The 57671-nt window shown below is 45.6% G+C and carries 54 protein-coding genes and 2 riboswitches (2 of these 56 running past the window's edge); of the genes, 11 read left to right on the top strand and 43 right to left on the bottom strand.

Going from position 1 to position 57671, the window contains the following annotated elements:
- A protein-coding gene (locus GLV98_RS09365) for a Na+/H+ antiporter NhaC family protein (RefSeq protein ID WP_160914342.1) crosses the window boundary here: on the top strand, window positions 1-428 show its end. It extends 982 nt beyond the left edge of the window; the window shows 428 of its 1410 coding nt (coding positions 983-1410); its start codon lies beyond the left edge, outside the window; it ends in the stop codon at window positions 426-428.
- Window positions 429-619: 191 nt separating this feature from the next.
- Here the strand turns inward: GLV98_RS09365 and GLV98_RS09370 are convergent, their stop codons facing one another.
- The 9 genes from GLV98_RS09370 to GLV98_RS09410 all read right to left on the bottom strand — a co-directional run bounded on the left by GLV98_RS09370 (window position 620) and on the right by GLV98_RS09410 (window position 12810).
- Entirely contained in the window at window positions 620-1105 is a 486-nt protein-coding gene (locus GLV98_RS09370) for a GyrI-like domain-containing protein (RefSeq protein ID WP_160914344.1), read from the bottom strand.
- Window positions 1106-1292: 187 nt separating this feature from the next.
- A complete protein-coding gene (gene argF / locus GLV98_RS09375) occupies window positions 1293-2249 on the bottom strand; it encodes an ornithine carbamoyltransferase (protein ID WP_202409972.1) in 957 nt (318 codons plus the stop codon).
- On the bottom strand, window positions 2249-5251 hold the full coding sequence (locus GLV98_RS09380; protein WP_160914346.1) for a carbamoyl phosphate synthase large subunit: 3003 nt from the start codon (window positions 5249-5251) through the stop codon (window positions 2249-2251). The genes argF and GLV98_RS09380 overlap by 1 nt, the downstream gene beginning before the upstream one ends.
- Window positions 5241-6305: a carbamoyl phosphate synthase small subunit gene (locus GLV98_RS09385; protein WP_160914348.1), complete on the bottom strand. Its 1065-nt coding sequence runs from the start codon at window positions 6303-6305 to the stop codon at window positions 5241-5243. Before GLV98_RS09385 ends, GLV98_RS09380 begins: the two co-directional genes overlap by 11 nt.
- A gap of 111 nt (window positions 6306-6416) precedes the next feature.
- Window positions 6417-7577 carry an acetylornithine transaminase gene (locus GLV98_RS09390; protein ID WP_160914350.1) on the bottom strand — a complete coding sequence of 387 codons (1161 nt, stop codon included), beginning with the start codon at window positions 7575-7577 and terminating at the stop codon, window positions 6417-6419.
- Window positions 7574-8383, bottom strand: a complete 810-nt coding sequence (gene argB, locus GLV98_RS09395) for an acetylglutamate kinase (protein WP_160914352.1) — start codon at window positions 8381-8383, stop codon at window positions 7574-7576. Before argB ends, GLV98_RS09390 begins: the two co-directional genes overlap by 4 nt.
- On the bottom strand, window positions 8346-9572 hold the full coding sequence (argJ, locus tag GLV98_RS09400) for a bifunctional ornithine acetyltransferase/N-acetylglutamate synthase (protein WP_237417077.1): 1227 nt from the start codon (window positions 9570-9572) through the stop codon (window positions 8346-8348). Before argJ ends, argB begins: the two co-directional genes overlap by 38 nt.
- A 20-nt stretch (window positions 9573-9592) precedes the next feature.
- The gene (gene argC, locus GLV98_RS09405; protein ID WP_160914356.1) at window positions 9593-10630 is read right to left on the bottom strand and encodes an N-acetyl-gamma-glutamyl-phosphate reductase; all 1038 of its coding nucleotides are present in this window, start codon (window positions 10628-10630) and stop codon (window positions 9593-9595) included.
- Window positions 10631-11502: 872 nt separating this feature from the next.
- Complete coding sequence (locus GLV98_RS09410) at window positions 11503-12810, bottom strand: lysine N(6)-hydroxylase/L-ornithine N(5)-oxygenase family protein (protein ID WP_202409973.1); 1308 nt, start codon at window positions 12808-12810, stop codon at window positions 11503-11505.
- 198 nt (window positions 12811-13008) lie between these two features.
- Between GLV98_RS09410 and GLV98_RS09415 the strand changes: the two genes are divergently transcribed.
- Window positions 13009-13470: a GNAT family N-acetyltransferase gene (locus GLV98_RS09415; RefSeq protein ID WP_160914360.1), complete on the top strand. Its 462-nt coding sequence runs from the start codon at window positions 13009-13011 to the stop codon at window positions 13468-13470.
- A 135-nt stretch (window positions 13471-13605) separates the two neighbouring features.
- Here the strand turns inward: GLV98_RS09415 and GLV98_RS09420 are convergent, their stop codons facing one another.
- Window positions 13606-13794 (bottom strand): hypothetical protein, encoded by a 189-nt coding sequence (locus GLV98_RS09420; RefSeq protein ID WP_160914362.1) that lies wholly within the window; start codon window positions 13792-13794, stop codon window positions 13606-13608.
- A 195-nt stretch (window positions 13795-13989) separates the two neighbouring features.
- The gene (locus tag GLV98_RS09425) at window positions 13990-14700 is read right to left on the bottom strand and encodes a GntR family transcriptional regulator (RefSeq protein ID WP_160914364.1); all 711 of its coding nucleotides are present in this window, start codon (window positions 14698-14700) and stop codon (window positions 13990-13992) included.
- 214 nt (window positions 14701-14914) lie between these two features.
- On the opposite strand from GLV98_RS09425, the gene GLV98_RS09430 reads away from it, so the two are divergent.
- Together GLV98_RS09430 and GLV98_RS09435 are read left to right on the top strand one after the other, a co-directional pair.
- Complete coding sequence (locus GLV98_RS09430; protein ID WP_160914366.1) at window positions 14915-16267, top strand: 6-phospho-alpha-glucosidase; 1353 nt, start codon at window positions 14915-14917, stop codon at window positions 16265-16267.
- A gap of 78 nt (window positions 16268-16345) precedes the next feature.
- On the top strand, window positions 16346-17902 hold the full coding sequence (locus GLV98_RS09435; protein WP_160914368.1) for a PTS transporter subunit EIIC: 1557 nt from the start codon (window positions 16346-16348) through the stop codon (window positions 17900-17902).
- 204 nt (window positions 17903-18106) lie between these two features.
- Here the strand turns inward: GLV98_RS09435 and GLV98_RS09440 are convergent, their stop codons facing one another.
- From GLV98_RS09440 to GLV98_RS09460, 5 genes are all read right to left on the bottom strand, one after another.
- The gene (locus GLV98_RS09440; RefSeq protein ID WP_160914370.1) at window positions 18107-18757 is read right to left on the bottom strand and encodes a LysE family transporter; all 651 of its coding nucleotides are present in this window, start codon (window positions 18755-18757) and stop codon (window positions 18107-18109) included.
- 65 nt (window positions 18758-18822) lie between these two features.
- Window positions 18823-19278: a hypothetical protein gene (locus GLV98_RS09445; RefSeq protein ID WP_160914372.1), complete on the bottom strand. Its 456-nt coding sequence runs from the start codon at window positions 19276-19278 to the stop codon at window positions 18823-18825.
- A gap of 270 nt (window positions 19279-19548) precedes the next feature.
- Window positions 19549-20451: a vanadium-dependent haloperoxidase gene (locus tag GLV98_RS09450; RefSeq protein WP_160914374.1), complete on the bottom strand. Its 903-nt coding sequence runs from the start codon at window positions 20449-20451 to the stop codon at window positions 19549-19551.
- A gap of 55 nt (window positions 20452-20506) precedes the next feature.
- On the bottom strand, window positions 20507-22300 hold the full coding sequence (locus tag GLV98_RS09455) for an ABC transporter ATP-binding protein (RefSeq protein WP_160914543.1): 1794 nt from the start codon (window positions 22298-22300) through the stop codon (window positions 20507-20509).
- 20 nt (window positions 22301-22320) lie between these two features.
- Window positions 22321-24024: an ABC transporter ATP-binding protein gene (locus tag GLV98_RS09460; protein ID WP_160914376.1), complete on the bottom strand. Its 1704-nt coding sequence runs from the start codon at window positions 24022-24024 to the stop codon at window positions 22321-22323.
- A 348-nt stretch (window positions 24025-24372) separates the two neighbouring features.
- On the opposite strand from GLV98_RS09460, the gene GLV98_RS09465 reads away from it, so the two are divergent.
- Entirely contained in the window at window positions 24373-24570 is a 198-nt protein-coding gene (locus GLV98_RS09465; RefSeq protein ID WP_089654887.1) for a hypothetical protein, read from the top strand.
- Between the two features lie 16 nt (window positions 24571-24586).
- Window positions 24587-24946 (top strand): winged helix-turn-helix transcriptional regulator, encoded by a 360-nt coding sequence (locus tag GLV98_RS09470; protein WP_160914379.1) that lies wholly within the window; start codon window positions 24587-24589, stop codon window positions 24944-24946.
- A gap of 50 nt (window positions 24947-24996) precedes the next feature.
- Here the strand turns inward: GLV98_RS09470 and GLV98_RS09475 are convergent, their stop codons facing one another.
- The 10 genes from GLV98_RS09475 to GLV98_RS09520 all read right to left on the bottom strand — a co-directional run bounded on the left by GLV98_RS09475 (window position 24997) and on the right by GLV98_RS09520 (window position 35622).
- The gene (locus GLV98_RS09475) at window positions 24997-25983 is read right to left on the bottom strand and encodes a Gfo/Idh/MocA family protein (protein ID WP_160914381.1); all 987 of its coding nucleotides are present in this window, start codon (window positions 25981-25983) and stop codon (window positions 24997-24999) included.
- A 73-nt stretch (window positions 25984-26056) separates the two neighbouring features.
- The gene (locus GLV98_RS09480; protein ID WP_160914383.1) at window positions 26057-26752 is read right to left on the bottom strand and encodes an SGNH/GDSL hydrolase family protein; all 696 of its coding nucleotides are present in this window, start codon (window positions 26750-26752) and stop codon (window positions 26057-26059) included.
- Window positions 26753-26818: 66 nt separating this feature from the next.
- Complete coding sequence (locus GLV98_RS09485) at window positions 26819-27601, bottom strand: CAP domain-containing protein (RefSeq protein WP_337193734.1); 783 nt, start codon at window positions 27599-27601, stop codon at window positions 26819-26821.
- A 666-nt stretch (window positions 27602-28267) separates the two neighbouring features.
- Entirely contained in the window at window positions 28268-28474 is a 207-nt protein-coding gene (locus tag GLV98_RS09490; RefSeq protein ID WP_160914387.1) for a hypothetical protein, read from the bottom strand.
- Between the two features lie 77 nt (window positions 28475-28551).
- On the bottom strand, window positions 28552-29991 hold the full coding sequence (locus tag GLV98_RS09495; RefSeq protein ID WP_160914389.1) for an aldehyde dehydrogenase family protein: 1440 nt from the start codon (window positions 29989-29991) through the stop codon (window positions 28552-28554).
- Window positions 29988-31052: a homoserine dehydrogenase gene (locus GLV98_RS09500; RefSeq protein WP_160914391.1), complete on the bottom strand. Its 1065-nt coding sequence runs from the start codon at window positions 31050-31052 to the stop codon at window positions 29988-29990. Before GLV98_RS09500 ends, GLV98_RS09495 begins: the two co-directional genes overlap by 4 nt.
- Window positions 31049-32245, bottom strand: a complete 1197-nt coding sequence (locus GLV98_RS09505; protein WP_160914393.1) for an amidohydrolase — start codon at window positions 32243-32245, stop codon at window positions 31049-31051. Before GLV98_RS09505 ends, GLV98_RS09500 begins: the two co-directional genes overlap by 4 nt.
- Before the next feature lie 11 nt (window positions 32246-32256).
- Window positions 32257-33450, bottom strand: a complete 1194-nt coding sequence (locus GLV98_RS09510; protein WP_160914395.1) for a cystathionine gamma-synthase family protein — start codon at window positions 33448-33450, stop codon at window positions 32257-32259.
- Complete coding sequence (locus GLV98_RS09515; protein WP_337193735.1) at window positions 33431-34372, bottom strand: cyclodeaminase; 942 nt, start codon at window positions 34370-34372, stop codon at window positions 33431-33433. The genes GLV98_RS09510 and GLV98_RS09515 overlap by 20 nt, the downstream gene beginning before the upstream one ends.
- A gap of 47 nt (window positions 34373-34419) precedes the next feature.
- Window positions 34420-35622 carry a M24 family metallopeptidase gene (locus GLV98_RS09520; protein WP_160914547.1) on the bottom strand — a complete coding sequence of 401 codons (1203 nt, stop codon included), beginning with the start codon at window positions 35620-35622 and terminating at the stop codon, window positions 34420-34422.
- A 191-nt stretch (window positions 35623-35813) separates the two neighbouring features.
- On the opposite strand from GLV98_RS09520, the gene GLV98_RS09525 reads away from it, so the two are divergent.
- On the top strand, window positions 35814-37043 hold the full coding sequence (locus GLV98_RS09525; protein WP_160914397.1) for a threonine synthase: 1230 nt from the start codon (window positions 35814-35816) through the stop codon (window positions 37041-37043).
- A gap of 39 nt (window positions 37044-37082) precedes the next feature.
- On the opposite strand, the gene thiE is transcribed toward GLV98_RS09525, so the two are convergent.
- The 5 genes from thiE to thiW form a co-directional block, all read right to left on the bottom strand.
- Window positions 37083-37697, bottom strand: a complete 615-nt coding sequence (gene thiE / locus GLV98_RS09530) for a thiamine phosphate synthase (RefSeq protein ID WP_160914399.1) — start codon at window positions 37695-37697, stop codon at window positions 37083-37085.
- Window positions 37694-38452 (bottom strand): hydroxyethylthiazole kinase, encoded by a 759-nt coding sequence (gene thiM / locus GLV98_RS09535; protein WP_160914401.1) that lies wholly within the window; start codon window positions 38450-38452, stop codon window positions 37694-37696. Before thiM ends, thiE begins: the two co-directional genes overlap by 4 nt.
- Window positions 38443-39255: a bifunctional hydroxymethylpyrimidine kinase/phosphomethylpyrimidine kinase gene (gene thiD / locus GLV98_RS09540; RefSeq protein WP_160914404.1), complete on the bottom strand. Its 813-nt coding sequence runs from the start codon at window positions 39253-39255 to the stop codon at window positions 38443-38445. The genes thiM and thiD overlap by 10 nt, the downstream gene beginning before the upstream one ends.
- Window positions 39252-39938, bottom strand: a complete 687-nt coding sequence (gene tenA, locus GLV98_RS09545; protein ID WP_160914406.1) for a thiaminase II — start codon at window positions 39936-39938, stop codon at window positions 39252-39254. Before tenA ends, thiD begins: the two co-directional genes overlap by 4 nt.
- A 42-nt stretch (window positions 39939-39980) precedes the next feature.
- A riboswitch (TPP riboswitch) is annotated at window positions 39981-40086 on the bottom strand.
- A gap of 5 nt (window positions 40087-40091) precedes the next feature.
- Window positions 40092-40493, bottom strand: coding sequence for an energy coupling factor transporter S component ThiW (gene thiW / locus GLV98_RS09550; protein ID WP_337193739.1), 402 nt, complete (start codon window positions 40491-40493; stop codon window positions 40092-40094).
- 180 nt (window positions 40494-40673) lie between these two features.
- A riboswitch (TPP riboswitch) is annotated at window positions 40674-40783 on the bottom strand.
- Between the two features lie 111 nt (window positions 40784-40894).
- On the opposite strand from thiW, the gene GLV98_RS09555 reads away from it, so the two are divergent.
- Window positions 40895-41428 carry a DUF3221 domain-containing protein gene (locus GLV98_RS09555; protein WP_160914407.1) on the top strand — a complete coding sequence of 178 codons (534 nt, stop codon included), beginning with the start codon at window positions 40895-40897 and terminating at the stop codon, window positions 41426-41428.
- Between the two features lie 22 nt (window positions 41429-41450).
- Here the strand turns inward: GLV98_RS09555 and GLV98_RS09560 are convergent, their stop codons facing one another.
- The 6 genes from GLV98_RS09560 to GLV98_RS09585 all read right to left on the bottom strand — a co-directional run bounded on the left by GLV98_RS09560 (window position 41451) and on the right by GLV98_RS09585 (window position 47753).
- On the bottom strand, window positions 41451-43121 hold the full coding sequence (locus GLV98_RS09560; RefSeq protein ID WP_160914408.1) for a PucR family transcriptional regulator: 1671 nt from the start codon (window positions 43119-43121) through the stop codon (window positions 41451-41453).
- A gap of 17 nt (window positions 43122-43138) precedes the next feature.
- Complete coding sequence (locus GLV98_RS09565; RefSeq protein ID WP_160914409.1) at window positions 43139-44104, bottom strand: threonine/serine dehydratase; 966 nt, start codon at window positions 44102-44104, stop codon at window positions 43139-43141.
- Window positions 44105-44339: 235 nt separating this feature from the next.
- Window positions 44340-45845, bottom strand: a complete 1506-nt coding sequence (gene asnB, locus GLV98_RS09570) for an asparagine synthase B (protein WP_160914410.1) — start codon at window positions 45843-45845, stop codon at window positions 44340-44342.
- Window positions 45846-46056: 211 nt separating this feature from the next.
- Window positions 46057-46704 carry a Fic/DOC family protein gene (locus GLV98_RS09575; RefSeq protein WP_237417078.1) on the bottom strand — a complete coding sequence of 216 codons (648 nt, stop codon included), beginning with the start codon at window positions 46702-46704 and terminating at the stop codon, window positions 46057-46059.
- On the bottom strand, window positions 46658-46837 hold the full coding sequence (locus tag GLV98_RS09580) for a hypothetical protein (RefSeq protein ID WP_089654689.1): 180 nt from the start codon (window positions 46835-46837) through the stop codon (window positions 46658-46660). The genes GLV98_RS09575 and GLV98_RS09580 overlap by 47 nt, the downstream gene beginning before the upstream one ends.
- A 79-nt stretch (window positions 46838-46916) precedes the next feature.
- The gene (locus GLV98_RS09585) at window positions 46917-47753 is read right to left on the bottom strand and encodes a Ku protein (RefSeq protein ID WP_115823132.1); all 837 of its coding nucleotides are present in this window, start codon (window positions 47751-47753) and stop codon (window positions 46917-46919) included.
- Window positions 47754-48428: 675 nt separating this feature from the next.
- On the opposite strand from GLV98_RS09585, the gene ligD reads away from it, so the two are divergent.
- Window positions 48429-50186, top strand: a complete 1758-nt coding sequence (gene ligD / locus GLV98_RS09590; protein ID WP_160914411.1) for a DNA ligase D — start codon at window positions 48429-48431, stop codon at window positions 50184-50186.
- Window positions 50187-50282: 96 nt separating this feature from the next.
- On the opposite strand, the gene GLV98_RS09595 is transcribed toward ligD, so the two are convergent.
- The 5 genes from GLV98_RS09595 to GLV98_RS09615 form a co-directional block, all read right to left on the bottom strand.
- Window positions 50283-51839 (bottom strand): fatty acid--CoA ligase, encoded by a 1557-nt coding sequence (locus GLV98_RS09595; RefSeq protein WP_160914412.1) that lies wholly within the window; start codon window positions 51837-51839, stop codon window positions 50283-50285.
- A gap of 185 nt (window positions 51840-52024) precedes the next feature.
- The gene (locus tag GLV98_RS09600; protein WP_160914413.1) at window positions 52025-52792 is read right to left on the bottom strand and encodes a 3-hydroxyacyl-CoA dehydrogenase; all 768 of its coding nucleotides are present in this window, start codon (window positions 52790-52792) and stop codon (window positions 52025-52027) included.
- 2 nt (window positions 52793-52794) lie between these two features.
- The gene (locus tag GLV98_RS09605; RefSeq protein WP_160914414.1) at window positions 52795-53937 is read right to left on the bottom strand and encodes a thiolase family protein; all 1143 of its coding nucleotides are present in this window, start codon (window positions 53935-53937) and stop codon (window positions 52795-52797) included.
- An 11-nt stretch (window positions 53938-53948) separates the two neighbouring features.
- Window positions 53949-55097: an acyl-CoA dehydrogenase family protein gene (locus tag GLV98_RS09610; RefSeq protein ID WP_160914415.1), complete on the bottom strand. Its 1149-nt coding sequence runs from the start codon at window positions 55095-55097 to the stop codon at window positions 53949-53951.
- Window positions 55098-55323: 226 nt separating this feature from the next.
- A complete protein-coding gene (locus tag GLV98_RS09615) occupies window positions 55324-56064 on the bottom strand; it encodes a Cof-type HAD-IIB family hydrolase (RefSeq protein WP_160914417.1) in 741 nt (246 codons plus the stop codon).
- Between the two features lie 220 nt (window positions 56065-56284).
- On the opposite strand from GLV98_RS09615, the gene GLV98_RS09620 reads away from it, so the two are divergent.
- Window positions 56285-56668 carry a DUF302 domain-containing protein gene (locus GLV98_RS09620; protein WP_160914419.1) on the top strand — a complete coding sequence of 128 codons (384 nt, stop codon included), beginning with the start codon at window positions 56285-56287 and terminating at the stop codon, window positions 56666-56668.
- Between the two features lie 102 nt (window positions 56669-56770).
- Here GLV98_RS09620 and GLV98_RS09625 read toward each other — a convergent pair whose 3' ends face one another.
- The gene (locus tag GLV98_RS09625) at window positions 56771-57484 is read right to left on the bottom strand and encodes a DUF421 domain-containing protein (protein ID WP_237417079.1); all 714 of its coding nucleotides are present in this window, start codon (window positions 57482-57484) and stop codon (window positions 56771-56773) included.
- Between the two features lie 154 nt (window positions 57485-57638).
- Between GLV98_RS09625 and GLV98_RS09630 the strand changes: the two genes are divergently transcribed.
- On the top strand, window positions 57639-57671 hold the 5' portion of the coding sequence (locus GLV98_RS09630) for a metal-sensitive transcriptional regulator (RefSeq protein WP_160914421.1). Its footprint extends 225 nt past the window's final position; only the first 33 of its 258 coding nucleotides appear in the window; the start codon lies at window positions 57639-57641; its stop codon lies off the right edge, out of view.

Consider the following 57671-nt stretch of genomic DNA (forward strand, 5'->3'; position numbering starts at 1 on the left):
TGAGTGTCATCGTACTTCTTGCCATGGTATGGGGATTGAGCAGTGGATCAGAAGCGTTGAAATTCGCAGATACCATTTCCAAGTCTTTTGACTGGATCCCCGCTGGATTTGTTGCCGTCATCCTATTCATTGTCGGCTGTGGTCTTTCTTATTTCATCGGATCTTCCTGGGGAACCTGGGGGATTCTCATGCCTGTCGGGATATCAATCGCCACCGTAGCTGGAAGTTCCCTGCCGATTGTCATCGGCGCCGTCTTTGCCAGTGGAACATTCGGGGCCTTTGCATCACCTTTGAGTGATGATACGAATACAACTGCCGGAATCTTGAATTTGAATCCGATTAAATATGCCAAATTCAAGCTGAAACCAGCTCTCATTGCAGCCGGATTCGCTTCTGTCATTTACTTTGGTTTGTCGTTTTTTTTGTAGAGATACGGAAGTGCAAGACAAGCGGACCTTTGAGGATCTTCGATGAGGATGTGGATGGAAATCGTCTCAGATAAGATAATACGGTTCTAACAAACCATTTCACATGTTGTCGCCGCTCGGTACACTACAGTTTCCCCGTTCAAAAAGAAAAGCAAGGGAGCACACTAACGTGCTCCCTTGCTTTTTTTCAGTTATTTGATTGGAAGGAATAAGCGATAACTTGTTTCAGCACCTGTATATGGTTTGTATTCCTCAAAGCCGAATCCTTCTACCTGTTGATAACCTTCATCCTTGATCCACTTATGCAAATAAGCGTAAGGGTTGAATTCATGAATGGAAGGGTCATATTCAAGCATGGCATACGTATGAGCAGGGATGGTCTTTGTAATCATGTTTGGCGGAATTTTCTCGAAGCTATCGACCTCTACAGCAGCAATCCAATAAAAGGCATCGGTCATCTCATTCCAATTTGGCGGATCGACGAACATTCCGATGGAACGTGGCGCGTTGACCCTGTTTCTTACTTTCGGCAAATTGGTCGTATGAAACTGCTCCATCAATCGCGGAATTTTATAATCCCGTTCATCCATCATGGTTTGACAAGAGACACCCACGACCTTGATATTGGACCTACGAACAACCTGGGGTTCCACAGCGGTTGTCAATTGCTTACTCATTGCATGGCCACTCCTTTTGGTTTTGAATATTCTCCCTAACTACTTCCACATCGATCCTAGATTTCCTTGTAAAATTTGTGTGTTCGATGAAATTCGTAGCCTTTCGACCTTCTTTTTACATGATTTTATTTATGAGGTCCTATTCCTATATCCTATTGTTGGTTTGGTCTGAATTATGCTCATAAATTCACTTCCATCCGATGACCGCTTGTAATATAGCCTTTTGGACATGCATACGATTTTCAGCCTGCTGAAAAACTGCCGAATGACTCCCGTCAATGACGCTTGCTGTCACTTCTTCCCCTCGATGGGCAGGAAGGCAATGCAAAAAGGAGACGTTTGTTTTAGCTTTGTTTAATAAAGCTTCATTCACTTGATGGTCTTTAAAATCCAACAGGCGCTTTTCACTCTCTTCTTCCTGCCCCATACTCGTCCACACATCTGTATAAATGACGTCCGCATGCTTCACGGCTTTCTCTGGATTCTCTTCCAGTACGACTGATCCACCATACCGCTTCGCCAACGCTTGTGATTTCTCGGTAATCAGAGGATCAGGCTGGTATCCGTCCGGGGCTGAGACGACCATTTCCATGCCCATCATAGCCGCTAAAATCATCAGTGAATGAGCCACATTGTTTCCGTCTCCAATATAAACGACCTTCACTCCGCATAGGCGTCCTTTCAATTCTAAAATGGTGAAGATATCGGCTAAAGCCTGACACGGATGGTAGATGTCGCATAAGCCATTAATGACGGGTACAGAGGCGTGTTCAGCAAGCTCCTTCAATTTTCCATGTGAGGTCGTTCTGAACATGATGGCGTCAACGTAACCAGAGAGCACCTGCGCTGTATCGGCAATGGTTTCACCGCGGCCGACCTGGATGTCTCTCGTGTTTAAATAAAGGGCATGGCCGCCCATTTGGACCATACCGACTTCAAAGGAAACGCGTGTTCTTGTCGAAGATTTCTCAAAAATCATCGCCAGGTTCTTCCCTTTCAAAGATTGGGAATAAGGGTTCTCTTTTAAGTGTTGAGCCTGCGCTAACAATTGTGAAACCTCTGCTTGATTATAATCAAGCCAAGTCAAAACGTCTTTCCCATGCATTGAACCATCTGTTGAATACATTTGTTCCATCAAATTCATTACGATCGCACTCCTTCACGTTTATTACCCGGCAGAGGGGCGGGGACGAAATCTTTACAATTTAACGATTGAAGATAGGCTTCGAACGTTGCTTTTTCACTGAAAACCGTCATTCCATTCTTCACAGCCTGTATTCTGCGTTCACTATCCTCTGAACTTGATCCATCATTCACATAAATAGAGGCTTCCTCAAGCTTGAGCCACTCGTCAAAGTCCTTAGATGAAAAAGTAGAATCCCCTTCGACAAAACAAGAATCTCTTACCACATGCCCATTCGGTAAATGGGAGAATACTTTGCGTAAGGCTTCCTCTGTGGTCTTCCCAAGGCACATCCCCTCACCTGTAGACTTCATATTCGGCCCAAGCTTATGATCCACCTCCGTCAAAGCATAGGAGGAGAAAACAGGATACTTCACGGCTGTTTGATCAAACACTGGTTTCGGAATGGACGTCAAATCGACTTCATCAGACGCCAACACACGAACAGCTAGATCGACAAGAGGAATGTCTGCCACCTTACTCACAATCGGTACCGTACGACTCGCTCTCGGGTTCACTTCCAGCACATACACTGCTTCTCCGCTCAGTAAAAACTGGATGTTCATGATCCCTTTGTAACTAAAGTGGCTTACGATTTTATAGCAGTACATTTCAATGGTTTTCTTGACTTCATCACCAAGCTTCGATGGAAAAAGAGCCATACTGTCACCAGAATGGACGCCTCCTGGTTCTATATGCTCAATGATCTCGGGAAGATAGAGATTTTCACCGTCCGCCACGAGGTCCACCTCTACTTCTTTTCCTTGCATAAAGGTGTCCAGGACGATTGGATAGTGACGATCATCCGCTTCCTGCAGTGACTGTTTCAACTCGTTCATATCCTTTACAATGACCATCCCCTGGCCGCCGATGACATAGGAGGGACGGCATAGAATCGGAAACGTGTATTGTTCTGCCGCTTTTAGAGCTTCATTCTTTGTATGACACGTGGTCCCTGAAACATATGGGATGTTCAAATCATTTAAAGCCGTATAGAATTTATCTCTGTCCTCCAGCGCATCCAGAACGTCTGTACCAACTCCTGCAAGTGGCATCCCTTCCGCCTCTAGATCTGCAGCTAAGTTGATGGCGGTCTGGCCGCCGAATGAAGTAAATACAAGGTCAATGTCTTCATGATCAACGATGGATGTAATGATCTCTTTTTGTATCGGTTCGAAGTAGAGGCGATCCGCTGTTTCATAATCGGTACTGACGGTTTCCGGGTTGTTGTTCACCATAATTGTCGTCCATCCTTGCTTTTGCAAACTTTGGATGGCTTTCACCGCGCTATAATCAAATTCAACTCCCTGGCCGATTCGAATCGGTCCGGACCCTAGAATCAACGCTTTTTTCTTCCCGCGCAGTGGCGATATTTCATTCACACCCGCAAATGTGCTATACACATAGTTCGTGGCTGCCTCGAATTCCGCTGCACACGTATCGACGAGCTTGAAATGGCGGAGAATCCCGAAATCCTCTCTCCTTTTCTGCACTTCTTTTTCAGATATCCCGGAAAGGTGAGCAATCTCCTGGTCTGAAAAACCACAAATTTTAACTTGCCTCAAAAGCTCCTCATCCAAAGGCTCCTGGTGCAGGCACTTTTCTAAATCGACCAAATTTTTCAGTACGTGTAAAAAGAAGCGATCAATCTTCGTTTTTTCGTGAATCGTCTCCAGACTTTCCCCTTTTCTTAAAAGGTGGAGAATAGCGAAGTAACGCAAGTCGGTTGGTTTGTCCAGGTGATGCCACGGATTCTGAATGTCAGGTATTTTCGTATCCAGGGATTGGACAGCTTTTTGAAAAGCCCCCTCCAACGTCCGGTCAATGGCCATGACTTCCCCTGTCGCACGCATCTTCGTTCCGAGCTTTCGGTCTGCTTCTGAAAACTTATCGAATGGCCAGCGCGGGAATTTAACAACGACATAATCAAGCGCTGGCTCAAAGCTTGCGTACGTATAACCAGTAAGCGGATTTTCGAGCTGGTCAAGCGTATAACCAAGAGCCACTTTTGTCGCCATTTTCGCAATCGGATAACCCGTGGCTTTCGAAGCCAGGGCTGACGAACGACTGACACGTGGATTAATCTCAATGACATAGTATTGACGGCTCTCTGTATCAAGCGCGAACTGAACATTACAACCTCCAATGACGTCGAGTTCAGAAACAATCTTGAACGCCGCTGTCCGGAGCATTTGATAATCATTATCCGACAAGGTCTGAGAGGGAGCGACAACGATTGAATCCCCGGTATGAACACCTACGGGGTCGAAATTTTCCATATTACAAACAGAAATACATGTTCCATTGTGATCCCGCATGATTTCATACTCGATTTCCTTGAAGCCTGCGATACTCTTTTCTACGATGACCTGGCGGATTGGACTCGCTTTCAACCCCGTCGCAATCAACTCTTCCAGCTCCTCCGGTCTGTGAACGATTCCACCACCCCGTCCACCAAGCGTATAAGCAGGTCGACTGATAATTGGATAACCGACTTTTTCAGCAAAATCTTCCGCCTGCTCGATCGTCGTAATTACTTCACTTTCTGGGACTGGCTGGGATAATTCATGCATCAACCCGCGGAACAATTCTCTGTCCTCTCCTTTTTGAATGGAATGGACACTCGTCCCTAACAACTCAAGATCATACTCCTGCAACACCCCTTCTCTTTCCAGTTCAACGGCTAGATTGAGAGCGGTCTGTCCCCCGAGTCCAGCAAGGAGTGCATCCGGTTTTTCCAGAGCAATGATTTTCGTTAAGCTTTCGACCGTCAATGGTTCACAATAAACGACATCTGCCACGTCATGATCTGTCATGATGGTTGCCGGATTATTGTTGACGAGGACAACCTCACATCCTTCTTCTTTCAGCGCGAGACATCCTTGAGTACCTGAGTAATCAAACTCTGCTGCCTGCCCAATCATGATCGGACCTGATCCAATGACTAATACTTTACGAGACATGCGTCTTCACCCCTTTGTTCTTCACAAGTGTTAGAAAATGATCAAACAACCATTCCGCATCTTTCGGCCCGGGATGGGCTTCTGGATGGAATTGTGCGGACATGATTAGTTTCGTGTCATGCATCAAACCTTCGATGGAACCGTCATTGACGTTGTAAAACCTTGGTACGAGCGGCGTCCCATTCAGGCTGTCTTCTTTGACCACATAGTTATGATTCTGCGAAGATAGAAACACTTTTCCTGATACCACGTCTTTGACTGGATGGTTCGCTCCACGATGACCGAACGTCAATTTCGTCGTATCCCCTCCAAAAGCAAGAGCAATGACCTGGTGCCCCATGCAAATTCCGAAAGCCGGAAACTTCTCCAAAGCCTTTTTCAAAAGCGGTAAAACGTCTACGGTATCTTTCGGATCTCCTGGTCCATTGGATAGTACAATAGCATCCGGTTGAAGCGCATCCAGCATCTCGATTTTAGAAAAAGGAAGAACCGAAACCCGGACACCTCTTTCAAGAAGGGCATTCAAAATCGATTTCTTCCAACCGAAATCGATGAGTATCACATGCATCCCCTCTTCACCATAAGTATCTATTTTTTCACCACTCACCTGCTCGATTTGATGGGTTTTTGTCGGCTGGAACAAATAATCTGTCTCGAGAGAAAGGGCGGCTTGCTGCGTTCCTTCTGCCCGGATGGCCTTGGTCACTTCTCTTGTATCCACTTCAGTCATGTACGGAATGTTTTGCTCGTTCAAAAAAGCACCTAGAGACTTCCTTGCCTGAAAATGTGAAGGAATCTCCGCACATTGGTACATGATCACACCACTTACTTGAATCTCTTGGCTTTCTCCATCCTCATTGTTAACCCCATAATTTCCTATCAATGGATACGTGAACACGACAATCTGCCCTTTATAAGAAGGATCTGTGAGAACTTCCTGGTATCCCGTCATGCCGGTGAAAAATACAACCTCCCCCTGGACGTTTCGGTCAAAGTGCTGGGAAGCCTTCCCTTCGAATGTAGTTCCGTCTTGTAAACATAGATATCCTTTCATTCCATCACCCCACAAAATGAATATTTATTATATATTGCGTATTTTTATACATTTAACTTCTGGGAAAGACGGTGCTGAACACGAAGGTGCACATCACCGCCTATACATTTTTTATGCTTTTTGCAGACTGTCTTCATGCTGTTGGATCGCTTCGGTAATTAAAGCGACAGCTTGGTCCATCTCCTCATATTCCACAGTCAATGGAGGAAGCAGCCTCAAAACATTCGGGCCGGCGACCACAGCCAGGAGTCCTTTTTCCCTTAATGAGTGAACGATTTGGATCGCTTCACCGGATATAGAAATCCCCAGCATCAATCCTTCGCCGCGTACTTCTTTCACACTGTTAAAGCGCGCCAATGAATCTTTAAGTTTATCCTTGAATACCGACCCTTTCTCTGTAACAGATTCAAGGAAATCAGGAACGAAGATTTTCTCAAGCGTCGCTTTCACCGCCGTTGACGCTAACGGATTGCCACCGAACGTAGAACCATGAGATCCAGCGGTGAAGGAATCTTTTAATTCAGCTTTCCCTAACATAGCCCCGACAGGGAACCCACTCCCCAGTCCTTTGGCAGCTGTCACGATGTCAGGATCCAGTCCATGGTGTTGATAGGCAAAGGCTTTTCCTGTACGGCCGATTCCGGTTTGTACTTCATCAATGATCAAAAGAGCATCTAATTCCCGGCATTTATCTTCGACCGTTTTCAGAAACTCCTTGGTCCCCGGTACGACTCCACCCTCTCCCTGGATGACTTCGACCATAATCGCAGCCACGTGGCCGTCATGCACCTTCTCTATTTTTTCTACATCGTTATAAGGGAAGTATTCGAAAGTCGGAAGTAGGGAACCGAAGCCTTCATGAATCTTTTCCTGCCCGGTTGCACTCATCGTAGCAAAGGTCCGTCCGTGGAACGATTGCTTGAATGTAATAATTTTCTCTCTCCCCGTATGTTTACGGGCGAGCTTGATTGCCGCTTCATTCGCTTCTGCCCCACTGTTACAGAAAAAGACGTAATCGAGTCCAGACGCTTCACTCAATAAATTCGCCGCTTCTTCCTGAACGGGGATTTGGTACAGGTTTGATACATGCCAAACCTGGTTCAACTGTTCTTGTAACGCTTCCTGAACTTCTGGAGGTCGATGTCCGAGGTTACAGACAGCTATTCCGGAAACGAAATCTAAATAGTCTTTACCTTGATCATCGGTCACCGTTGTTCCCTGACCGGATACAATGGTTAACGGAAAACGATTATACGTAGGAAATAAACTCACTCAACGGGCTCCTTTCTTTTCGCTCGGATGGATGTGCCATTCAACATGTCACCTTCCATCAAAGGCTTTTTTCCACTTACTATCTTAACTTCTTCTAAATGGTCGGATAAGGCTTCCGTTGCAGAATGGACTTTCGGAATCATTCCACCATAGATGGTTCCTTGATCGATCATTCCTTCAATTTCTTCGGGGGTTGTGAGCGCAAGTATTTCATCTTCGACGAGTATGCCTGGGACATCCGTCACATACAGGAGTTTTTCAGCACCGACAGCTGTAGCAATAGCTCCTGCAGCCACGTCAGCGTTGATATTCACCGTCTGATGATCATCCGTTCTCCCAAAAGGGGCAACCACTGGAAGATAGCCTTCATTAAGAAGCTTTTGGAGGAGCGCTGGGTTCACATCTCTAACCTCTCCTACAAGTCCGAGATTTTCCTTGTCCAAGTAATCGGCTTGCAACAATGAGGCTTCAGATCCTTTGACTCCGACGGCTTTCATTCCCTTTTTCATCAGATGACCTGTGATCTTTCCATTCACAGAACCCCCAAGAACCATTTCTACAACCTCGAGCGTCTCCGGAGTCGTTTTTCGTAACCCGTCATAAAATTCACCTTCGATGTTCAGTTGATCCAGCAACCTCGTGATTGCAGGACCTCCACCATGAACAATGATCACTTGATAATGTTTCTGCAGGTCCTGAAAGCTGTTATAAAAATCATCGGTGAGTTGATCGAGCATACTTCCTCCGAGCTTTATGACAATAACAGGCTTAGGTTCTGTAACTTGCATTGATTTTGACGTAGTCATAAGTCAAGTCACACCCCCACGCCGTGCCTGCCCCATCTCCTTCACGAAGACGGATGGTTATTTTCACTTCTTCATTGTCCAAGTCTTCGGTTGCCTGTTCTTCAGAAAATGGACACGGGGTACCGTTACTGAATACCAGTTGATCTTCAATGTAAATATCACACTGATTCGGATCCACTTCAGCCTCACTATGGCCGATTGCGCCGACAATCCTCCCCCAGTTGGCATCCAACCCATAAACAGCAGTCTTCACCAGGCTCGAACCGACCACTTTCTTACCGATGATTCGCGCTTCCTCGTTTGTGCGCGCCCCGGTGACCACTACTTCAATCAGCTTTGTGGCCCCTTCTCCATCTTTGGCGATTTGTTTGGCAAGATCTTCACAAACGAGCTGAAGAGCGGTCTGAAAAGCTTCCCAATCCGCGTGTTCTTCTGTCAATGGTTCATGATCTATTTCACCATTGGCAAGCGTCAGCACCATATCATTCGTTGAAGTCTCTCCATCAACCGTAATCTGGTTGAAGGATTTATCGATAGAAGAACTTAGCGCGCGTTTTAAATCACTGGACTCAATGGTTGCATCCGTCGTGATAAAACCAAGCATTGTCGCCATATTCGGGTGAATCATTCCCGATCCTTTGGCTGCTCCACCGATGGATACGGTCTTTCCTCCCACCTGCACCTGATAACACGCATGTTTTTGACAAGTGTCTGTCGTAAGAATCGCTTGCTGAAAATCTTTATACCCTGTCCCAGAAGGCTCCACATTCTCACAGCCATGGGCGATCTTTTCCATCGGAAGCTGCTGCCCGATTACACCCGTTGAGGCTACGGCTACATATTCATCTGGAATATCAAACCTTTTTGCAATCATGCGGCGCATCTCATAAGCATTGGCCAGGCCTTCTTCCCCTGTACATGCATTTGCAACTGCACTATTGATGACGACACTTTGAATTTTCCCTTGTTCCGCAATGCTTTCCTGCGTCACTTTGAGAGGCGGGGCCTGGAAATGGCTTTGAGTGTATACAGCCGCTGCAGAAGCCGGTCGCTCACTCATAAGAAGAGCGAAGTCTTTTTTTCGGTATCTTAATCCGCTATGAATCCCTCCTGCTTTGTAGCCTTTCGGCGTAAGAATGGATCCATCCGCTATCTTTTCGATTGTTTGGGTGTTCTTCGCTTGTATCAAACCATCTCTCCCTCTCTTCATTAAGGATAAACAGGTAGTGGTGCAAGCCCTGTTCTTTCATCATATTGGAATACAAGATTCATATTTTGGACCGCCTGACTGGCCGCCCCTTTCATTAAATTATCAATCACACTTACAATGGTGACCCGCTTCGTGCGGGGATCAATCGTAAGGCCGATATCACAATAGTTAGATCCGTACACATCTTTCGTGCATGGAAACCCGCCCGATTCCCGGACCCTGACGAAAGGTTGTGACTCATAGTAGCTCATAAACTTCTGCCGCAAGTCCTCTTCACTCATCTCTTCTTTTAACTGAAGATAAATGGTCGCCATAATCCCTCTTGTCATCGGAACGAGGTGCGTGGAAAAGGTGACGGGCTCTGTTTGGTCGTCCCAAATGGATAATTGTTGTTCAATCTCCGGGATGTGTTGGTGTTGATTCACTTTATAGATTTGAAAATTTTCCTGGGCATGAGCAAAATGGGTGATTGGGTTTGGATTTTTCCCAGCCCCCGACACCCCTGACTTCGCGTCAATCACGATCGAGTCAGGCTTCACCAATCCTTCTTTGACTACTGGTCCCAAACCAAGTAATGTCGCGGTCGGATAGCACCCTGGATTGGCAATAACGTCTGCCTTCTCTATTCGCTCCTGATTCCACTCCGGAAGTCCATAGACTGCATTCTCCAGCGTCTCATTGGGAGCTGCTTCTTTTTTGTACCACTGTTCATAAGAACCAGACTCTTTCATTCTTAAGTCACCAGAAAGATCAATGACCTTTGCATGGCCACTCTGCAGTTGTGGTGTCAATTTACTTGAAACCCCGGACGGAGTCGCAAGGAAAATGACATCCAGATCTTCCTTCATCTTCTCCGGTTCTAAATCATGTAACACATAAGATTCTCCCCCTTGAAATTGAGGGTAAATGCCTTCAAATTTCTCCCCAGCTTGGGAAGATGAAAATAAGGTTATGGCTTTAACTTGTGGATGATTTGTTAATAGACGGAGCAATTCGATTCCGCCGTAACCGGTCGCACCTACGATCCCTGCTTTCACTCTAAATCCACCTCTATGTATATTTATTATTTACTCTGTATATTTACAATATTATTAACCCTTAGAGACCAGATGTCAATAGATTCCCATTACAATTTGCTAGTTTTACAGATTCTTAATGGAAACACTGCATAATCTCAACAGTTCCTAACGAAAGCGGATTTTGAAACGAAAAAAAGGATCACCATTTATACACATGTGGATAAGTGGTGATCCCTTCTCACAATCTATGCTTTTATTCACATATGCACAATTTTATACACATTATCAACAGTACCCCCTCCTCTATTACCTCCCATATAAGCTCCCTATTCTTAAAGACTCCGTTTCGAGATGTTTGTTGAGTGGATGGGGGCTGCGGGGAATCGCTCGCTTTCCGCGGGAGCGCGGTGAGCCTCCTCGGACTGCGTCCTGTGGGGTCTCACCATGCACCTTTTTCCCGCAGGAGTCTCGCCATTCCCCTCCGCCCCTTTGCCACATAAGTTTCTCGAAACCACTTCCGGAATAAGAAGCAATATTCGCTATTCTTGATAAAAAAGATTGCTATAGAGGGCATTATTACTATAGATCAGGAATTGTGAAAGACACTCATACTCGGTAAAGGGGGCGTTTCACCCATACATCGAAAGGGGTGGTAGGGAAGCTGCGAGACTCCCGTGGGAGAAGGAGATAGGCGAGATCCCTTAGTGCTTCAGCCCGCCCGAGGAAGCTTGGCTCTCCCCCACAGGAAAGCGAGTTGCTTCCGTGCCACCCCTGACGCTCAACTCAGCAACGAACCCCGAACAATTCGTAATCAAGTCTTCTACAATCCTCCAGATTCTTTAATAAATCATGCAAAAACACCCCAGCCGTGATGGCTGGGGTGTTGATGCTTAGACGGTGAAAGACTGGAAAATGTTTTTTTCGTTCATTGGGAAGACTTCGCGTCCCACAAGTTGGTTGATAATGACTTTATTCCGATGGATGGACAGTCCAAGGTTGGTGGAACCTACACCGTGGGTATGGGAAATCCCACTATGAACATAAATTTCGTTCGTTGTCTCTTCCGTGGTGACAAGCCGATAATCTGCGGTCACCTTGTATCTTCCTTCTTCGTCCCATTCAAGGAAATCTTCTAAGTGGTGGACAAAGTCTGGAACAAAAGGCTTGTAACCGGTTGCTGCAATTACAAGATCCGTTTGATGAGTGAATGTCTCTTTTTTCTGATAGTGGTAACATTCGAGTTCATAACCACCATCGGATTTTGGACGAACATCCTTCACTTCACTCAACACCTGCAGTCCGACATTCAAATCTTCTCGTCCGACCGAATACTCGTAAAGGAGGTTGTAAATGTCATTGATTGTATGATTGCTGATTCCTTTATAGTACAATCCTTGATTCGCGAATATCTCATCTTTTTGCTTTTGTGGAAGCTGGTAAAAATAATTGACGTAGTCCGGTGAAAAGTGTTCAAGGCTCAGCTTGGATTCTTCCATCGACTCAAAACTCGCCGAGCGTGTAATCCAATCAAGACGGTAGCCACAATCGCGTTGTTCTTTCAGCAGTTCGCGGAAGGTCTCGGCAGCACTTTGGCCAGATCCGACAACCGTAATCGAGTCCGCTTTACGACAGCGGTCCTGGTTCGGAAGAAAGTCTGCTGTATGGAAAACGTCTTCGGAAGGGGCATCTCGGAAAGTGCGTGGCATGACCGGTACACTTCCCGTCCCCATTACTAAATTCTTCGTGCAATAAACCTCTGTTTCTCCACTTTCTACATTCGTCACTTCTACTTCGAAAAGCTCTTCATTATCCTTGTAATGCTTTATGTTCGTAACTCTTCTCCCGAATCGGCAACTGTCGAGCTGTCGAGCGACCCATTGGCAGTAGTCATTGTATTCTCTTCGCGGGATGTCAAGCCGCTGCAAAAAGTAAAACTGATACATCCGCTCATTTTTGCTGATATAGTTTAGAAAGCTGTATTTGTTCGTCGGGTCCGCCATCGTCACCAAATCAGCGATAAAAGGAACTTGCATTTTTGTCCCTTCGATCAACATACCTGGATGCCAGTCGAAAGCAGCATTCTGTTCAAAAAAGAGGGGTTCGACTTCGTCTATTTCATCCAGCAAAGCAGCCAGACTCAAATTGAAAGGCCCTACACCTACACCGATTAAATCATAGATCTTTTTTCGTTGTTCCATCATCGACGACTCCTTTATGTCACGTTCCTCAAATGTTTAGGGAAATAGTCTTTTTATAAAAAAATCACCCGGAGCCCTTACGCTCCATAGATGATATCTTTTCAGAAAAATTCACGATTTCTGAAAAGGATGTCCTGCTCTTATGTTATCATAACCACACCCTTACGATAATAGCCGAACATGAAGGAGGAGAATCTAATGGACCATATTCATTTAGTGGAAACGAACGACCGACGCCGTTTCATGGCAGACCTTCTGCTGGCTGATGAATCTGAAGCCATTATTGAAAGCTATATCGATGATGGTTTGTTCTATACCATTTACCTGGACGATGTACATATCGGTGTCTGTTTGTTCGTGTTCCCTGAAGAACACACGGTTGAAATTAAGAACATCGCCATACAAGAAGCCTACCAAGGACGAGGATTGGGGAAACGAGTGATCCTCGCTGCCTGTTCTCTGTTTCACAAGAAAGGGTACAAAGAAATGCTCGTTGGAACTTCTAATTCCAGTATTGAAAACTTAGCCTTTTATCAAAAATCTGGCTTCCGGTTTCATGAAATTCATCATGACTTTTTTCTGAAATACTCGGAGCCGTTTTATGAAAATGGGATAAGAGGAATGGACATGATTTATTTCAGCAGACCGCTAACCCCTTAATAGGGAACCAAAAGCAAAACATTTAGGGTTGTATTCAGCCTGGTTAATACTTGTAAGCTAAAAAAAGACTACCTTTCATGAAGTAGTCTTTTTTTAGCTTGTATTATTCTTTTCCTGTACCGGGTTTGCCTACATTTAAACCTTTGTTTTAAGAGCATTTAATATGATTTTTTTCAACTGTTGTGTCAACGACTGCAAATCTTCGACACTATATACATTGGTAAAGTATTGAATGACCAGCCCATCGACAATGGCTACCAGAATAGAAGCGGCTGTCGAATGATGGAGCATCGGATACCGTTGATCTTCATCCAACTCATCCAATTAATGGGTGATCCACCATCACATTCCTCTCCTACTTTTTAACAATGGGCTCCCCCTGCCAATTGATTAAACGTTAGGAAGCGTACCTTCAGAATCGTGAAAGGCTCCTTACCAGAAGGCTGTTTACCATTCAAACTTGATGAAACCAAAAAAGCACGGGAGATAAGTCCCCTGTGCTTTTCATAAAACAAATAATCAAGGTCTTGAAGCCCTGAGTGTGAACTTGTATTCATCACTCTTGAAATGATTCTCACTATATTCAAAGATCGTTCCATCACTAAAAACACTGTAAGATTGGATTTTAAGGATTGGCATGGATGTCTCGACAGTGAGTGCTTCTGCTATATCTGGTGATGGCAGTACTGGAATGACTTCCTGGAAACTGTCTTTAATCTTCATCCCCACTTCTTTTTCTATATAATCATATTTCGATCCAGTCATGATCCCGTAGGAGAGATTAGGAAACATGGAAACAGGCAAATACGTATCCTCCACCACATAGGGTACATCATCAACAAGCCTTTGACGGCGGACGTAAAAAACCTTTTCTCCATCGGCAAGTTTAAGCATTCGTTTCACTTGATCGTTGGCCTCTTTCAATTCAAAATGGAGGATTTTGTTTACGGGTTCTTTGTTTAAACTTCTCATTTCTTCTGTAAAACTCAACAGTTCAAAGATGTTATGTTCAATCTTCTGCTCTTTCACGTAGGTACCGCTCCCCTGTACCTTCTCGAGAAGCCCCTCCTCGACCAGACCTTTAATGGCCTGTCTAACCGTCACTCTAGATGCCTCGTACCTTTCGGATAGATGCATTTCTGTCGGAATCGCTTCTCCTTCTTTCCATATACCCGATTGGATTTCCTCTTTGATTTGTTGAGCAATTCTACGATACAAAGGTGCAGCCATTTTTTATTCCTCCCATTACTAATGACCTGTGTGATGCGGGGATATGGCGTCCCATCCCCACATTTCCAACCAAGCCAATACCTATCTCTACCAACATTATAACGAAATGTACGAAAAAATACGATACAAATGTTGACGCTTTCAATAATATGTATTATATTCATATTAAGTTAAAAATAAAACAAATATAATACCTTTATTGGAGGTCATAAATATGAAAAAACAAAACCTTGTCGTTGTCGGTGGCGGCAGCACGTACACGATCGGTATGATTATGAGTCTCGTAGCCGAAAAAGAACAGTTTCCTTTGAAAACGATTACCTTTTATGACACGAACGCAGAACGTCAGGAGAAAATTGCGAAAGCATCAGAAATCATCCTTCGTGAAAAGTATCCGGAACTGGAGAGCTTCCATTACACGACAGATAAAGAAGAAGCTTTGACAAATGCAGATTTCGTTTTCGTTCAAATCCGTACAGGTGGCCTTGCGATGCGCGAGCAGGATGAGCAAATCCCTCTAAACCACGGAGCTGTTGGTCAAGAAACATGTGGACCTGGTGGAATGGCTTATGGGTTACGTTCCATTGGAGATATGATTGACCTTGTCAATGATATCCGTCATTATTCTCCAGATGCTTGGATCTTAAACTACACAAACCCTGCAGCGATTGTTGCAGAAGCACTGCGCCGTGAGTTCCCGGAAGATAAAAAACTATTGAACATCTGCGATATGCCGGCAGCGATCATGGTCAGCTATGCAGGCATCCTTGGAAAAGACGTCTTCGACCTTGTCCCAGAATACTTCGGACTTAACCACTTCGGCTGGTTTACGAAGATCCTAGATAAAGATGGAAATGATCACACAGATACAATCAAACGTGCCATCACCGAAGATGGTTTTATTCCTGAAGATGCAGAGATTGCCAACGATCCTTCCTGGATCAAAACGTTCAAGCAGGTGGAGCAAATGGTCACAGACTTCCCTGAATACTTGCCGAACACGTACTTGCAATACTATCTCTACCCTTCTCAAATGGTAGAAAAAGAAGACGTGACGAATACTCGTGCCCGCCAAGTCATCAATGGCCGTGAAAAACGTGTACACACATTAGCAGATCAAATCATTGCAGATGATACTACCGAAAATGTCGAACTTGAAGTGGACATCCATGGACGTTACATGATTCGCGTCGCCGCATCAATGGCTTACAATAATGGTGACATTTTCATCGTCATGGTTGAAAACAATGGTACGATTGCCAACCTTCCAGATGATGCAATGGTTGAAGTTCCTGCGATGATTACAAGCCGTGGACCGAAGCCATTCGCCGTCGGAAACATTTCCACCTTCTATAAAGGGTTGATTGAAGGGCAGCTTGCCTATGAGAAGCTTGTCGTCGATGCGTATTATGAGAACAGTTACGAAAAAGCACTCCAGGCTTTGACGTTGAACCGAACGGTTGTAGACGCACCTCGTGCCCGCAAAATCTTGGATGACATGATTGAAGCAAACCAGGAGTACTGGCCTGAATTACACGCCAACAAGCAGCTTGTGACATCAAAATAACAAAAAGGAGCCCCGGCCCATTCCGGGGTCTCCCCTACATCAAATAAGAAAGCGTTTCCCCATAAAGGAGGATCAGAAGTGAAGAAATATTTTGGAAGCTTACAGAAGTTCGGAAAGTCACTGATGGTTCCCGTCGCGTTGCTCCCTGCTGCCGGTATTTTACTCGGGCTTGGAGCTGCCTTGACAGGACCACTCGCTGATACACTCACTTTTCTACAAAATGACATCATTCAACTGATTGGCAGCGGGATGTCTGATATCGGAATCAGCATCTTCAACAACCTTGCAGTCATCTTCGCCATCGGGGTTGCCATCGGCTTAACAGGTGGATCGGGTATTGCTGCTCTAGCAGCCCTGCTCGGTTACATCATTATGAACAAAACCATCTCCTTCGCCTTAGGGATCACCCCTGAAATGATCAGTGAAAGCGGAGAATATGGAATGGCACTCGGCATTCCCACCCTGGAAACAGGTGTCCTTGGCGGGATTGTCGTCGGACTATTAGCCGTTTGGATCTATAACAAATTCCATGAATTCGATCCTCCAGAAGTGCTCGGCTTTTTTGCCGGTGATCGTTCTGTTGGGATCGCCATGGTCTTCTCGTCCATTTTTCTTGCACTCGCTATGATGGTCGTATGGCCACCGATTCAAGGGGGCATCAACGCGGTTGCAAACGTCATTGCCAACGGTGCGACAAACCCGTTATACATCGGACTATACGGCTTCTTAGAACGTGCGTTAATTCCGACAGGTCTGCACCACATCTGGTATGCTCCGTTCCTATGGACATCCTTAGGCGGGACGGCAGAAGTAGCTGGCAGTGCCGTGTCCGGAGACCAATACATCTTCCTTGCACAAATTGCAGAAGGTGTCGAAGTTACAGCCGGCCGCTTCATGGCAGGTAAATTCCCTGTCATCATGTTCGGACTATTAGGAGCTGCCCTAGCGATGTACCGCCGCGCTGATAAGAAGAATCAGCCTGTCGTAAAAGGAATGCTTATTGCCGCAGCAGGTACAGCCTTTTTAACAGGAATCACAGAACCGATCGAATTCACATTCTTATTCGTCGCTCCACTGCTGTTCGTCTTCCACGCATTTCTTGCCGGTATTTCATTTGCCGTCATGTACATGCTTGATGTTCACCTTGGCTGGGCAGGCGGTTCCGGGTTGATCGACTTCATCCTCGTCAACGCTTTGCCTGGAACAGGAAACTGGTGGATGAACCTTGTCGCAGGTGCTGTATTCTTCGTCATCTATTATTTCTCTTTCTCCTTTGCCATCAAAAAGTGGGACCTCGCTACACCAGGTCGTGGAGGACAAGAGAACAAGCTCTACACCCGTAAAGATTTCAACGAGCAGAAGAAAGGCGGCAAAGGGAACCAAACGAAAGAAACGGCCGCTGCCATCATGGAAGCTCTTGGTGGAGAATCAAACTTGAAGCACGTCGACGCTTGCTTTACAAGATTACGCGTCGAAGTTTCTGAAGTAGGTCAGATTAATGAAGACCGCTTGAAAGAACTTGGAGCTGCAGGTGTCGTTAAAGTAGACCACAATATACAGGCCATCTTCGGAGGTCGCTCCGACCTGTACAAAAATGAAATCAACCGCATTATAAAAGAGTCGAACGCTTCTTAGGATGCGGTCTTTCATTAATATCCTCTAAGTTTTAACGTAGTCTTCAAGAATAGGGAGTTTATCTGAAAAAGATTAAAAACAAAAAAAAGGAGTTCCTGATGGATAGGAACTCCTTTTTTAGCGATGTCATTCGGTATATCGATTGAATGATCCTTATATCAATCAAAATTGTCATTGATCAACGGTTTATGGATCCCTCCTCTATTACAAAGCTAAACTATTAAAAAGGACACTTACACCGATCCATCCAAATTTGAGACCGTAATAGATAAGAACCAGGCTCGCTATCCCCTGGATCCACCTTAATAGGGAAGAGTTTACGAGGTACCTTCCGAAATGTACAAAAAATGCTAAATTCGCATTCCACAAACCAATTCCAAGGAAAACCATAGAACTGATGATAAACGAGCGAAACATGTTTTCTTCTTGTAAAGCCCCGCTTAAAACCGATCCATAAATGCTAATCCAAAACAATAGATTCATTGGGTTCGTCCCTGCAATGACCACACCTCTTATGTATGAGAGTAGAGCTTGCTTTTTACTGTGCCGTTCATAACCTTCCTCCACCCTCCATTCTTCTTTGGCACGCAAGCTCGTCCAACCTGCGTGGACCAAGACGACGCACCCAACGAGCATTAATATGACTTGCACCCATGTCCACGTCAAAAATACACCGGCTCCAAAGAACATAGCCGCCATCAGCAAAAAATCGGAAGACATTCCTCCAAGCCCTACACAAAATGCAGACCAAAACCCATAAGTAAGCCCCCGCCTCATGATTTCTATATTTATCGGTCCGACAGGTGCGGCAATGGATAAACCCAGTACAATAGAACTTACAACTAAGACAACCACACCCTCCCCCCTTTTTATAAAAAGATTGAAAAAAAAGGGACGATGAGCCCGTCCCTCATTTCTGGTTAATCAACCACGATGTAAGCAATCATCGGACCATCCGTAGCGATTTCGGAATGGGTGGTGCAGATCAAACGGTAAATGCCTTCCTTTTTGAATTGAAGATCTAAGACCGTCTCTTTCCCTTGCTCTACCATGCCTTTGACATCCGTACCTTCAATGTAGAAAGGGTGCTCTTTTCCATTCACGCCGTATATACTCAGTTTAAATGGTTCATCTTTTTCCACAAAGATCGTTCCCGGATCCCATCGGTAAGCTTCAATTTCTTTTCCATCCGCCGTTTCTGCTTTGAATTCCCCTGTAACTAGATTGATAACTCGAGGTTCACCATTCACAGGCTCTGTTGAGGTCGAGACGGCTCCTTTCCAGAAAAAACTTCCGATGTAGTAAGCAGCAAAAGCGATAATAATGGCACCTAATAGTAGACCAATTTTTCGTGCAGACAAAATCCACGCATCCACGCCATACCCCTCCTATCGTTTCGTTAGTTTATTTATATGCATAGGGGCACCGAAAACTTGTCTACTTTTTAAAGTAAAGCTCCCGATCGTGTAAGACTCAGTTTCGAGATGTTTGTTGAGTGTATGGGGGCTGCAGGGAATAGCTCGCTTCCCGACCACCCCTGACTCCCAATACGGCAAACGAACACAGGTTATCTCGAAACTGAGTCTTCCATAGTCCTGCCATTGTAAAGAATAAAAAGAACCACACCTGGGGCGTGGTTCTTTTGGTTAATAGAATATTTTTGGGTCGATCCAATCCGTATAAGGAGAAGATTCTTCATGATCCGTGGAGTCCAGGAGCAAGGAACCGCATTTTTGGTCAAATCGAAAAGGTATGGCCTGCCTATAGTCGGAAGGATAGATATCTGCGTTTCGAAATTCTGTAAAGGGGCGATCAAGCGGGCGGCCATCGATATTGTCTTTCTTCAACTCTTCTACAACGATGCGGCCGATTTGTCTCCCAAGGCGGAGCCCCTCGTCATTATCCACAGGATAGTGTACGCCGGCATAAAGTCTTGAGCGGGCGTCCTCTTCAGCCAACTCCCTCAGCTTCCTTCTTTCGGAAGGGAAGAAATAACTGAGGATGACTTCTGCAGCTCCGGAAATCGTTGCGTGGCCGGATGGGTAGGATGGGTGCTTCGGTGTACAGATGACGGTGCGTAATTGAGGGTCCAACTGGTTGGGACGCGGGACCAGCCACCGGTATTTCAATGACCAGCATACGACGAATGCATCATTCATGCCGCTGAAAACGGCTCCTAACATACGAGCGGCCCTTGGAGCTTCCACACCATAAGTATCAATCAGACGGTCAACAATGGGTACCCATTGTTTTGAGGCTGGCCCCTCTCCCCAGTACACAGCAATTTTTCTTTGGTCGGTTGTCAAATTGGCTAGGGTTTCTTTGACTACCTTCAGTTCTCTATGCCAGTCAATGGTCTTTGGATCTTTGATGGCTAATCGTATCGGGCTTCCATCCAACTTATTAAACCCGTGCCTCCGGCTGTGTTCAATAAAATAGGTTTTCCATTTCCCTGCTTCAAACTCCACCCCTTCGTTCGTTGATGGTGGGCGGCTTTCACCGGCATAAGGCAAATCGGTCCAGTAAGGATACGGTTGATTTAGTGACATGGTCACCCCTCCCTTTCCCTCATCTTATGCGGGAGGATGGGCGGAGGTGTGAGACTTATCCGTATCCTCTTTCGGTACGCTCTGATGTCTGAGCTCGAATAAGAGCTGCATACTCTCCCCCTTGCTCCATGAGCGTCCGGTGGTTTCCTTTTTCAACGATCTTCCCGCCCTGGAGTACTAGAATCACATCGGCTGAGCGTATGGTATGCAGGCGGTGTGCAATGACAAAACTCGTCCGGCCTTTCATTAGGTTCGTAAGACCGGCATTGATTTTCATTTCTGTGACCGTATCGATGCTGCTTGTCGCTTCATCTAAAATAAGCAACGATGGATCTGCAATCATGGCTCGTGCAATAGATAACAATTGTCGTTGTCCATGACTTACCCCTTTTCCATCTGAATCAAGAACCGTTTCATATCCGCCTGGCAGCTGGGTGATGAAATCGTGAGCCATAGCAGACCTGGCCGCTTGTTCAACCTCAGCATCTGTAGCATCCAATCGTCCATAACGAATGTTTTCCCGTATGGTCGTGTTAAACATGGTGGCATCCTGGAGAACGACCCCCATCCGGCTCCTCAAACTGTCTCTTTTCACGCTTTTCAGGTCTACACCGTCCAACAAAATCTGACCGGAGTCCGGATCATAGAATCGTGACAGTAAAGATATAATGGTCGTTTTCCCCGCACCTGTAGGACCGACCAGCGCCACCGTTTGACCAGATTTCGCTTCAAAGGTGATGTCCGAAAGCGTCTGCTGTTCATCTTCATAAGAGAAATCAACATGCTGAAATTGGATATCCCCTTGGATTTCTCCCACCTCACCTGCATTCTTTTCATCCAGTCGTTCTTCTTTTTCGTCAATGACCTGAAAAACCCGGTCTGCGCCAGCTACGGCTGAGAGAATCATGTTGAATTGGTTGGCCAGGTCGTTCAAAGGTCGTGTGAATTGGCGGGAATAGGTTGTAAACGTGACGATAATACCGATTGATATTGAGCCATTAAGAGCAAGCAGCCCACCTGCTCCGACAATAATGGCAAAGCTTACATTATTCAACATGTTCATCAGTTTTGGAATAAACCCTGTGTACACTTGCGCATAGTAGCCTGACTCTCTTAACGCTTTATTTTTTCCTCTGAACTCATCTATGACATCTTCCTCTTTGGAAAACATTTTTATAATGGGCTGCCCAGAAAACATTTCCTCTACATAGCCATTCACTTCACCAAGGTCCTTTTGTTGCTTTTTAAAATAGGGACCGGTTCGGTTTGTGATCCATTTCATTCCAAAGTACATGACAGGAATAATGGTCAATGTCAGCAATGTGAGCATGGGACTTAACCAGAGCATGATGATTACTGTACCGATGATCGTCAATAAACTTGTAAAAAATTGAACGACTGCCGTATTTAAAGTCCGACTTACGTTTTCAATATCGTTCGTAAGCCTGCTCATCAACTCCCCCTGCTGCATTTTTTGAAAAAAGAGAACAGGCAGCAGTTGGACATGTGAAAACAGATGCGATCTCATGGATTGGACTGCATTTTGAGCAATTCCGATCATCCAATAATTCTGCAGCCAAAGAAAAAGCGAATGAAACAAGTAAACAAGGAGCAAGCCAGCCAGCATGGTGAGAAGGGTATCTGATTCAGGACTTTCTATGACTATGTCGACTGTCAACCCCAGAAGATAAGGACCCAGTAAGGATAAAGCGGAGCTGATCAGGATGGCAGCTAACACGATGATAAATCTTACTCTTTCCTTCACCATATAACGCCATATCCTTCGGAGCGTACCTCCGACATTTTCAACTTTCGGGGGTTTTGAACCAACCCCATGAGGATGACCCATTCTAGGTTTAGTACCTCCACTCACGATGTCACCCCCTCTTGTTGAGATTGATGAATTTCGGCATAATACTCATTTTGCTGAAGCAGTTCGTCATGCGTACCCTGAGCAATGATTTCTCCCTGATGAAGAATGAGAATGAGGTCCGCCTTCTGGATTGAACTTACCTTTTGAGCAACGAGAAACACGGTAGATGGTTGTTCCTCCAGCGTTCGTAGAAGTCTTTTCTCCGTATGAGCATCCAGTGCACTCGTACTATCGTCCAGAATCAAAATCCGCGGCTTCCTCACAAGGGCACGAGCTATGGAAAGACGCTGTTTCTGTCCGCCAGAGAAGACAATTCCTTTCTGTCCGATTTGCGTATCATAACCGTCTGGCAGGTCCCTGATAAAGTCGTGAATTTGCGCCTGTTTGGCCGCCACCTCAATCTCTTTACGTGTCGCATCCTTCTTGCCCCAGGCAATGTTTTCTCTCACTGTACCTGAAAACAAATGAACCTCTTGAGGGACCAGGCTGATTTGTCTTCTTATATTTTTCACATCAAGATTTTCAATTTCTACTTCATCCAAAAAGAGTTGACCCGCATTTTTTTCATACAATCGGGGTATTAAATGAAGCAAGGAGGTCTTTCCGGCCCCTGTTTCCCCAATAATACCGATAGTGGATCCAGGCACTGCACGGAAGTTCAGGTTCTTAAGCACGTTGTAACCTGCTCTTTCAAGAGAAACGTTTTGGAAACGGACCGCACCGCCTAATTCTTTCCCTTTACCTGAGGCACCCTCATCTGTGGTTTGATGCAGCACGTCCGCAATCCTTTCCGCCGAGGCCTGCCCTCTTGAGATGACCATGATCAGGAATGTAAAAACAGAAAAAGTAAATAAAATTCTTGTCGCGTAGTTAATAATGGCGACCAGTTCACCCGCTTCCACACCTGCACTGCTAAGTATTTGTGCGCCAACCAAAAGGAGGACAAGGATGATGATGTTCATCCCGAACATGACGACTGGCATAGCCACTTCCATGAGCCACAGCGCTTTTTTATTCTGAAGAACCAATGATTCATTCGCCTGTTGAAATCTCTCCTCTTCATGTTCTTTTCTATTAAAACCTTTAATCAAACGAATCCCAGCTATATTTTCTCTAATAATCGTATTGAGTCCATCAAGCTTATGCTGAACTTTCTTAAACCACTTAATCCCTTTTGTAAGAAGGAAGAATAAAAACAATAAAAATACAGGAACACTACCGAGTAGAAGGAGAGCAAGTTCCACATCAATGGTAAAAGCCATCACTAATGCAAAAATGATAAAAAGTGGTGCCCTGAGACCAATCCTTACAAACATGAATAGTAAGTTTTGAATTTGAATCACATCATTGGTGATTCTTGTGACCAAGCTTGGAGTGGAGATGTTTTGGAAATGACGATCCGAAAACTTCTGAACTTTTGAAAATAAATCTTTTCTCAGGTCATAACCGACCCCCTGACTCAGGTCGGCAGCAAAGAAAGAATTCGTCACACCTGCGGTAAAGGCAAGTAATGACAACCCTAAAAGCACCCCACCCCATAACAGAACAGCGTTAAAGTCTTGAGCAATGATTCCATCATCTATGATTTTAGCCATGAGGATGGGCTGAGCCAGTTCAACCAATAATTCTATGAACATAAGAAAAAGAGCAATCGATGCAGACTTTTTATAAGGAAAGGTGTAAGAAAAAATTGCACGCATACAAAATCCTCCAAACGTGTGTCAGTCTAAAGACCCGTTGTACAAATAGAAATATATTCATTAATAAAAAAGATGATGTTGATGCATAGTTTGAGAATCAGGAACCTTTCTGTTATACAAAAATACCAAGACCAGCTATTTCAGTATAACTTTTGTATAACACTCATCCTTCTACCAATGTGCGCCACTGAGCCAAAACCACGGACTTAATTGTTGATTATTTACACAAGTTTACGTCATAATAGGCAATGTAACACGCACAAATATGTAAGTACTTGTGACACATTTAAAAAGCAAATAGAATTATATTAATAGTGTTTTTCCGAACAAACAGGAAGGTGATCCTTTTTGGACAACATAAAACCGATTTTTCCCGTTACTGAAGAATTATTAGAACTCGTTGACTTATTAAACCAAGTCTCGGAATCGGAAGAAGAAAAAGTCATCCCTCAGACCATGACTGTCTTGAACAAAGTCTATGCCCAGGGAGTATTGGAAGGCTACGAAAAAGCCATGCAAAAACAAGGACAAACCACAAAAAAATAACGTGAGGTGAAAGCAGATGAAGGAAGATGGGATCGGCCTTGATGTCACTCTTGAAGTCGTGTGCGGAAAGTGGAAAGGGTTAATTCTTTGGAAGCTTATCCACGAGAATCATCTGCGGTTCAATGCACTGCGTCGGTCCCTTGATGGAAACATCTCTTCCAGAATCCTTGCCCGAGAACTGAAGAAGCTCATCCAGGACGGTTTAGTCGAACGTATCGATTATGAAACCGTGCCTCCCAGAGTGGAGTATCGAGTAACGCCTTACGGGCGAACAACGGCCTCATTCTTAGAGAAAATGAACGAATGGGGCATCTACCATAAGCAAAGGGCAGGCCAACAAGACAGCCTCATAGACGTATCGAATCAACTAAAATAACAATAGAAAAAAAGAGGCATTCGCAAGTGAGTGCCTCTTTTTGCAGGACCCTAAGAGCGGTCGTTAGGATAAACCAGGCCGATTTGCCGGCGGGCTTCCTCCATGACTTTCGCTGTAATCAGCGTATGCTCCAACGAATTATTCTCCGACCGATCTTTTTCCTTCTCCACCAGACTGATGAATTCAGCCGCTTCATAATACATAGGTGAAAACTCATCTTCGAAAGAAAGCTCTTCCACAGATCCATCTCTATACATAATTTTTATATCTTTCGGTTCAGAAATATTCGGAATGAGCATCGTGCCTTTTTCTCCTTGAATCTCAGATGGAGCATGGGAATCAACGATTTTGGAGTGCATCACCACTCCTTCCATTCCATCATACGCTGCGACCACACAGCCTTGCCCGTCCACACCAGACTCCAAAAACATAGCATTAGCCTGGACATGATTAGGGGCACCGAATAGGACAACCATCGGATAAATGCCATAAATACCAAGGTCCATCAAAGAACCGTTCGACAGTTCCGGTTTGAAAGCATTCAGGACCTCTCCTCTTTTATATGCATCATAACGGGATGAATACTTGCTGAAGTTCCCGACAAAGCGTCGCACATTCCCGACTTTATGTAGATGTTCCTGAATACTTAGGAAGCCTGGCATAAGTGTAGACTTTACAGCTTCCATTAAGAGCACGCCTTCTTCTTTGGCTACCTCTATCATAGAAGCGATCTCCTGCTGATTGGAAGCCATCGGTTTTTCACATAAAACATGCGTCCCTTGCTTCATGACGATTTTCGCCTGCTCCGCATGAAAAGCGTTAGGACTTGCAATATAAACGGCATCCACATTTGAACTTGCCGCCATCTCTTCTATATCCGTGTATGTTTCAGGTGCACCGTGTTTGGATGCAAATGCAGCTGCTTTCTCTTCTGTACGAGAATACACCCCCTGCAGTGTAAATTGAGGATGCTGCTTAGCTGCTTCTATAAATTTTTCAGTAATGGTATTGGTTCCTATAATTCCAAATCTGACCATGTAAGTCACCTCCAAAATAACCGTATCCCCATTATACATGAACATGGAAGAAACACCCACAGCAGAAGCTTGCCTAATCTATGTGTTTCAAGGCGATCTTAGCCAGTACCTGTTGGCCTTTTTCCGTTGGATGAACATCCCCTTTAATAATGTACTCAGGGTGTCCATGATAGGCCTTATAGGCATCGACAAGCGTCACGGAAGCAAAGTGCTTCAGCAGCTTGATTAAGGAAGCATACTGCTGGTTAATATAAGCGAGCGGCGTGTTCAACTGGTCACCGGCAGCAGGGTAAGGATTGTATATGTTGTAAACGAGGATCTTCCCGTTCGTTAATTCGTCAATTTCAAGAATGGTCGAATAAACATTATAAATGAGATCTCGAATAACCGGAGCGGCCTCCTCCATTTTTAATCCATCCAGTCCCCCATTCTTTTTGACAACATTCAATAAGTCGTTGCCACCAATATACACAATGACAAAATCGGCGTTTTTAAGACTTTTTCTGAAAGTATCGTTGGATCGAACGGCTGTTAGCAATTCGGCCGATGTCAGCCCAGGAATACTTAAATTGGTCACTTCCATATCTTTTTTCATTCCAATCAAAGAAGGGAACGACCCTTTTGGAGGGTTTTTATTTTCTCCATCCAAATTATAACCAAATGGAATGGAATCCCCGATGGCGACCAATCTTTCTTCTTTAAAAGCTGCTAGGTCAGAAGGTGCCAGAATGACAGTGAACACCATGACCAGGATCCATATATTCTTCATTCTCTACCCCTGCCTTGATTTGTATGTAAAACATGACGCCTGATACTAACCAAGCGTCATTTTCATTTATTTTGCAATGAACATTTGCACCCAGTAATTGCCGTCTTTTGCATAACCGACGCCAATGTGCGTGACATTTTTGTTCATAATGTTTTTACGGTGACCTGAACTATTTAACCAACCATCAACAACCGATTGCGGAGACTGCTGCCCAGCAGCAATGTTCTCAGCTGCTGTTGAGTAATCGACCCCAAATTCCTTCAGCATATCAAAAGGGCTTCCGTAGGTCGGAGACGTATGGGAGAAATAATCATTCTTCGCCATATCTTCCGATTTCGTTTGAGCCACTTCTTCTACATCGTTGCTATTCTTTAGTGGTTTCAGACCATTTTTCTCACGAGCTTTGTTCGTTAAATCAATCACCTGTTGCTGAAAATCCCCACTTGCCTCATCACTCTCTCGTGCAGTATTATCACGATTTTGTTCAGGTTGATTCGGGGATTGTCTTTGTGCTGGATCTCCACCTTGTGGATCTTGTGTGTAACGGCCATCGTGGTCAAAAAAGTATGGACCTTGCATGGAACCATTCGTTCCATTTGGGTTTATGCCTTCAAAAGGAATGTTGGCATCAAAACGGTTTTGTTCAAAACGATTTTGGCCATCTCTTCCCGGGTCCATCTCCCGCGGTTCATTCCCGTCCCCCTGCATTCCCTGGTCTTCGGGACCAAAACTAACTTGATTTAAATTGTTACGCTGACTTTCACGTGCGCGTTCTTCTGATGTATTACAAGCAGCTAGCATGGCAATCATCATGAGCGCTGCGAATAAAATAAACCACTTTTTCTTCATCATGCATCCTCCTCAGGATTAATCTTCACGTTTACTATTTGCATGACAGCAAACAATATCCCTGAGAAGAAGTACCATTTCAGCACACCAATTCCTCTTTATTCGATAAACGCTCCCTATCGTGTAAAATTAAGTTCCGAGATGTTTGTAAAGTGTATGGGGCTGCGGGGAATGGCTCGCTTTCCGCGGGAGCGCGGTGAGCCTCCTCGAGCTCCGCTCTGCGGGGTCTCACCAAGCACTCTTTTCCCGCAGGAGTCTCGCCATTTCCCTCCGCCCCTTTGCATATCAGTGTCTCGAAACCACTACCACAAATAACAGAGCTTCCAATATTACGTTTAGATACCAAAGAGTGTACATTTTCTATGGAAAGCCTGCTACAGAGCGCTTTATCAACCTAGGACAGGATAATGGAAGACACTCTTCCTGGGTTCGTTTTTCACACTGATCGAATGGGGTTGTTGGGAAGCTGCGAGACTCCCGCGGGAATGGATTGGCTGGCAAGACCCCGCAGTGCGAAGTCACGAGGAGGCTTGCCGTCATCCCCGCAGGAAAGCGAGTAGCTTCCCAACAACCCCTGACGCCCAACAACGGCAACGAACCCCGAATATACTCAAATAAAAAAACCTGAACGGTTCCTTTTATGGAAGTCCAGGTTTTTGGGGGATGCTATTTTGTATGGCAATCGGGGCAGCAGTGTTTGCAGCCGTTGACATCGTCGTAAGTATTTCTGGCAACTTCGAGTGCTGCTGCGCAGTCCTCGTGACCACCTAATTCCAATAAATTCTGCTCGAAGGGCATAAAATCACAGCCTTCGACATGCACTTCGTGTTCGCCACCTGTCTGCTGGTTCTGGTTCACATAAAATTGTGCCATTCCAATACCTCCTTTTGTGGAGGCATTCCCCTACCAGATGAATGACAAACACAAAACGGCGGGCTGAGCCGGCTTTTCTAGTCATCAAGATGGAAACATACGACTTTTTGTTCAGTCATGGATTCAACACTAAAACGTACTCCCTCACGACCGATGCCCGATCCTTTCGTCCCTCCGAACGGCATTTCATCAATTCGATAATCGCTGCTGTCGTTGATCATAATTCCACCTACGTCCATTTTCCTTATGGCTTTAAAAGCTTGATTGATGTCGTTTGTGAAAATTCCTGCATGCAGTCCATAATTGACGGCATTGGATTTTTCAATAGCTTCCTCTAAATCAGCAACAGGGTTTACAATGACTACAGGTCCAAAGATCTCTTCCACCATCACTTTCGCATCTGAAGGTACATGGGTCAGAATCGTTGGTGAATAGTAGGCTCCGTCGCGGACCCCTCCCGTTTCTATTTGGGCTCCCTTTTCCAACGCTTCCTCGACCCATTCGGACACACGGACCGCTTCTTTTTCATTAATCATCGGACCTACATCCGTTCTTTCATCCATTTTATTCCCGACTTTCAGTGCTGCAGTCGCTTCCACCAGAAGATCAATGAAATCGGAATAAAGATCTTCGCTTACAAAAATCCTCTGAACGCCAATACAATTTTGCCCCGCCGCCGAAAAAGCACCCGAACAGCAAGCATGAACAGCCTTGGAGAGATCTGCGTCATTAAGGACAATGACTGGCGAGTTCGATCCCAGTTCCATGCTGATTTTTTTCGTTCCTGCCTTTCTCGTGATCGCTTCCCCGGCATCGGGTCCTCCCGTAAAGGAAATCATTTTGATGGCCGGATGTGTAACCAGCGGATCTCCGACTTCCTTTCCCGGCCCAGTGACTACGGATAGATAACCATCAGGAAGTCCAGCTTCCACAAAGGCTTCCGCCAGCTTCAATGCACTGAGAGGCGTGGCAGAAGCTGGTTTGACGACAATCGCGTTCCCTGCAGCAATGGCTGGCCCTATTTTATGTGCGACTAAATTGAGCGGGTCATTAAAAGGAGTGATGGCTCCTACGACTCCCACAGGAAAACGTTGATAATACCCGACCCTTTTTTCGCTGCCCGGATTTTGATCGAAGTTGATGGTCTCTCCTTTCATCCGTCTGGCTTCCTCTGCGCTGATCCGGATGGTTTGAATGGCCCGTGAGACCTCTGAACGAGCTTCCGTAATCGTCTTACTGCCTTCACTTGCGATGATCGCAGCAAAAGCTTCTTGATCCTCCTCCATATAATCAGCAACTTTGTTTAATACGCGGATCCTTTCATGTGTGGGAATAGGATCCCTCATTTGAAAAATACGATCGGCGGTTTCAATGGCTTCCATCATTTCTTCTTTAGTGGCAGAGGGGACAGTGGCCACCACTTCATTGTCATGAGGGTTGGTTACATCAAAACTTCTGAAGCCTTCCCGCCATTCTCCCCCGATCAGCATTTTATAACTCTTCACCTTCGTCGTCATGAGTGGCTCCCTCCTCCGATTTTGGTTCCCTGCTTCTGTTTGTGACAATGGATCAAGTCGATCAATAGAGAAAATCCCGTTTCCTTCAACCCTGCCCCTGCTCCTGTGAGCATGATCGGCCCGGACAGATCACATTCATAGACGATTGCATTGGTTGCACCACTCACACGTGCTAATAGATCATCCTCTTTAATACGCTCCGGGCGGACCGTCGCCTTCACATTTCCGTTGTTTTGAGAGATACGTGCAAGCAGCTTCCATTTTTCGCCGGCCTTTTCAGCTTCTTTGATATCTTCTACGGATAAACCAGTAATTCCGGCACAGAAAATTTCATCAGGGTCGAGATGAACGCCATATACATGATTGGATAGAATTGCAGCTTTATACCTGACATCATAGGCTTCAAGATCACTCGTCGGATCTGCCTCTGCATAACCGAGGGCTTGGGCTTTTTCCAACGCTTGTTTCAAAGTCATTCCACTTTCCATAGCTGTAAGAATATAATTGGTCGTACCATTCAATATTCCTCTCATTTCTTTAATTTCATTGCCAGCTAAGGTTTCTAAAGGCAGCCTTAAAGCCGGCGTACCACTCATGACCGTTCCTTCGAATCCGAAAAACACGCCATGGTGATCCGCTTTTTCGGTTAATTCTTGATAGGCGAGGGCAACAGGGCCCTTGTTTGTCGTTATGACACTTTTTCCTGTTTCAAAAGCACGATGGCAGTGTGTGAGTGCAGGCTCGCCTGTTTTGACATCGGTGTAGGTGACTTCTATGACGACATCCGCCTGTGATTTCTCTATCGTTTCTATACTGTTCCACCCTTTGATCGTCTGACTGGATGACGGATAGGATTCTACAGAGCCCGTTCGTTTTACACACTCTAATAACTCTGCAATATTCAAACCACCCGGATGGAAAATAGAGCCTTTCATGACGTCCGATATGGCCACAATCTCCACATCAAGTCCGTAATTTTGCTGAAGTTCCTGATGTTTTTCCTCCAAAATTTCCGCAAACGACTGACCTACGCCTCCAAATCCGATCATGGCTATTTTCATATTGAATGGACTCCTCCTCGCTTAAGTAATAAGTATGCACTCTCCAAAAGCACCCTTACACCAATCGGCAAGGATCGTTCATCGATATCAAAATCCGATTGATGGAGACTCCGTTCCTTTTCCAGAGCGCAGCCAAGGAAAAACATCGCCCCGGGTATTTTTCTAGTGAAATGACTGAAGTCTTCGCTCCCCATCCCAAAGGGCTCTTCATACATGTTCAATCCGCATGCCGCTTCCTTTATGATCCGGTTAATAACAGGATCGTTGATCAAAGAGGGTTCACCGCGATGGATGCGAAGTGAATATTCCCCGCCGAGCGCTGTGACGATATTGGCCACCTGATGGATTTCCTTGTATAACTCATCTCTTACATCATCTTTATAAGATCTGATGGTCCCTTTCATGTCTACAGTGCTTGGAATGACATTGTTGGCCTCCCCGGCATGTACCTGCCCGACACTAATGGTCCCGACATCCAGAGGGTTTACTTTTCGACCATTCAGGCTGTATAACGCTTGCAATACATAAGTCGCCATCCAGATCGGGTCTTTTACATGCTGGGGATATCCCGCATGGCCGCCGCTCCCTTGAATTTTCAAATGAAACTCGTCATTGTTTGCCATGCTCGGACCGTCATTCCATTGGATACCGCCGGATTTCCTCCATGGGCACATGTGCAGGGATAGAACGGCGTCCAGACCATCCAGCTTTCCGGACTCCAGCATTTTCATCGCTCCCGTTTTCCCTGCTGCATCACAACTTTCTTCTGCTGGTTGAAATATCAGTTTCATTGTTCCATGAAAACGTCCAGCTTTTGTGTCTTCCGCCAATAACCTTGCGATCCCTAGCAAGATGGCCATATGTGCATCATGCCCACACGCGTGCATCACACCCGGATGTTGGGAAGCCCAGGGGGCATCCGTCGTTTCGGTGACGGGGAGGGCGTCCATATCTGCACGGATCCCAATGACAGGACCCTCTCCCCGGCTGACGGTAGCGATAATCCCATAGCCTCCGATATTCTTTTCGATTTCAAACGTGTGGAAGCTTTCTAATATTTCTCCCACCTTCTCACTCGTTCGCTTTTCCTGAAAACTGAGTTCAGGGAAGCGGTGAAAATCCCTCCGCCACCCCACTAAATCATTCAAAATCTGGTCTGAACGCAAGGCAAGATCCGACTTTTCGGTCTTCACATCTTCCCTCCTCACTTTTTCACATAAGTGTGTAACGATTGGAAAGCCTGTGAAAGGTCATTTTTCAAGTCCTCGATATCTTCAATGCCAGCGGAGTAACGGATCAAACCTTCTGGAATGCCCATGGCTGCACGCTCTGCAGGGGTGCATTCCACATGACTCGTCGTTCTCGAAGGTCCAACAACGGTTTCCACTGAACCTAAGTTGGCAGCACGGTTGGCGAATTGCAGCTTCGGTAAAAGGTCGCGGACAGTAGCTACTCCGCCTTTTACAGCAAAGCTGAGCATCCCGCCATACCCGTTCATTTGTTGTTTTGCAATTTGATGGTTCGGGTGAGAAGGAAGACCCGGATAAAAAACTCCTTCTACGAGGTCGAAGGTTTTCAAGTGTTCCGCAATCGCTGCGGCATTTTTGTTTTGCTGTTCCACTCGAAGCTTCAGTGTCTTCATGCCTCTTAATAGTAAATAAGCGGCCATTGGATCAAGAGTCGCCCCGTTAATTTCTCTATAGTGATAAATCGCTTCGACTAAGCTCTTTCTGCCACATACAGCTCCACCTAAAGCATCGGCATGACCACCTAAAAACTTCGTCGCACTATGAACGACAAGGTCCGCCCCAAGATCCAGCGGGTTTTGATTGACTGGCGTGGCGAACGTATTATCAACTACAACCGTCGCCCCTACCGCCTTGCCGGCAGCAGCCATCCGCTTGATGTCGGTGATTTTCACCGTCGGGTTTGTCGGGCTTTCCAAATAAAGCACCTTGCATCCCTTAGCCACTTCAGCTTCCAATGCCTCATGATCCCCTGTTTCACACAGGACGACTTCCACTTGCTGTTTAGGGAGAAATTCTGTGAAAATCTTATTCGTTCCTCCGTACGTATCCTTAATCGATACCACCCGGTCTCCAGGGAAAAGCAGTGTACCGAGGGTATTACTGATCGCCGCCATCCCTGTTGAAAAACTAGTGGCCGCTTCTGCATTCTCTAAAATACGGATTTTCTCTTCAAAAGCCTGAACGGTTGGATTTGTATTTCGTCCATAAATGTGACCCGGTTTATTTCCGACGGCTACTTCATACCATTCATCCATGTCGTCATAACCAAAGGATACACTGTGAACGACAGGCACTTGCGTCGCTCCGAAAGCGAGTTGTTCTTTCTCACCGGCCCATATTGATTTGGTGCTAAACTTCGCGTCTTTCATCCTTAACGCCCTCCCAAGCTAATAGTCGATGGTACACATGCCTTGCAATCGCTGTATCTTGGACACCTGTTCCTGTTAAATCACAAATCGTAATTTCATCATCTGATTGTCGGAAAGAACGCCTTCTACTTGTCACTTCTCCAAGTTCTATCGCACGTTCCTGCTGCTCCGGTGACGAACGCAACTCTCCCAAACGGACGGACTGATCTTTCACATCACAGACCATGACGTGCGCTTTCTCAATGACAGAGGCATCCAATTCTTGCTTGTGCTCTGCATCTGAGCCCATAGCCGTGATGTGAAGCCCCGGCCTCACCCAGTCACCATAGATCAACGGTTCTTTGGACGGTGTCGTCGTTACTACAAGATCGCTTTTTCGCACGACTTGCTCAGCTGAATCACATACCGTCAGATGAAGACCTGTTTTCTGTTCCATCTCTTGTTTAAACTGAACGGCTTTTTCACCATTTCTTCCATAAACGAACACTTGCTCAATCGGACGAACCAGCATAAGTGCTTGCAGCTGAAGACGAGCTTGAGCCCCTGTCCCAAGGATGCCTGCCATCCGACTGTTTTCCCTGCTGCCGTATTTTGCAGCCACAGCTCCGGCGGCTGCCGTCCTTAAATCTGTCAGTCGCCCTTCATCAGCCAACACCGCGAGTGGCTCTCCTGTACGACTATTGATCAGAATCATCAACCCGTTCGCGCTCGGAAGGCCTAGGTCTGGGTTATTGAAAAATCCAGAAGACAGCTTCACCGCAAAACTGTCTTCGCCTTTGATATAGGCGGATTTGATATCCACTTCGCCATTATGATCCGGCACATCCACACGCATGATCGGTGGCATCGTCGTTTCTTTTTCCACCAGCGAGGTGAAGGCTGCTTCGATTTTTCCCACAAGGTCGGTATCAAGACGAATCACTTTTTCAATGTCTTTCCGTTCAAAGAGCCTGATTTTCCATACCCCCTTCAGCTGATTTGGCCGCTCAAATCCATATGATCACGTATGATTAACTCCTGCGGATAAGTGGTGAAACGCTCACTGCCTGTTTCTGTTACCTTGAAAGTTTCACTGATTTCGATCCCGTCCGTATCGAACCATAACGCCGGGATTAAATGGAACGTCATGTTCGGCTTCAGTACAGTTGGATCCCCTCTTCGAATGCTCGCTGTATGCTCTCCCCAATCCGGTGGATAGTTGAGACCGACGGAATAACCTAAACGGGCTTCTTTTTCAAACCCATGTTTCTTAATGCTCTTTCTCCACACTTCTTCAAGTTCTCCACAGGTCACCCCGGGCTTTGCAAATTCGAGAACTTCCTGAATACCTTCCAACACAACCGGAGCGACTTGTTTCATTTTTTCATTGGGTTCTCCGATGGAAACGGTACGGGCCAGAGGAACATGGTAACGTTTATAACACCCGGCCAGTTCAACGATGACAGCATTTCCTTTTACAAAAGGACGGTCTGACCATGTAAGGTGAGGAATGGATGTATGATCCCCGGTCGGAAGCAGTGGAACAATAGCCGGATATTCTCCACCAAAATCCGGAGTCCCCCTGACCATGTGATAGTAAATTTCGGCCGCTGTATCACACTCCCGGACGCCTGGGTAAATACTTTCCACTCCCTTAGTCATCGCAAGGTCCGCAATTTGGGCCGCCTTTTTCATATACTCGATTTCCTGATCAGACTTAACAATTCGGACACCGTTCACAAGCAGGGTCGCATCCTCGAAGGTGGCGTTCGGCAACCCCCTTTTCAATCTTTCCAAGGCTTTCGCCGTAAAGTAGTAATGATCCATCTCAACGCCGATCTTCCTTTTCCCTTGACCGATCTGAAGCAGAATATCTGCGATAAAATCCATCGGGTGATAAACATCTGAGTGAACGTAGTAGTCCGGGTAAGCAATGACATTCTCATCATAGATCCACGTCGTCACCCGTGCACCGTTTGCATCCTGGTAACGACCAATCCAAAGCGGCTGCGGTTCATCAATGATAATCACAAGCATTTGGTGCACATAAAAAGACCAGGCATCATAACCAGAAAGGTAATTCATGTTTGCCGGGTCTGTAATCAAAAGCACGTCAATTCCTTGATCAGCCATACGTTTCTTCGTTTTCTGCAAACGCTGGTGATACTCTAAAATGTCAAAAGGAAGAACCATTTCATCCCCTCCGCAATAGTTATCTGAATTTTTAAACGACTGTACTTTCATTGTATTCAAAGATATTTTTTCTTGTAATGTAAAAAGTGTATGAAGTTTTGAAGATGTCCTTAATACAATGTCGCCATGAACCTCTCATTCAAGTTCTTATGTTAAGATACGAATAACTGAAAAGAAGGAGGATGATGAAGATGACATACAGTTACTTATCTCATTTGTACTGCCCGAAATGTCAGGAAACCTATAAAGCAAGCGAACCTCAGCATCTATGTACATGTGGATCTCCTTTACTCGTAAGCTATGATCTAGACAAACTGAAAGAAGTGTGGTCTCCTGAGCATCTGAAAGAGAGAACCCCCGACCTCTGGCGTTACCATGAACTCCTACCACTCCAGGACCCTACATACAAAACTTCTTTGGGAGAAGGCATGAGTCCGTTGATCCCCCTCCCCACTCTTCAGACAGATATGAACATCCGTAAACTGCATATGAAAGATGAAGGCATCATCCCTACCGGATCATTCAAAGCGAGAGGAGCTGCGGTCGGCGTATCCAAAGCAAAGGAACTGGGAGTGAAAGAACTCGCCATGCCGACCAATGGCAATGCAGGAGCCGCCTGGTCTCTATACGCGTCAAGAGCATCGATGGAATCGACCATCGTCATGCCCGTAGACGCTCCGAAAATCACTCGGAATGAATGTGCGTTATCAGGAGCCAACCTTTTCCTCGTGGATGGACTCATCAGCGATGCGGGTAAAATCGTGGCGGAAGCTGTAGAAAAATCCGGGCTCTACGATGTATCCACATTAAAAGAACCGTACAGAATTGAAGGAAAGAAAACGATGGGGCTGGAAATAGCCGAACAATTAGGATGGAATGTTCCGGATGTCATTCTCTATCCGACAGGTGGCGGCGTCGGTTTGATCGGCATTCATAAAGCACTGAAAGAATTACAGGAGCTCGGCTGGATTTCCAAAGACCGGATGCCGAGGCTTGTAGCTGTTCAATCCAAAGGTTGTGCTCCAATTGTGGAAGCATGGCAGCAAGGGCAAAGGGAATCATCATTCTGGAAGAATTCAGAAACGATTGCGTTCGGCATCAATGTTCCGAAAGCGATTGGGGATTTCCTCGTCCTTGATGCTTTATATGATACTCACGGATGTGCGGTAGCCGTCAGCGATTATGAACTTCTGGAAGAACAAAAAGGAATCGCACAAAAAGAAGGGGCTTTCGTCTGTCCAGAAGGAGCTGCGGCATTTGCTGCTGCCAGAAAGTTAAGAGCAGAAAACTGGATTACCGCAGAGGATGAAGTGGTTGTACTCAATACGGGGGCGGGAATAAAGTATCCAGATACCGTCCACATTGAAATTCCTGTCCTTCAGCCCGGGGACAGTCTGCAAACCAAGAAAACCATTAGATAAAGAAAAAGGAACTCATGGCTGGCATGAGTTCCTTTTAATTCATATACCCTTTACAACAGCAGATATGTCTATTGCCTGTGTAATAGCTGATATGACGGCGACACCATCCGCCCCCGCTTCCATCACCTTAGAAGCATTTTCAGGATGAATGCCACCAATCCCGACAACAGGCATTTTTGGATACTCTCGTTTGACGGTCTTTACCCATTCAGGGCCCGCTACAGGGTTGGCGTCTTTTTTTGTGGTTGTCCTGTACATCGGTCCAACACCTAAATAGTCGACAAGATTGACCGGACTCCGTTCCAATTCTGTACGATCAGATACCGATAATCCAATGATCGTATCCGGATATTTTGAACGAATTTCTTTCACACTCCGATCGCTCTGCCCTACGTGAATGCCATCAGCCTTAAGCACATCAAAAAGTTCGACGTCATCATTGACGATAAATAGAACGCCCGCTTCCGCACAACGTTGGCGGAGTTTATGACCGAGGCTGTACTTCGCTTCTCCAGTTAGAGCGCCTTCACCTTTTTCCCTATATTGAAAGCACGTGATACCAGCTTCGATCGCTTCATCCAAAATACTCAATGGATCTTTGTTACAGTTTTGGCTGCCCATAACGAAGTATTTTCTAAGGATAGAAGCTTTCATGTTTCAACCTCCATAGCTAAAGCATCTATAAATCTTGGAATGAACGTCCCAGGTCCTTCGACATCAGGGTGAGCCGCTGCTTCTTCCGCCGCCCGGCCATAATGGCTTAGTGTTGCCATGAGATGATCTTCAGGATTTCCTTCGACTGTTAGGCTTGCTGTGAGCAAGGAACCCAATAAACAGCCGGACCCTGTAATTTGAGCAAGGTAAGGGTGGCCCGTTTCGTTGACGAAGACCTCGTCTTCCATACATCCAACATCCTTTTCTCCTGTACAGACGACTCCGGTCTGATATTTCTCCGCTACTAGACGAACGATGGCTTCATGATCAGCTTCTCCTGTAGAATCTACGCCTTTCGTTTCCACATCCTGATTGACAAGATGGGCGAGTTCTCCCGCATTTCCCTTAATGACGGTCGGCTTCACCTCCTGCAAGATCCGCTGACATGCATCTGAACGATAGCGGGTTGCAGGAGCCCCAACAGGATCGAGGACGAGAGGAATGCCGATTTCATTGGCCGCTTTTCCGGCAAGAATCATCGCTTCCACCTGGTCTTCATGAAGCGTCCCTATATTCAATAAAAGCCCTTGAGATAATCGTGTGACGTCTGCAACTTCCTGTTTGGCATTGGCCATAATCGGTGATCCCCCGAAGGCAAGAAGTCCGTTTGCTGTAAAATTCATGACCACCGCATTCGTGATGTGATGAATCAATGGGCGTTGTTCTCTCACTCGATTGATCATATTTACAACCATTGGTTGAAAACCTCCTCACGTAAAGCAAAATGATTGGTCGGTCCGCTTCCTTTTCCTAAATGGAAGGAGTGGCGGATGGCTTCTGTTACAAAGTATTTCGCTTCTTTGACGGCTTGCGGCAGAGCGTGTCCCTGACTGAGATAAGCCGTAATGGCTGCTGAATAGGTACACCCTGTGCCGTGCGTATTTGGAGAATCTATGCGTTCTGATTCAAATTCATAGAATCGTTTACCATCATATAAAAAATCAACCGCTCTCCCATTGAGATGGCCACCTTTGACAAGGGCCGCACCCGCACCTAAGTCTCTCACGATCACTTCGGCAGCTTCTTTCATATCTGCTTCTGTTTTAATCTCTCCTCCGACAAGCACTTCTGTTTCAGGAATGTTGGGAGTGACAAGCGATGTCTTTGGTACAAGATACTCTTTCAAATAACGCTGGTCTTCTTTTTCAATCAACGGATCTCCACTCTGGGCAACCATGACAGGGTCCATGACGTAAGGAGCATCCACTTCACCCAACCATTCACTGATGACTTTCATCATACTCTTATTAGCAATCATGCCTGTTTTCAGTGCATGAACAGGCATGTCCTCAGAAATAGCTTTCAGCTGACTCAGAAGGAAGTTTTCTGAAAGGTGGTGAGCACCCTTCACTCCTGTCGTATTTTGAGAAACAACTGAGGTCACAACGCTCATGCCGTAACTCTTCAGCTCCTGAAAGGTTTTCAAATCTGCTTGAATTCCGGCACCGCCACTTGGATCAGTACCAGCGATCGTCAACGCACACGATACTTTTCTCATTTCACACCCTCCTTTTCACAAGGCCATCGCTCTTGTGTGTATGCCATATCCCAGAAGGCATATTCCAGCTGACAACTTTTACGGAAGGCTTCTCTCATCCGCTGCTTTTCCGATTCCGACGCACGTTCCGCATACTGATCAAGCCTCTCACATAACACCGCTGTCAGACCCTTCACTTCCGCATCGGCATAAAACTCGATCCACGGGAAGAAGGGATGATCAGGCCCTGGTAGATAACCGTTCATCAGCTCGACTCCAATTTCATAATACGTCCACGGGCACGGAAGCAAGGCGGCTAATATTTCTCCGATGCCTCCTTGATGGGCATGAAATAACATATGTTTAATATAGTGATCAGCGGTTGGCGGCAATGGGTATCCTTGCAGTTCTTCATAGGAAACGCCAATCTGTTCACAAAAGTTGTTGTGAGGATGGACTTCGCTGTTCAGCACAAAATCGATCTGTTCATTGAACAGCTGTATATCATCCCTTCCCTGAGATTTGGAAATGGCAATTCCATAGACGTGCATAAAAGCGTTCAAATACTCATAATCAGCCTTGATATAGTGAATTAATGCTTCTTTTGGAACCTCCCCTTTTCCAATACCTTGGATAAAGGGATGGGAAAAAATACTTTGATAGATATCCTGATTTTCTTTTCTTAATTGATTGGAAAAAGACATGATGGAGCCTCCTATTATTCTCGGAAGCTACTAGAGGACAGAAGGGGATTCTTACTACTTCCCTCCGCCGGCATGACCCGGATCAGGTATTGAGGGACCAAGGAATGTCTCCTTATCTCAGCGAATACTCGCGCCCCTAGCAGTTTCCGTGTATTATGGTTGTAAGATCATGTTTTCAACTTTCACTCGTGATAAAATGAAGGCAGCAATGAAAGCCCCCGAGACACTGCTTACGACAAAAGAAGGAACAAACGCAAAAACACCAGCTGTACTTCCCATTAAGACGTGTGCAATCGGTACAGATGCCAAAGCCCCCATGACTCCAGTGCCTAGAACTTCACCAATCACCGCAGACCTTTTTCTTTCATACATTCGGTAACAAAGCCCTGCCAACAATGCACCAAACATTCCGCCCGGAAAAGCAAGAAAGGTGCCGAGACCTAATAACAAACGTAACAGCCCGATGACAAAAGCAATCATGACCGCCGGGACGGGTCCAAGCACCACCGCCGCGATCACATTAACCGCATGCTGAACAGGATAAGCTTTCGCAATTCCAGCCGGAAACTAGAGAAATTGAGCCCCAAGCGTACCAATGGCAACAAGCCCAGCCATCGTTGTGATTAATTTTGTGTTTCTCATTTTTCACCACCTTTCTGTACAGGAGCTGAATGGGTCCATATAAAAAAGCCAGATCCTTAGAGGACCTGGCCTGGTATGCAGTAAGTCGATACACGTATCGTCTGACTACTTCCCTCCGCTGGTATTAACCAGATCAGGTTCGTAAGAGTCAGAAAGCTTGCTCGCTTTCCTCTCAGCCCATTCAGGCTCCCCTAGTAGTTTCATAAACTTATTCGCTTGGTGATTTTCATCATAACAAAGTTGGATGTTTCTGTCATGTGAAACTTTTCCTCCCGTTCAAACGTCAACATTAATAGACAAGGAGTGTGGGAATGATGAAAATAAGGTGGATGCTTGGTATGTTGACAGCTTTTGTTTTATTCCTCAGTGCCTGTGGACTTTCAGAGACAGAAGAAGTAGACCAGAATGAAGTGGAAGCAGAAGCATCCGATCCGGACATGAGCGGATTTGTCATGGATCAGGATGAGGACAGTATCCTGGTTGTCACACCGATGGTTGATGGGTCAGGGGATGAAGGACGGGCGATGTGGGTCTCCGGAGCTCCTGAAGGTCTATGGGTCGGCAAACAGGTCGAGGTGTGGGTAGACGGGGATATTGCAGAGTCCTACCCTGAACAAGCCACAGCTGAAAAAGTCCAGGAGCTTGAAATGAGCGAAGTCCAGGGAGCAGATTTAAAAGCTTCTGAAGCTCTCTCTACTGCATTATCTGAAAAAGAACCAGAAAAGGCCGATGTGCTGATTGTTTCTCTGCTTTCTTTTGATGAAGAATCCGACCAGTGGACCGTCAAGCTGGATCGACGCGGGACAAATGAGGGCGAATGGAAAACGACCGTCAAAGATGAAAAATAGAGCGCCATCCCAAGGGAGCGCTCTATGCATCGACTTTTTTCAGAAGCCATAATCTTACACTCAACTCCAGCAAAAAAAGATCGTCTGCATTGAGAAGAGAGAGTCCGGTCAAATGCTCAATGTTTCTCAATCTATGCAGTAAAGATTGACGGTGCAGATTCAAGGCACGGGCCGTCTGACTGACATTGCTGTTGTATTTGTTGTAGATCATAAACGTATGAATCAGTTCGGTCTGCCGTTTCTGGTCATAATCAATCAGCTTCTCCAGTGTATCCGACACAATGGCTCCAATTTCTTCTTCGTGGGACAGCGCCATAAGCAGGCGGTTCATTCTCGTGTCACTGAAAAACGTCCGCTCCCCTTCTTCATGCTGCTGACCGATTTTCAGTGCTGTTTCTGCCTCTTCATAGCTTTTATGAAAAACCTGATAACCGCCTTTATGACAGGAAATCCCCCAACTGATCGTAATCCCTTTCAATAACTCATGAAGCCTCCGCTCAATCAGATCGAGAAACTGATTCGCGGTTTCCCCGTAATCCGGTCGATCCGTTTCCAAATAAACGATCACCTCCCCTTCATCAAACGTTGTCATCGTCCTCCTGTGCAGTGCATCTCCTGCATGGGTGACTTCCTTCTGAATGTAATAATTTCGACTGTTGATTGATGACGACTTGACCTGGTGCACCGTTGAAGAGGTGCGCTCCTCCTCCGGCTGTACGAAACGGATGTGGCCGACGAGACAAATGTAAGGCTTCTCCAAGTCATAACCAAGCAGCTGCGCTTTTGATAAAAGAGCTCTGTCCATCTCCCTTTCCTGCTTGGCTAAATCCAGCAAAAAGTTATCCTTGAGTCTAATTTCAGTCATTTCAATGGCGTTTTCTTTTACAAAATATAGCGCACAAGCGGTAAGCGCATGCTCCAAAATGTGAAGGTTTACCCACGTTAAATCCTTTTCTTCCTTAGGCTTAAACAGGATATATCCCTGTTTCTTATAGTTCGATAAAATGGTAAGCTGGTAGCATTTCTGATCACCGATTTCATAAGTTTCAATGTAATGGCGGAGCGGGTGATCACTGTCCATTTCCGTTTCTACAAGGATGCCATCCTGTGAAAGCTCATGCCCATTCAAGACATCGATGTAATATCGATCAAAATACTGATTCGCCCGGATCTGTTTGTTATGATCACTGATGGCCGTCGGAATGCCTGTGTTCTGGTAGATGATTGATGTGATCTCCTGCAGCCCTTTCCCGTTCAGGACACAGTTGATCAACTCCTGTCGTATCTCTTCCGTCCGTTGCTGCTCCTGGCGGTTCTCCTCACTGATCAACCGTAAAACGTCCTGTAAAATATCTCCGAACCTTACCTCCCATGGTATTTCCATCACGATCAACTCATGTTTCTCCGCGAGTTTTAACACCCGATCCGGAATTTTATACAGATGACGCCCTGTGGCAAAGGCCAGCACAGATGCTTCCGAGCGGATGACGTCCTCTACATATTCTTCAAGTGCTATTACATCATCCCCACACCCAACCCCTGTGCTTAACACAAATTCATTGTTTCTTACAAAGTTCTCTACAGGTGTTTCAATCACTGAAATCCAGTCCACCTGGCGATGATACATATCCGTCTGCACTTTCGCTTTTTCGAGCACGGGAAGTTTTAAGACTTCCTCCACAGCAACCCCCATCTCCACTCCTCCCCCACCTACAATTTAGCCAAAAGACTTGTGACCACATCATGGTCGATATTGTTTCCGGTCATGACGACAACGACATTTTTACCGCGTAGATCATTACAATGAAGCACATGCCCGATCCCGGTTGCCGCCGCTCCTTCCACAACCATCTTATGATGCTCAAGGGTAAAGATCAGTCCTTCTTCAATCTGCGCCTCTTCCAAAAGCACTCCCTTGTCCATATAAGCTTTCGTCATTGGAAATGTGTAACGGTTCTTGGTCCCAATTCCTCCAAGGAGGCTGTCTGCCAAGGTATAAGACTCCTCTAGAGTGACAGGCTTCCCCTTCGCGAGGCTTTCCTGCATGACCGCTCCCTTCTTCATCGTCACACCTGTCACTCGTATAGAAGATTCTATTGATTTCATCACAAAAGCAATGCCCGACAACAATCCACCACCAGACAAGGGAATGATCACTTCATCGACCTCAGGACACTGCTCCATGATTTCAAGCGCAATCGTACCTTGACCGGCAATGATTTCCCGATCATCAAAAGGTTTGATTACCGTCATTCCTTCGTCTCTTTCCAGTTCAGCACACCTTTCTTCCGCTTCATCTTGGCTGCTGCCGACGACTTCCACAGACGCTTGCAACTTTTCAAGACGATTCACCTTTGCCTTTGGAACACGATTCGATATACACACGGTACAAGGAATACCTATCTCTGCCGCAACATAAGCGACAGAGATGCCATGGTTCCCTGTTGAAAAAGTGGTCACCCCTTTTTTCAGATCCTCCTCTGTGAGAGATAAAATCTTATTGGCAGCCCCTCTGAGCTTAAATGAACCTGTAGGATGGGTATGCTCAAGCTTCAAGTGAACACGAGCTCCTGTGTGCTCGGAAAGTGGTTCTGAGTACAGGATAGGAGTGGATTGAACAAACGAAGAGATACGCTTCTTCGCTTCCCAAACCTCTTTAAAAGAAAGAACGGTCATTCCTAACGTCCCCCTTGTAGTAAGTTTATGGAAACCAGTTTTTGAATTTTCAGTTATTTTAATTATAGTGGAACAACCCCTTAATTTTAAAGAGATAATAATTTTCACTAGGGATTTGAGGGAATCTTCTAGCTAAGCGGTTATATGTGGTGTTATGCGCCACTTTTTGGCGTGTACCGTTTGATAATAAAAGGTAAAAAAAAGAACAGATGCCGAGTGCATCTGTTCTTTCTAATTATGCTGTAGCCCATTTGCCTACGGTGTGGAGCATTTTTTCTTCTGGGAAATGGTCTCTGAAAATTTGATAATAGAACATTTCCTGCTTGGATCGTAGATCAACAGGTGCTTCGGCTTGCACCTTTTCAAATGTTTCATCTGTAATTGTTCTTTCAGCATGAAGCTCGAGCAAGTCCAATGCACCGCTTCCTTCTGAGAATTCCGCTTTCTTACGCCATAATACTTCATCAGGAATGATACCATCGAATGCTTTTCGAAGCAGCCATTTTTCCATGCGGTCTTTTTTGTGAACTTTCAAGCCGGCAGGGATCTGCAGGGCATTTTCCACAACATCCAAGTCGAGAAATGGCACACGAAGTTCAATGGAATGCGCCATGCTCATGCGATCGGCTCGCTGCAGATTAACGTGGTGAAGAGTATTCAATACACGAATGATCTCCTTGTTCATGGATGCGGTATCCTGATATTTTTCCATATACGCATATCCAGCGAATAATTCATCGGCTCCTTCTCCAGATAAAATCACTTTTACGTGTTGGGATGCGAGTTTAGACACAAAGTAATTTGGGATCGCACTACGCACAAGGGAAGGCTCGTAAGACTCCAGGTGATAAATGACATCTGAAACAGCCTCAATTAATACTTCTTCTGTATAAATATATTCATAATGCTCGGTGCCAAGCGCTTTAGCAACCGTACGAGCGTTGATAATATCTGCACTGCCTTCAGCTCCCACACAGAAGGATTTTAAAGGCTTGTCCCCTTCCTTCTGCTGGTCAGCGATGGCGGCAATCAAACTACTGTCCAAACCACCACTAAGCAGTACGCCTACTTCAACATCTGCCATCCGTCTTTTTCGAACCGCTTCGTTCATGGTTTCTTTTATAGAAGTAAACACTTCAGTCATCTCATGTTCTGTGTAAGACTTCTGCGGGGACTGGATTTTCCGGTAGCATACAAAACCATGTTCCGGTGTGAAATAATGGCCGTGAGGAAACTCTTTCGCCTCATCCACAAAAGATTCGATTGCTTTCAATTCCGATGAAAAAACATACTGCCCGTCGCGATCTTTTCCGTAATAAAGCGGCTTGATCCCAAGCGTATCACGGGCTACGACAAACGAACCGTTGTCCTCATCTGCGATGAAAAACGCGAACATGCCATCAAGTTGATGAATAGCTTCTGGCCCTTGTTTTTCGACTAATTTCAGAGCCACTTCACTGTCCGACTTTGTGAGAAAAGAGACATCCTTCGCTAAGGACTCTTTAATGGCGGCATAATTGTAAATCTCACCATTGCAGACGATCCAACGTTTTTTATCTTCGTTATGAATCGGCTGGATGCCATCCTCAAGTCCGATGATCGATAAGCGGCGGTGCCCAAGATGAACACGATCGGTAACCACTGACTTTCCTTCATCTGGACCACGATGGTAAAGCAGTTCCAGCACCTCATTCATTTGTTTTTCACTCATCTCTCCTTGTGTCACGAAAATCCCACACATAAGTATTAAAGACCTCCTAAGTTTGCATGCATGATTGGCATACGACTCAGGCTACGCTTTTTTTGTGTGTTCATCAAATCGGGTTTGCAAGCAAATGAAAGCAAAACAAGCGAAATCCAGAAAAAGGAGACAGATAGAATAGACATTCGTGGAATGGACCTTCATTCAGGTGGAATCCTCTATCTTCATGCAAAAAACCTCCAGCTTCGTTTTATGCTGAAGGTTTTTGATAAGTAGATAAGGAACGACTGATCACTTGAGCAAGTGGACGCACATCTTTGACAGATTGAACACTGGCTTGAAAGATTTCCTCAGGCGGTACCGCTGACCAATCCAGATGGTACCCCGCTTCCAATGCTAAGATGCGAATGAACTCCCGCAAACTCCTCCCATTCCCTTCTCGGAAAGGATGGAGAACATTAATTTCTGACATGTAGTAAACCAATTTCTCTACAACCAGGACCCTGTTCATCCTTTTCCAATCTTCTCTCATCAACTGTTGAAATATGGGCTCAGCCGCATCGTAAATGAACCTGGCTTGAGCAAAAGAAAATCCATCCTTCGTAATGTTTTCTGTTCGTATTTCTCCAGCAAACGGGTAAAGATCTGAAAATAGCCGCGCATGGATCCTCTGTAAATGACGCAAGTCGAAATCCCCTTCAACCGGGGTAGATTGAAGCTCCGCAAGCCTTTGGGCTGTAAACATCGTCTCCAAGGCTGTCAATTGTTTTTCATCCTTAATATCATAATGATTAATTAAAACGTTTGACCCCGGATAACAATACTTCGACTTTTCATTCCCGTACCTCGTGTCAGGCATGACGAGCCAGTTCCAACGCCCGTGTGACGAACTCCTCATGAGAGATCTCTCCTGTCAGGCACTTTTTCACAAGCAATTTCTGCTTTTTACTCAAGCGGTCTCCCTCGACAGCAAGAGAAGCCAAGGCCGGGCGCATAAGTAATTCGACTTCTTCCTCGGAACGTACGGTCATCCAATCCCTCCGAACTTTAATGATATCCTCTACATTCCATTATACTACATATGGAGGGTTTATAGACGATGAAACCCTGTCAGGAAGTCTTTTTCTTGCCAGATGTTGTCGTCTTTTTCTTCGTTGTTTTCTTCTTCTTCGACCCTTTCGTTTTCTCCAACGACTTTTCCAAAGCATCCATTAAGTTCGTCACATTATCCGGCTTCGGCTTATCTTTGGCCGTCGTAACTTCTTCATTGTTTTTCTTCGCTTCAATCAGTTCCATAAGTGCTGTTCGGTATTCATCTTTATATTTTTCAGGATCGAATTCAGCCGTTAACTGATCGATCAACGTAACAGCCGTACTCAATTCTTTCTTGCTTAATTCCGTTTCTTCCGGAACATTCGGCACATCCTGAACAGATCTGACCTCATCAGGATAATGAATCGTTTCCATGACCAGCGTATTCTCATACACCCGGACAATCGCCAGTTGTTCCTTGGAGCGGATGATGATTTTAGCAATCCCGATCTTCTCGGTATCTCCGAGCGCCTGACGAAGTAGGCTGTAAGCTTTTGACCCTCCTTCGCTTGGGGAGATGAAATAACTCCGTTCAAAATAGATTGGATCGATCTCTTCTAACTTCACAAAATCGATGATCTCCACCGCTTTGTCTTCCTGTTCTTTTTTCAATTGTTCCAGGTCTTCTTTATCTAAAACAACAAACTTATTCTTCGCATATTCATAAGCTTTGACGATTTCTTCACTCTCAATTTCCCGCTCACATACCGGACAACGTTTCTCATATTCGACCGGTGATTTACATTCTTCATGAAGCTGACGCAGTTTAATATCCTTGTTCTCTGTTGCTGCATGCAGTTTCACCGGAATATTCACTAATCCGAAGCTGATGGTCCCTTTCCACATCGTGTGCATACCGACCACTCCTTTTTCCTATAGGTTTCACGAGATCTTCGAAAAATATGTTTCTCATCCATGGATAAACTACATAAAAAAGCCCAACCTATTCAACAAAATGGCAGTATTGTGGAAGACTTGGATTCGAGATGTTTCGGGGTTCGTTGCTGAGTTAAGCGTCAGGGGTGGTTGGGAAGCAACTCGCTTTCCTGTGGGGGAGCGCCGAGCTTCCTCGGACTGCGTCCTGCGGGATCTCGCCTATCTCCTTCTCCCACGGGAGTCTCGCAGCTTCCCAACCACCCCATTCGATGAGTGTGAAAAACGAACCCCTACACTTAGAAGGAGCTTCTTCCAACCTCCTTGTCCAGGAGTCATAAAGCGCGCTTTAACAGCATTTCAATAGGGGATCCGCAGACTTTTGCATTTCGACAGAGCTTGGGAACTCCGCTATTCGTAGTAGTAGTTTCGAGACACTGAATATGGCAAAGGGGCGGAGGGGGATGGCGAGACTCCTGCGGGAAAAAAGTGCATGGTGAGACCCCACAGGACGCAGTCCGAGGAGGCTCACCGCGCTCCCGCGGAAAGCGAGCTATTCCCCGCAGCCCCCATCCACTCAACAAAAGTCTCGAAACTGAGTCTTCAAGAATAGGGAGCTTTTGTTTAAGAGAGCTGAATTGAAAGGAGTTGGTGGAGATGAAGCCGATGCTTTTGACAGGGACGACGGAACTCCCCGAGGGCGAGGAGTGGGTATATGAAGTGAAGTATGATGGGTTTAGAGCCATTTTGGAAGCAAGCGATAAGGGGATCAAGCTCTGGAGCCGGAATGGGAAAGACCTGAGCGACCGTTTTCCTGAGATTGTTCAGGTGGAAATCCCTAATAAGCTTCTTCCTTTTACGCTTGATGGCGAGCTAGTCCTATTGAACACTCCTTACCAGGCAAACTTCGAGGCATTACAAACAAGAGGAAGAATGCGGAATAAAGAAAAAATACAGGCTTCTTCTAAACAAAGACCTGCTACCTTCTTAGCTTTTGACAAAATAGAAAACAAAGCGATTCCTCTATTAAAAAGAAAAGAAAACATGAACAATCTTCTAGGAAAGCTTAAGCATCCCCAAATTAGAAGTATTGATATATATGAGGAAATAGAGGAAATTCTAACTATCGCTGAACTGCACATGGCTGAGGGGATCATTGCGAAAATGAAAAAGAGCAAGTATCAGCCTGGTGAACGTGGAAGACAATGGTTGAAATGGAAACAATGGAGGACAGTCACCGGCTTTTTACAGAAGTACGACGCTGAGAATGGGTATTATGATATTGGTTACTACAAGGACGACAGCTCAACCTCTCTCGGAAAGTTCAAACACGGTTTAACAGATGAGGAAAGCGAAACCCTCCGTACATTTTTTAAAGAAAATGGGAAGAAGAGAAAAGGGACCTGGCATATTGAGCCCAGCACATGTGTAGATGTGCACTGTCTCAGCGCTGAGGAAGGGGAACTTCGTGAACCTCTCTTTCATCAGTTCCGGTTTGATCTTACTCCTGAAGATTGCACAGAATCTAAGAAACAGTGGAACCTTTCCTTGTTTCCTGCCAATTTTGAACCGACCAATGTGGCTAAGCCTTTATGGAAAGGGATTGCTAAACAGGATTTCCTCGTGTACATCAGGCAAATAGCTCCCCACATCCTCCCTTTCCTACAGGAAAAGAAGCTAACGCTGATCCGTTACCCCGATGGCATATACGAAGAGTCCTTTTACCAAAAGCACTTCCCCGACCACGCGCCCGATTTTCTTAAAATGTGGATGGAGGATGGGGAGCCTTTTATCATTTGTGATCAACTTCTATCACTTCTTTGGCTTGCCAATCAGGGAGCATTGGAATACCATGTCCCGTTTGAAAAGGCCGGTGGTCAAAGGCCCGATGAAATTGTTCTTGATTTAGATCCAAAAGACCGGGATCACTTCAGTAAGGCGATTACGGCTGCCCGTTTATTAAAGCATCTTCTTGATGAGCTTGAAGTCAAAAGCTTTGTCAAAACTTCCGGTAATAAAGGCATGCAGATACACATCCCTATCCTTGAAGGAGACTTAAGCTATGAGGAAACAAGGAAAATAACGGAAACGTTGGCCACACTCCTCGTTAATGAAGCACCTGACCTTTTTACAATAGAACGATTGAAGAAAAAGCGTGGAGATCGTTTGTATATTGACTATGTCCAACATGCAGAAGGCAAAACAATTATTGCCCCTTATTCAACGAGAGCAACTGAAAAGGCAACCGTTGCTACGCCACTTCATTGGGAAGAGGTGACGGAAGATTTGCGCCCGGAGTCGTTTACGATTCATACTGTACCTGCCCGTATCGCTAAGTTCGGTTGCCCTTTTTCTATGTATGAAGTGGCCCGAGACCACCAGCCCATTAAAAAGTTGAAACAATTGCTTCAATAACCTGTCGAATATTGCCCGGGAAATGTAGCACCATTTTCCTGAAAAAGCGTTCAAAAAAAGGCTGCCAGTCGTCACCGGCAGCCTTTCAATCTGTGCTTATTCTGATAAAGTTTTGCTTCGTTCCCGGAGCTTGAACTTTTGCAATTTCCCACTCGCGTTTCGTGGAAGTTCATCTACAAATTCATAACGCCTCGGCCGCTTGTATCGGGCGAGCCTATTCCCTGACGTACAGAACTCATCCAGTTCTTGTTCCGTGACTCCACTGTCCTTTTTAACAATATAGGCGACCACCCTCTCGCCCCACAGATCATCCGGCTCACCGACAACGGCTGCATCCATGACCCCGGGGTGATCGAACAAAGCGTCTTCCACTTCTCTTGAATAGATGTTTTCGCCGCCTGATATAATCATATCTTTCACGCGATCACTGACCCAGAGGTATCCATCTTCGTCAAACGATCCTATATCACCCGTATGATACCAACCTTTGTACATGGCTTCTTCTGTCGCTTCCGGCCTATTGTAATACCCCTTCATCATGCTGGGCCCTCGTACGATAATTTCCCCGAGTTCGTGCGGTTTACAAATCTCTTCAGGCTCTGCGGGCCCGTGCTCATTCGTCCTCACCACTCGCACTTCATGGTTCAACAGCGCTCTTCCTGCCGATCCTGCTTTCGTGACTTGTTCTTCCTCTGTAAGTGCGGTGATTGCGGGTCCCATCTCCGTCATACCGTAAGCCTGTAAGAGCTGGACCCCTAAGGATTCATGCAGCTTCATCGTCAAAGCAGGGGCCATTGGTGCTCCTCCGTAGAGACCTTGTCTCAATGTCTGGAAATCCTCTTTAGTAAATTCCTCTTGCAACATCATGTTCCACATTGTCGGAGCTGCAAAGAAGGATGTAATCTGCTCTTCCCTGACCGTTCCAATTACTTCAGGTGCATCGAAATGGTGCAGCAGAACGTTTGTCGCCCCAATCATCACTCTCGGGAAGAACGCACAATGAAGCTCTGCACAATGGAAAATCGGAGCAACAGTCAGTCCACGGTCATCTTCCGTCAGTCTCAAACAAGCGGTCATGATGAGCGCTTGGTCGACCATGTCTCTATGCGTATGGATGACTCCTTTTGGAAGCCCAGTGGTTCCAGAAGTGTACATGATAGCATAAGGATCGTTCTCGTCCAGTTCACACACTGGTCGATCGGTCGTCACTCCATCAATACGTTCATAATAGTTCATGGCATAAGGCAAGTTTTCTTCGTCGATGGACCAGAACTCAATCCTTGTCATCTCTTTCGCTACCGGAGCGATGTGAGCTGCCGTCGCTTTTTCAAACACGACCACCTTCGGATCGGCATCTTTCAAAATGAACTCGATTTCTTTTTCCATGAGACGGAAGTTCACCGGATTGAATACTGCTCCAATCTTCATGCAAGCGAACAGCACCGTCGCATATTCAGCTGTGTTAAAAAGGACCGTTGATACTTTATCCCCTTTTTCCACCCCTGAGGCCTTCAGCGCATTCGCTGTGCGGTTCACTTCCTGGTCCCATTCCCCGTAAGTCCAGCGTGTACCAAGGCGTAGATCCACCAATCCTTCTTTATCGGTGTACTTCGCTACCGTCTGCTCAAACATACTCCTAAGTGTTGGTCCCATTTCTCATCGACTCCTTTTGATTTTTTTAATAAAATCCCATTAGCCAACGTGCTCGATCCACCAAGAGCTTACTGAACGTACTAATACTGGAGTGCTTTAGACAGGTTTTTTCTGTGTAAAGAGAAAGGTGCGCCTTCCTTTTTCCTTACCTTCTAAGTAATAGGGCATACCGCAGTGACAATCATTTACTTGGGTTGCAATCGAATCGCTCCGTCTAGACGGATCACCTCCCCATTAAGCATTGGGTTATCTAAAATGCTTAAAGCTAACTTCGCATACTCATAAGGCTTACCTAGCCTTGAAGGGAATGGTGTAGCTTTTCCAAGAGCATCCCTTGCTTCTTCAGGGAGCTGTTCAAACATAGGGGTTTCAAATAAGCCCGGTGCAATAGCCATTACACGGATGCCGTGACGGGCGAGTTCCCTTGATAGCGGCATCGTCATCGCGGCGACGCCACCTTTGGACGCACTGTAAGCCGCCTGACCGATTTGCCCTTCATAGGCAGCGATTGAAGCTGTGTTAATGATGATTCCTCGCTCCCCATATTCATTCGGCTCATTTTCCTGCATCTTTTCAGCTGCCAAACGGATGACATTGAACGTACCAATCAAGTTCACTTCAATGATTTTAGAAAAAGACTCCAAACGATGGGGCCCATTTCTTCCGACCACTTTTTCACCAGTTACGATGCCGGCACAGTTGATGACCGTGTTTACCTGCCCAAAAGTTTCGACAGTCGTTTGAAGCATGCGCTCAATTTCTTCAGCAGAAGTGACATCCGTTTTGGCAAACAGCACAGAAGAGCCCAATTCTTCTGCAAGCGCTCCGCCTTTTTCTTCGTTTTGGTCAACAATCACTACGCGGCCACCATTTCTGGCAATCTTCCTTACCGTCGCTTCACCAAGCCCTGACGCTCCTCCTGTCACAACCGCTACAACCTCATGGACATCCATACTTATCCCTCCAGTCTTTCAATAACTGTGCCATTCGCCATTCCGTGTCCTTCACAGATGGCAAGCAGCCCGTACTTACCTTCTGTCCTTTCTAATTCATGAACGAGGGTGGTCATAAGCTTCGCTCCAGTGGCACCTAACGGGTGACCCAGAGCAATGGCTCCTCCATTCACATTCAGTTTTTCATGCGGCACGCCTGTCTCTTTCATCCAAAACAAAGGCACAGGAGCAAAAGCTTCATTCACTTCAAAAAGATCGATATCTTCAAGGCTCAGTCCAGCTTTTTGTAAGGCTTTATACGTAGCAGGAACCGGACCTGTCAACATCAGTGTAGGGTCGGAACCGACAACAGCTCTGGAGACAATCCGAAAGCGTGGCTTCAACCCCAGGGCCTCCGCTTTTTTCCGTGACATTAAAAGGACGGCTGCCGCTCCATCACTAATTTGACTCGCATTACCGGCAGTGATTTTTCCGTTTTCCTTGAAAACTGTTTTCAGTGTGGCAAGGGTTTCAACAGATGTTCCTGCCCTGGGACCTTCATCTGTTTTAATTACACTGGAATCACCTGTGCTCACAGGCATAATTTCTTTTTCAAACCGGCCTTCATCAATTGCCATCAGTGCCCTTCGATGGCTTTCAGCTGCATAAGCATCAAGCTCTTCTTTACTCAATTGCCACTGGTCTGCAATCCTTTCTGCTGAATGGCCTTGATTGATCATCTCGTATTTTGACGTCAAACGTTCATTAAAAGATATGCCCTGCATGTTTGAGAACATCGGCACTCGTGACATGCTTTCCACGCCGCCTGCAATGACGACTTCCATGTCCCCACAAGCAATGGCTTGAGAAGCGAAATGAATCGCCTGTTGGCTTGATCCGCACTGGCGATCGAGCGTTACTCCAGGAACCTCCATAGGAAAGCCAGCAGTCAGAGCAGCAATTCTAGCGATATCTCCTGCCTGCTCTCCCACCTGACTCACACAACCTGCGATAACATCTTCCACCTCTACAGGATCGAGAGAAGCTCGATTGACCAGTTCTTTAAGTACATCTGCCAATAGGATATCCGACCTGATTTCGCTGAGCCCTCCATTCCTTTTCCCCACAGGGGTTCTTACTGCTTCTACGATGACGACTTCATTCATAACTTTTCCTCCTATACTAAGCCCATCTTTTTGGCGATAATCGTTTTCATAATTTCATTGGATCCCGCATAAATCGCAGTGACTGGTGCATCACGGAACCTTCTCGCAATTTCATACTCTTCCATATAGCCATAGCCACCGTGAAGGTGCATACATTCCATCGCCACCTTTTTCACAAGGTCGGTCGTCCACCACTTGGACATCGATACTTCTTTCACAACGTCCTCACCGTTCATGTGCGCTTCAATCGTTCGATCCAGGAATGTCCTCCCGATTTCCACTTCCGTTTGAAGTTCTGCGAGCTTGAATTGAGTATTTTGAAAAGAAGCAATCGACTTTCCAAAAGCTTTGCGCTCCTTCACGTATGCAACCGTCAACTCAAGCATCCGTTCACAGGCTGCAATCGCCCCTATCCCGACAATCAAACGCTCCTGTTGCAGCTGGTTCATCAAATAATAAAAACCCTCGCCTTTTTTACCAAGAAGGTTGTCCTTAGAGACGGCTGCATCCTCGAAAATCAGCTCAGAAGTATCCTGGCTGTTCAGGCCGATTTTATCGAGCTTTCTACCGCGGGAAAAACCAGGCGTGTCCCTTTCAACGACCATCAGACTGATCCCCTTATACGCTGGAGATGCATGAGGGTCCGTTTTACACACAACGACAACTAAATCCGCGTGGATCCCATTCGTGATGAATGTTTTTTCACCATTCAGTGTGAATCCTTTTTCATTTTCTACTGCTGTCGTACGTATAGATGCAAGGTCCGACCCTGCTCCCGGTTCGGTCATCGCGATCGCTGTAATACATTCTCCCGTCGTACATTTCGGAAGCCACCTTTGTTTCTGTTTTTCGGTCCCGTAAGTTTCTAAATAAGGAACGACAATGTCAGTGTGCAAACCGACTCCAATCAGTCCTGTCCCCACTTTTTCCATCTCTTCATTGATGACAACGGAATAGCCGAAGTCTGCTCCAAAACCACCATATTTCTCATCGAGCCAAGGACATAGGTATCCCTGTTCTCCAAGCTTTCTCCAGAAATCACGGGGAACTTCCCCTGCCTTTTCCCATTCATCGTAATAAGGATAAGCTTCTTTTTCTAAAAACTTCCGTAAAGATTGACGGAGTATTTCATGTTCTTCTGTTATGTATGATGCCTTCATAATCTTCCTCCCTGAGCATTCTTCGCTATTGGATGTAATTCTCTCTTTACTCCTCTCTTTCCTGCCACAAACAGAAAACGCTTACATTTTTATGTATTTAGAAGCATTTCGACACACTCTAGTACTGCCACTAACCATTACGGCGCGAAAAATGGATAGTAAAGTAGGAGTTTCAGTTGAATAATTGATGCAAAAAACCAGCCTGTATTGGGCTGGTTTTTGGGTGTTAGTCTATAACTTTTTCAATGGCAAAGGCGACGCCATCTTCTTTGTTGGACGCTGTTACAAAGTCTGCGGCTTTTTTCACCGGCTCCTGGGCATTGCCCATAGCGACACCGAACCCTGCTTCGCGAATCATCGCGATATCGTTCATACTGTCGCCAACCGCCATCACTTGATCCATTTCTAAATCAAGCCACTGGCAAACTTTCATCAGGGCTGCTGCTTTATTTACACCTTCAGGGTTGATTTCAATGTTTGTCGGACTGGAGTTGGTTACTTCCAAGTCTTGATTTGCATTGACTTCGTCGAGAATGGCTTGTCTTACTTCGTCATCTTGTATATCAAAGCCGAACTTCAACCAATCGTAGTCTACAATCTCTTGGTCGAATGGGTTCTGGGTGTTGTACAAGCCCTGCACGGTCGAGGACCAAAAATAAAGGTCATGTTCTTTTTTCAATTCCCATAGACGTTCCACATGTTTATGTTCGAGCCTATTTTGTTCTACGAGTTTAAATTCATGGTCATAAATCTCCCCACCATTGATTGTTACAATATAGGAAGAGCGGCCGAGGTCTTCAGCGATGTTACGGCACCGAGATAAAGACCTTCCAGTACTTAATACAACGTGGATGCCTTTTTCCTTGGCTTTTTTTATAGCTGCTGCGTTGGCCTCGGATACTTCGCCTTCATGATTGACGGTGGTTCCATCTAAATCCAAAGCAATCAATTTGATGTCTCTTGTCATGTGATTCACGTCCTCTCTCTAATGTACCTATTTTAATATAAGGAAGTTCCATACACAATTCAAAAGGCACCTGTGGAGGTTCGGCTTAATTTCATATTCTATGATCATGAATTCATCTTTTCCTAAAAAGAGACCTCTTACAGGAACCCATCATTCAGATGATTACTTTTATACCTTAATGGGTATGGATAAGGAGAACTAATTTTCAAGGAGGTATTTCATGTTTCACTATACGGTGGAAACGGACAAAGGTTTGGATGAAGCGATTGAAAGTCTTGAGGCCAATCTGAAGGAAGCGAAGTTTGGCGTGTTATGGAACTTTGACATCAAAGATAAGCTTCATGAAAAAGGACTGGAATTTGAAAAAGAATTTAAAGTCCTGGAAGTCTGTAATCCTAAAGAAGCGCAACGTGTGTTAAATGAAAACGTCATGGCTGGTTATTTCCTTCCTTGTAAAATGGTGGTCTATGAAGATGGAAATAAGACGAAAATCGGTATGCCCAAGCCGACTTCCTTAACTCAGATGGTTGAGGATGACAACATTCAAGAGATGGCCAGTGATATTGAAGAAAGATTGAAGAAATGCATGGATCAAAGCGTATAATTATATAAAAGAGCCGCTAACTTTAGCGGCTCTTTACACTTTAATTGACAGTTATTCTTCTTTATTTCACGTACAACGTTTAACTTCCTTATCAAAAACCCATCAATGTTCAATGGGAGGTAAAGCCTCAATTTTTTTCCCTTTTAATGAAAAGTGAAATTCCCCCTGACTGGTAAGCGCACCATAAAAGATATCAGAGACATCATAGGTACCCAGACAGGTATGTAACCACTCCATGTCACGCCCTGCTCGATTTAAAAGATCTTGTTGAAGTTGACCATCCAAAATGAGAGGGATGTCATAACCCCCGCCCCTATACGGAAGGCCCATATCTTCCCGGGTCACCGCTTCTTTCGCGTTTTTCAGTTTGACGGATAATTGGCCATTCGGTTCAATGATACCCAGTTCGACACTGTCGAGCTCAAAAACATTCTGTTCTCTGAGCATGTGTGTAATGTTATCCAGAGAATATTGGATGCGTGAGATATTCTCTTCAATCATTTCCCCATCAAATACAACGATAGTCGGCTCAAACGTCAGGACCTTCCCTATCTTCCTGTTTCTCAACTTGAGCCAAACGATGAATTTTTGTAGAAGTGCGATGAAAATAATAGCCGTCACGGTATGGATATGGTCAATTTTTGGATCGGCAATATCTGCCCCGACTACAGAGCCCAATACGAGCACAACTAAAAAGTCGAATACCGGCAATTCTCCAATCGACCTTTTGCCCATAAATAACCCTACCCCTAGAAGTAATGGCAAGATTGTCAGGATCCTTCCTATCACTTTTAGTGTATCCATCCACATATCCATATCGATCACCTCTGGTTTAGCTTTGCACGGGTAGTGATCCATTATCCAAAAAAAATACGTGTCGGGGTGTTGACATTATACCTTGTGGGGTATATTATTAGTCATGTACTGTTCAACAGCGACAGAAAAAAACTTCACAAGGGAGGTCAATTCGATGGAATACAATGACGCAATGAAGAACAGAATG

It is taken from the genome of Halobacillus litoralis, from assembly GCF_009856415.1.
In the GTDB taxonomy this organism is placed as follows: domain Bacteria; phylum Bacillota; class Bacilli; order Bacillales; family Halobacillaceae; genus Halobacillus; species Halobacillus litoralis_C.

Bases quoted from the DNA above. Each gene is read 5' to 3' on its own strand.
- GLV98_RS09370 (WP_160914344.1), bottom strand. From the start codon at position 1,105: ATGAGTAAGCAATTGACAACCGCTGTGGAACCCCAGGTTGTTCGTAGG.
- argF (WP_202409972.1), bottom strand. From the start codon at position 2,249: ATGAATTTGATGGAACAAATGTATTCAACAGATGGTTCAATGCATGGG.
- GLV98_RS09380 (WP_160914346.1), bottom strand. From the start codon at position 5,251: ATGTCTCGTAAAGTATTAGTCATTGGATCAGGTCCGATCATGATTGGG.
- GLV98_RS09385 (WP_160914348.1), bottom strand. From the start codon at position 6,305: ATGAAAGGATATCTATGTTTACAAGACGGAACTACATTCGAAGGGAAG.
- argB (WP_160914352.1), bottom strand. From the start codon at position 8,383: ATGACTACGTCAAAATCAATGCAAGTTACAGAACCTAAGCCTGTTATT.
- GLV98_RS09410 (WP_202409973.1), bottom strand. From the start codon at position 12,810: ATGGAACAACGAAAAAAGATCTATGATTTAATCGGTGTAGGTGTAGGG.
- GLV98_RS09415 (WP_160914360.1), top strand. From the start codon at position 13,009: ATGGACCATATTCATTTAGTGGAAACGAACGACCGACGCCGTTTCATG.
- GLV98_RS09425 (WP_160914364.1), bottom strand. From the start codon at position 14,700: ATGGCTGCACCTTTGTATCGTAGAATTGCTCAACAAATCAAAGAGGAA.
- GLV98_RS09430 (WP_160914366.1), top strand. From the start codon at position 14,915: ATGAAAAAACAAAACCTTGTCGTTGTCGGTGGCGGCAGCACGTACACG.
- GLV98_RS09450 (WP_160914374.1), bottom strand. From the start codon at position 20,451: ATGTCACTAAATCAACCGTATCCTTACTGGACCGATTTGCCTTATGCC.
- GLV98_RS09455 (WP_160914543.1), bottom strand. From the start codon at position 22,300: ATGGGTCATCCTCATGGGGTTGGTTCAAAACCCCCGAAAGTTGAAAAT.
- GLV98_RS09460 (WP_160914376.1), bottom strand. From the start codon at position 24,024: ATGCGTGCAATTTTTTCTTACACCTTTCCTTATAAAAAGTCTGCATCG.
- GLV98_RS09470 (WP_160914379.1), top strand. From the start codon at position 24,587: ATGAAGGAAGATGGGATCGGCCTTGATGTCACTCTTGAAGTCGTGTGC.
- GLV98_RS09475 (WP_160914381.1), bottom strand. From the start codon at position 25,983: ATGGTCAGATTTGGAATTATAGGAACCAATACCATTACTGAAAAATTT.
- GLV98_RS09480 (WP_160914383.1), bottom strand. From the start codon at position 26,752: ATGAAGAATATATGGATCCTGGTCATGGTGTTCACTGTCATTCTGGCA.
- GLV98_RS09485 (WP_337193734.1), bottom strand. From the start codon at position 27,601: ATGAAGAAAAAGTGGTTTATTTTATTCGCAGCGCTCATGATGATTGCC.
- GLV98_RS09490 (WP_160914387.1), bottom strand. From the start codon at position 28,474: ATGGCACAATTTTATGTGAACCAGAACCAGCAGACAGGTGGCGAACAC.
- GLV98_RS09495 (WP_160914389.1), bottom strand. From the start codon at position 29,991: ATGACGACGAAGGTGAAGAGTTATAAAATGCTGATCGGGGGAGAATGG.
- GLV98_RS09500 (WP_160914391.1), bottom strand. From the start codon at position 31,052: ATGAAAATAGCCATGATCGGATTTGGAGGCGTAGGTCAGTCGTTTGCG.
- GLV98_RS09510 (WP_160914395.1), bottom strand. From the start codon at position 33,450: ATGAAAGACGCGAAGTTTAGCACCAAATCAATATGGGCCGGTGAGAAA.
- GLV98_RS09520 (WP_160914547.1), bottom strand. From the start codon at position 35,622: ATGGTTCTTCCTTTTGACATTTTAGAGTATCACCAGCGTTTGCAGAAA.
- GLV98_RS09525 (WP_160914397.1), top strand. From the start codon at position 35,814: ATGACATACAGTTACTTATCTCATTTGTACTGCCCGAAATGTCAGGAA.
- thiE (WP_160914399.1), bottom strand. From the start codon at position 37,697: ATGAAAGCTTCTATCCTTAGAAAATACTTCGTTATGGGCAGCCAAAAC.
- thiM (WP_160914401.1), bottom strand. From the start codon at position 38,452: ATGGTTGTAAATATGATCAATCGAGTGAGAGAACAACGCCCATTGATT.
- thiD (WP_160914404.1), bottom strand. From the start codon at position 39,255: ATGAGAAAAGTATCGTGTGCGTTGACGATCGCTGGTACTGATCCAAGT.
- tenA (WP_160914406.1), bottom strand. From the start codon at position 39,938: ATGTCTTTTTCCAATCAATTAAGAAAAGAAAATCAGGATATCTATCAA.
- GLV98_RS09555 (WP_160914407.1), top strand. From the start codon at position 40,895: ATGAAAATAAGGTGGATGCTTGGTATGTTGACAGCTTTTGTTTTATTC.
- GLV98_RS09560 (WP_160914408.1), bottom strand. From the start codon at position 43,121: ATGGGGGTTGCTGTGGAGGAAGTCTTAAAACTTCCCGTGCTCGAAAAA.
- GLV98_RS09565 (WP_160914409.1), bottom strand. From the start codon at position 44,104: ATGACCGTTCTTTCTTTTAAAGAGGTTTGGGAAGCGAAGAAGCGTATC.
- asnB (WP_160914410.1), bottom strand. From the start codon at position 45,845: ATGTGTGGGATTTTCGTGACACAAGGAGAGATGAGTGAAAAACAAATG.
- GLV98_RS09575 (WP_237417078.1), bottom strand. From the start codon at position 46,704: ATGAGGAGTTCGTCACACGGGCGTTGGAACTGGCTCGTCATGCCTGAC.
- GLV98_RS09580 (WP_089654689.1), bottom strand. From the start codon at position 46,837: ATGACCGTACGTTCCGAGGAAGAAGTCGAATTACTTATGCGCCCGGCC.
- GLV98_RS09585 (WP_115823132.1), bottom strand. From the start codon at position 47,753: ATGCACACGATGTGGAAAGGGACCATCAGCTTCGGATTAGTGAATATT.
- ligD (WP_160914411.1), top strand. From the start codon at position 48,429: ATGAAGCCGATGCTTTTGACAGGGACGACGGAACTCCCCGAGGGCGAG.
- GLV98_RS09595 (WP_160914412.1), bottom strand. From the start codon at position 51,839: ATGGGACCAACACTTAGGAGTATGTTTGAGCAGACGGTAGCGAAGTAC.
- GLV98_RS09600 (WP_160914413.1), bottom strand. From the start codon at position 52,792: ATGGATGTCCATGAGGTTGTAGCGGTTGTGACAGGAGGAGCGTCAGGG.
- GLV98_RS09605 (WP_160914414.1), bottom strand. From the start codon at position 53,937: ATGAATGAAGTCGTCATCGTAGAAGCAGTAAGAACCCCTGTGGGGAAA.
- GLV98_RS09610 (WP_160914415.1), bottom strand. From the start codon at position 55,097: ATGAAGGCATCATACATAACAGAAGAACATGAAATACTCCGTCAATCT.
- GLV98_RS09615 (WP_160914417.1), bottom strand. From the start codon at position 56,064: ATGACAAGAGACATCAAATTGATTGCTTTGGATTTAGATGGAACCACC.
- GLV98_RS09620 (WP_160914419.1), top strand. From the start codon at position 56,285: ATGTTTCACTATACGGTGGAAACGGACAAAGGTTTGGATGAAGCGATT.
- GLV98_RS09625 (WP_237417079.1), bottom strand. From the start codon at position 57,484: ATGGATATGTGGATGGATACACTAAAAGTGATAGGAAGGATCCTGACA.